Here is a 43,073-nt window from a genome sequence, read left to right as displayed (position 1 = left end):
CATCCAGTCAAGATTGCGAATGTCGTTAGTGATTAGAAAAATAGAATTGTAGTTATGAATGCAAAAAGACCAACCGTGATAGCTATGAAGAATGCTCTTCGTTAGACCGGGCTTCAAAGAGCTATCACGGTTGGTCTTACTTTATAAAAAATATTTTTCTAATCACTAACGCTTACGCTTCGTTGAGTGGTGGAGTTTCAAGGAACGTTATGTCCGGATTACGTTCCACGACCCAACCCATTTGCCATTCGTTACTGATAAGGATAACAGTTCGGCCGCGGTTATCGGTAACGGCCATGGCGCTGTCGAGACCTTTCAGCTTACTTATTTCCACATCGCCTTTAACCCAACGGGCAACGCTGTACGGCAAGTTGTTCATCACTAAATCAACGCCGTACTCATTTTTGAGACGATACTGCAATACTTCAAACTGAAGCATACCAACAGCTCCGACGATGAAGGAGTCCATAGCGTGAGGCTGTTCAAAAATCTGTACGGCCCCTTCTTGGGCGAGCTGCGTCATGCCCTTTAAGAACTGTTTACGCTTCATAGTGTCCTTTGGAGTAACGCGAGCAAAAAATTCCGGCGGGAATACAGGGAAGTCACCAAAGGTTACTTTGTGATTGGACGCACAAAGCGTATCGCCTACACCCATCGTACCGGGATCGAAGACACCGATAATATCACCCGGATAGGCTTCGTCGATAATGGTACGTTCCGTAGCGAGAAATTGCTGCGGCTGTGAAAGACGTACGGTTTTACCGGACTGACGATGAAGAACAGACATGCCTTTTTCAAACTTGCCGGAACAAATGCGCATGAACACGATGCGGTCATGGTGATTCGGATTCATGTTAGCCTGGATTTTAAAGACGAATGCAGAAAAATCTTCAGAGGATGCGGACACGGTTTCCTCCAAGGCTTTGCGGTCTGCCGGAGCCGGAGCCAATTCTAGGAATTTTTCGAGGAACGGTTTAACGCCGAAGTTAGTCATAGCAGAGCCGAAGAACATTGGTGTTAACTCCCCGGCGCGGACACGATCAAAGTCGAAGGCATCGCCGGCAATATCGAGAAGCTCAATATCATCGACAAGAGATTGATGCACCTCTTCTCCTAACAACTCGCGGAAGGCAGGGTCGTCTACAGATTCTTTCGTGGAAGCCAATTTTTTTTGACCATGCGTTTCATCTTTGGCGAATAGGTCAACCGTGTGAGTTGCGCGGTCATAAATACCTTGGTATTCACCGTTAATGCCTACCGGCCAATTCATCGGTACCGCCCGAATGCCTAAGGAATTTTCGATTTCCTCCATCAAGTCAAACGGATTGCGTCCGTAGTGGTCGATCTTGTTGACAAAGGTAAAGATAGGAATGCCTCGTTCTTTACAAACGGCAAAGAGTTTTTTTGTTTGTGCTTCTACGCCTTTGGCTACGTCGATGAGCATGACAGCACTGTCGGCAGCCATAAGGGTGCGGTAGGTATCTTCGGAGAAGTCCTGGTGACCCGGCGTATCAAGAATATTGACGCGGCAGCCGTCATAATCAAATTGCAGAACGGAACTGGTTACGGAAATACCACGCTGCTTTTCGATTTCCATCCAGTCGGACACAGCATATTTTTGTGTCTTACGGGATTTAACGGAACCGGCTAAGTGGATGGCACCGCCGTATAGGAGCAGTTTTTCCGTCAACGTCGTTTTACCGGCGTCAGGGTGCGAGATAATGGCGAAGGTACGACGACGCTTCACTTCTTCTAAAAATGTCATTGTGTGTCACCTCATGAAAGTTGTCTATGAAATAGAAATGAGCGGTTACTCGGTAACGACGTATCATTCCTTGTAATTAAACTAGCATTACGATTATATACTACCCATGCGGTATTTGTCATCTTTATATACAACATGAGAACATATGGTGTAGAATATAAAAGATAAATATATAGGTAAAAGGAGAGGTCATGCGACTGTTTATAGCGGAAAAACCGAGTGTAGGGAGAGAGATCAGTAAATATTTAGGGGGAACGCCAAAGCGTGGCGACGGCTTTATCGATCACGGCAATGATGTGGTGACGTGGGCCTTCGGTCATGTGTTGGAACAAGCTGAGCCGGGGGATTATGATGAACGGTATCAACGGTGGCGTGCCGAAGATTTGCCGATAGTGCCGACGGCGTGGAAGCTTTTGGTTACTAAAAGCAGTGCCAAACAGTTTCGGATAATTACGGGGCTGATGAAAAAGGCAGATGTCATTGTCAACGCCGGTGACCCGGACAGGGAAGGGCAACTTTTGATTGACGAAATTTTAGAATACACCGGTAATACGAAGCCGGTGCAGCGCATCTTACTCAATGCTTTGGATGAAAAGTCGGTGCGTGCGGCATTAAGTGATTTACGAGATAACAAGGACTTTTTCAATTTGAAGCAATCCGCCTTGGCGCGGTCGCGGGCAGACTGGCTTATCGGTATGAATTTATCCAGAGCGTATACTTTGGCGCAGCGACGTAAGGGGAATAAGGTAACCTTTCCCATCGGCCGTGTAAAGACACCAACCTTGGCCTTAGTTGTACGGCGGGAACGGGAACTGGAGAATTTTAAGCCTGTAGATTATTATCTGTTAAAGGTGCTGTATGCCCATCCGAAGGGATCGTTCTGGGCTACTTGGAAACCGAAGGATGAACAGGTCGGCCTTGATGCGGACGGTCATGTCATCAAACAAGAGGTGGCGTTGGAACTAGCCAAACGGGTGGCAGCGGATACGACCGGTGTTATCAGTAGCTGCAGTCTCAGCAAAAAGAAGGAAGCCCCTCGTCTGCCCTTGTCGCTATCGGCCTTGCAGGTGGCAGCCGGTAAAGCATACGGCTATGATCCGCAGCAGGTACTCGATACGGCACAAAAGCTATACGAAAAGAAACTCACTACTTATCCCCGCTCGGATTGTGATTATTTACCGGAAAATCAGTATGGAGACCGCACGGCTATTTTACAGCATTTGGCCGCTTACGGTGATGCTACGCTCAGCGCATGGGTGCAGGGAGCCAATCCATCCATTAAGACGCGGGCATGGAATGATAAAAAAATTACCGCCCATCATGCGATTATTCCGACAACGGTAAAAGCAAATAAAGATAGTTTGACGGCGATGGAACGAAACATTTATTTCCTCATTGCCCGTTCGTACATTGCGCAGTTCTACGGTGATCACATATACGAGCAAACAAAAATAACTGTGACGCAAGTGGGCGAAGAATTTGTGGCGTCCGGTCATGTGGTGCTCGATATGGGATGGAAGGCACTCTTTCAGCGTACGACAAAGAAGACAGCCAAGTCGGGAGAAAAAGAGACTGCCGGCGATCAAGATACCGGTGACGGTCGTAGTGATGACGATGATACCCATGAAGGTCACGGTGAAAGTCATGAACTGCCGCGCGTGAAAAAAGGCGATACGGTAACGGTAGAGAACACGGCTATCGATAAGAAACAGACGAAACCGCCTACACGGTTTACATCATCCACCTTGCTACAAGCGATGAAGGAAATTCACAAATATGTGCGCAACGACGAACTGAAAAAACAGCTTAAAGCGGTATCCGGCATTGGTACGGAAGCAACGAGGGCCACTATCATCGGCGAGCTTATCAGTCGTAAATTCATGCGGGAAAGCGGCAAGAAAAAAGTATTGCAGCCGACAGAGCTGGGCTATATGTTGGTAGATGCATTACCGGATGAAATGTTGTACCCTGATGAAACCGCGATATGGGAAGAACGTTTGGCAGATATGAGTGATGGCAAGGGGACATTAGATGCGTTTTTGCGCGATCAAGTGCAATTTTTAACGAGGCTCATCAATAAAGCCAATGAAGGAATCAATGGAGCAGGATCGACTATGCCTGGCGGCTATGGGGTGCCCATGGAAACTACTACCCGCACGATTGAAAGAAATACGATGACTACTGACAGACAGGGCAGTCATCGTGAGGAACAGCCCCATTCGGATATCCCCTGTCCACGCTGCGGTACAGGTCATTTAGTACGGCGACAAGGTAAGTTCGGCACCTTCTTTGGGTGCAGTGATTTTCCAAAATGTCGGTATACGGCAGGTGTCGGTGATGACGGAATGCCTCGCGACAATGACGGTACGGGAGGAACGAACACCACATTTGATTGGCAACCGAATGATGCACAGCTGGCCGATGCCAAGGCGAAGGGCTATGTATGTCCGCGGTGTAAGACAGGATATTTTGTGGCTGCCGGAGAAGGAACGCGTAAACGTTGGATTTGCAGTAATACCGAGCATTGTCGAACTACTTGTGCTGACGTCAATGGTGTGCCCAGCGTGTATGTCGGAAAATAAAAGAAGGAGATACGATAAGTGAGGCTTTTGCCTCGCATATCGCATCTCCTTTTTGCTGTAGCAATTTATTGGCAGTTATTTAGTTATCGTTCTCTTTACCTGAGGTGTTATATATCGGTAAAATCTTTGGTGATTGTCTTTTTAGAGTGAATATTGTTTAAGGACGTACTATTCGAGTGTATGTTCTCTGGTGTCAGTGTATGGCGTAGTTCAGTTAATAATGCAGCGGCTTGTGGTGTAAATTGTTGATACTTTTTCCATATGACTTTTAATGTAGATTGCTTTAAAGGATACAGGGGTCGAAAGCAAAGGTCATAGCCGGGAATATTAGGAATAAGATTGTCGAAGGTAATAGCATAACCTACATGTGATCGCACCATAATAGCAGCATTAAAGATAAGGTTATAGGTGGCGACAACACGTAGTTGGTCAGTATCGTGACCAAACCAAGATGCCATTAATTGTGACAAGCCTTGGCGGGAACAAATAAGAGGTAAGGAACGTAAATCGTCAATCGTGAAATAAGGCTTTTGTGCCAGTGAATCATCAGTACGCAGAATAATACCCCAATGATGAACCATTGGTAGGTCAAGAAAGTTATATTTATCAGTATTGATAAAATCGGATACGAGAGCAAAATCCAATATGCCTGTATCCAATGATTCTGTCAAATCAGAAAGATTACCACTAGTAACATGAAGGCGGATATGAGGATACGTTAGTTGTAGTTTATGAAAGGCGCATGATAGGTAGGAAAACACTTCTGTTTCTGCACTACCAATATGAATTTCGCAACCATCAATAGTATCTAAAGAACGAAAGGCCCGCTCCGTGCGATCAGATAGATTAAGAATTTCTTCAGCCCGTTTTTTTAGAAATAGTCCTGCGTCGGTCAATTTGATAGCATAGTTTGTGCGAACAAAGAGTTGTTGTCCCAATTCATTTTCTAAGTCTTTTAGTTGTTTTGACATAGTCGGCTGAGATACGTGTAACTTGCGGGCAGCACGGGTAATATTTTCTTCGCGAGCTGCTTCTAAAAAATAACGTAATACTCGTAGCTCCATGATAACCTCCTTGGGTTGTGAATAGTCATTGAGGTGCTAGTAGAGAAAAATAATTGAATAGATATATCTTACATCTATATCTTATCATAGATAGTAAATATTTTACATAACTCAGCAATGGATTTACAATACAGCTACAATTGTTAGTGATAACTACGTATGATGAAACTAATAGTGTGTTTCGTTATGTATCGGCTAAAACCATTAATAATAGATGGAATGGTACCGATGAATAAGGAGGCAAATAATGAGAGAAAAACAAAAACGATTAGCATTGGTAGCGGCTATATTGCTTACAGGGCTGTCGGCTATTACCATTAGCGAAGCGGCTAGCCCGGTAACTACTGCTGAAGTAGCTACTGCAACTGTAACATCTACTACAGGTACGGCACCCATTATACCTGTCGCACCAACTGCAAGTAAGACATCTGCAAAGGAGGTTATTAGTCATATGCAAAAGACGAGTATTATACCGCTTGCTCCGGAACAGGATACACGGGTATTCAAAAAAGATACATCTATTATTGTAAAAAATGTACGCTTTACCGATCGGTATGGCTATGAGATTGCAGGTCATTTGTATTTGCCAAAAAATTTTAAAGAAGGTCATACCTATGGTGCTATTGCTGTTAGTGGTCCTTTTGGAGCTGTTAAGGAGCAGTCGTCGGGATTATATGCACAGGAATTAGCGAAGCATGGTTATGTAACCATAGCTTTTGATCCGGCTATGACGGGGGAAAGCGGTGGAGAGGTGCGTGATATGGCTTCACCGGATATTTTTACAGAGGATTACAGTGCAGCCGTAGATTTCTTGGGCTCCCTCGATTTTGTTGATCGCAATCGCATCGGAGCGTTGGGTATTTGTGGTTTGTCTGGTCCGGCTATCACGGCAGCCGTTAACGATACGCGTATTAAAGCCATTGCTACTACGGCTATGTATGATATGTCAGAAAGTATTCGCGATCACTACAAAGGTGATTATTATACTAAGGACCAACGAGAAGCTGTTAAACAGTACCTGGCTAACATGCGTTGGCAGCGTGTGGATACAGGCAAGGAAGCACGAGGACTTCATGAAGTGCCAGTGACAACGGATGGCCAGGCTGTATATGCAGACACTCTCTTCCCGGATGTATTGCCGGCTAATGCAGATTCGGTAACGAAGGAATTTTTTAATTACTATCGTGGACGGGCCTATCATCCGCGAGCTATTAACTCCGCTACCGCATGGAATGTACTGGCTCCCTATGGATTTTTTAACTTTGCTTTAGGTGAGCATATTGAAGAAATCAGTCCTCGTCCAATTCTCTTTATTACCGGCGATAAAGCACACTCAAGATACTTCTCAGAAGAGGCGTATGCCAAGGCTGCAGGACCTAAAGAGCTTATTGTAGTGCCGAATGCCACACATACAGATTTATATGATCAAATTGACAAAATACCCTTTGACCGTTTAATTGCTTTTTACGATAGAAATTTATAGAAGAAGTAGGTTTGTGTGAGATAGTGTGCCGGATAGCTGTAAGTGGAAAGAGTAAGATATATATAGATATGGCAAGAGTAAGATGTATAAAGTAGGGGGGAGCATGGCCATACAGCGACAGACAAAAACATTATTACTTATATTAGCTTTTGGGGTATTTGGTATTTTAAATACAGAAATGGGGGTGATTGGAATTCTGCCTCAAGTGGCAGAGGTATTTCATATCAGTATTACTGAATCCGGTCTGCTGATAAGCGGCTTTGCGCTCGGCGTGGCTTTGGCTGGACCGGTGTTGCCCTTGTTGCTTTCTCGATATAATCGTAAACACATCATGCTGTTGGTGGTTAGCGTATTCTTTTTATGCACCGCCGTAACACCGTGGATAGATAATTTTTATATAGTATTGGTGCTACGCATTTTACCTGCTCTATTGCATCCTGTATTTTGTTCATTAGCTTTTTCAATAGCAGCAGGCGCAGTGGACTCGGAAGAATCGCCGAAAGCAGTAGCATATATTACGGTCGGGGTGTCAGCGGGAATGGTATTGGGTGTGCCCATTAGCAATTTTTTGGCGACACAGATATCGTTGGAGAGCGCATATTATTTCTTTGCGGCTATTAACGCAATTGCCGTATTACTGATAGCATTAAAAGTGCCTTCTATGGCGGTGACGGCACCGTTATCGTATGGTTCGCAGCTAAAGATTCTTGCAAAGCCGGTATTATGGATATCCATTGTTGGCGCTATTTGTATGAATGGAGCTATTTATGGTGTTTTTGGCTATGCGGCAGAATATATCAGTATGGTTATACAGGTATCCCCCTTAGTGGGTAGTGTACTTCTTTTCATATATGGCGTTATGAATATCGTGGGCAGTTTGTGGGCAGGGCATTTGTTGGTGAAGAGGTCAAAGCAAACAGTGTGGATTTTACCGATAGCAGTAGGCAGCATTTATATTGGTATGTATGTGAGTACAACAAGTGTATGGCTTTCAGCGATGTGTATTGTTATGTGGGGGATAGCTGCGGGAATCAATGCTAATGTGACGCAGTATTGGGTGTATACGTCGGCACCGGAGGCCCCGGACTTTGTGAATGGGCTTTTCCTAACTGCCGTTAATTTAGGAACTACATTAGCTAGTCTAGGATGTGGATATGTGATTGCAATCCTGGGGTTGCCTTGGGTAGTAGCCGGTGGTGTTATTATGAGCATACTTAGTTTAGCTGCTATTGCCTGGCGATATAGTATTGACAATGCAGTAAGGTGTATATAAACGACAAAATTAATGATATCTAGACACAGGGTACTTTTCATCAATAGGGAGTATAAGTTATTTTACCAGCAATGTGAATTAAACCATTTACTGCAGAATTTTGAACAAAAGGAGCTCTATTTGAAGAGACTCATAACGGAAGTCCTTTTGCTAATCGCATATTGACGATTACTCTGGAAAGCTGTCGTCAGACAGTGTAAAAGGAAAATTAGACAGGGGTATTATGAAAGAAAATAATGATATTTAGTTAAATAAGACGTTGACAATCGTAATGACTCGGTGTAAGATAGAGCACAAGAATTCTTACATGTATTATAGGAATTAAAATTGCATAGGATTTCATCAAGAGTAGTGGAGGGAACGGCCCGTAGAAGCTACAGCAACCGGCGATGAGTATATTCATTGAAGCGGTGCTACATCCGGCAGAGTTTTCTGAAAGATGAGTGAGGTGAGAGACACCCGTCTGAGGAAGGCGGGTGTTTTCTTTATGTACATTCTTAGCAAGAATTTAAGTAATACATGGGATGGTTCCTTGGGGGAGGGACCGTCAAAAGACCGTACCGGTCATCGCGTAGTACTCCGCATAAAGGTAGTATTGAGAAAAAAGAGAGGTTTGTATATGGAAACAAAATATCGTTGGCACAAAAAGGAAGACAGCTGGGCCATTGTCATCGGCTTGGGATTTATTGCTGTATTGAGTCTTTTGTTTTACGGCGGACTGGGAGATATAACGTCCTGGATTCGTTTTAAGGTAACGCCATGGCAAAGCTGGGAACAGCTGGGGCAAATTATACAAAATGGTTGGGCATCCATTCTGCGGTTATATATAGTATTGGCTGCCGTAATTACGGTGGGTGCGTACTATCTTGGCTTTGGCAGCCGGCGTTTTATCGGCAGCTTTACGGCATTATATGTACTGGCGGTCGTCGTTACGGTATTGGCATCTCATACTTGGATAAAGGCCGCACAACTGGAAGGACCTTTATTAGCACTTGTGGTTGGACTTATTCTCAGTAATCTGGTGCGATTACCGGCATGGCTCAGCGATGCACTGCGCACCGAGTATTATGTAAAAACCGGCATTGTACTCATGGGTGCTACCTTGCCCTTCACGATTATATTGCAAGCCGGTCCGGCCGCCATGGGACAGGCACTTATTGTTTCGGTTGTTACTTTTGGAAGTATTTATTTAGCGGCAACGAAGCTGTTTGGCTTGGATAAACGGTTTGCAGCGTGCCTTGGTGCTGGCGGATCTATATGCGGCGTATCCGGCTCCATTGCTATCGGCGGTGCATGCCGCGCCCGACAGGAACATGTATCGGTAGCAATTTCCTTAGTTATTGTATGGGCCGTCGTTATGATCTTTGCTCTTCCGGCAGCAGCAAAAGCATTGGGGCTTCATCCCGGTGTAGCCGGTGCTTGGATCGGTACGTCGGAATTTGCTGATGCTGCCGGCTTTGCAGCGGCTGAGACAATCGGGCATGAAGCAGCGGTACGGGCATTTACCTTGATGAAAGTGGTGGGCCGCGATATGTTTGTCGGCGTATGGGCCTTCTTGGTGGCTATTCTTTCCGTAACATTGTGGGAACGTAAGCAAGTAAAAGATAGTGAACACATCGACAAAAAAGAAATTTGGCGACGCTTTCCCAAATTTATTATTGGCTTTTTTGTGGCATCCATTGTTACCTCATTGGTACTAACCGGACTTGATAGCAGTACGGGGACAGCTTACAGTAAAACCGTATTGGCAGCGCTCAAGGAATTACGTGGCTGGTTCTTTGTTTTAACGTTCTTAAGCATTGGCCTTACTACACGTCTTCGCGATTTAACGAAGGTAGGATATAAACCCTTGCTTGCTTTTGCTATCGGTGTGGCCATCAATGTACCGTTAGGCTATCTGTTATCGACACAAGTTTTTCAGAATTTTTGGCTACAGCTGTAATATGTTGTGACACTGCGTCCATGTGAACTACGCACGCAACGGTTGTTAGGAGGTGCGCATATGACATCAGTAATTGCTATAAAAATTACATTGACACCGGCAGCTACTGCTTCTTCAGCGGTGCGGAAGCGTCTGCGTCATTTCGCTAATCAACATCGGTTTGTCATCGATGATGCGGACAATTCTTGGCATGCTGTTATCTATGACGGTGAAGGTGAAGATGTGAAAGCCCGTTTACGACAACAAGGGTTCACGGATACGGAGTTTTCATTGAATGTAGAATACCAACGGCGATGGGGATTTTTGTAAAGGAAAGAGCCTGCAACTTTTTAGAGTTGCAGGCTCTTTCCTTTATATATTTATATGGTGCGCCTAGCAGGATTCGAACCTGCGCACCCGGTTCCGGAGAAAGTTTAAGCAAGTTTATAAAGTTTATCCAGATAATAAAGATTACAGAAAGCTTATAAATATAGGCTTTTTATTTTACGGTTATTTTTTTCTAATTTATGTAATTTTATTGTTTTTATAGAATTAATGGAGTTATTGGGCTCAAAACATGAATTGATGCAATGCATAATTTTTCAAGGTAGGTTAACACTATTAGGTGAAGTAATAGCATATAATATGTATATGAGAGAGTAGGGCGTATTAAAAATCAAATCTTTTACTAATTGGACCAATTGTTTTAGATGCAGCAGAAGCTTCTTTTATAACATTTGGCTTGTGTTTTATTTCAGCTTCGCCTATTGAAAGATATTGTTTTTTTAATTCCATAAATTGATCGAGTTTAGATAAATTGATATTAATACATATTCCAGTACCATTAAAGTTTAGTTTTGTAATTTTAGGTTTGTTATCTTTCCATAATTGGACTTGATTTCCAACGCTACAAATTTTAAACTTTCCAATATCTTTGCAAACCTGACTTGTAAGATATAAGCCGAATCCACTATTAGCATATGCATTATCATCATTATCGCTAAAAGGATTGTGCTTTTTGCGTGGACGATAACTTTTAGATACTCCGGGTTGTAGTGCAAATAAAATAGATCCCACATTATCTTTCCCATCGTTATAAGCCTTATTAGACGCTAGGGATTTTTTTATTCCAATTCCTTCATCGACAACGGCAATTTCGAGTTTATCTTTCTGTGGCCATACTTGTGCACAACACCAAAGTGTTTCAGATTCACTATGTTCATACACATTCCTTAGTATTTCGAAAAGAGCGAACCCCATTGATTTTGAAGTATCGGGGAAGTTATTATGATAGTTCAATGTTTTACTGAGTGTATATGCTTCTTCTTCTAGCAATTGTTGAACTAAAATATGTTTATCTTTAGCCTCTTTTTCTAGCTCCGTTTTAATCCATTTGTGGATTGGAATATATGAATCACTACCTGGTGCGACACCAATTTCTTTCCCATACGGGAGAGAAATTGCATTATAGAAACCAATATGCTCAGCGTATCCATTAAAATTTTGGATTTTATATGACTTTACGTCTATTTCTAAATCGTTACATTTGCGTTGTAATGAGTTTAAGGTGGCGATAATGAGTAATGATGCGTATGGTTCAATCCAGTTAATCGTGCGAGCATCTAAAAGAATATATTTAGATTTATCAGAAGCAATAGAATCCAAATTTAATTGAGCAATTTCATTAATAAAAGTAGAAACATGAGCACTATCTATAGAAGAGGGTAATGTTATAGTAATTTTTGATGATGATTTTTTTAGGTATTGGTAGCTCATATATTATGCTCCTAAATATAGTTAAATTAAGAGTTTTGGTTTTTATTTCACAACTAAGCCTTTTTATATGAATTTTTATTATGCTTTTTAGGTATTGATAAGTTTTGTATAACGAGAAATAAGATTAACAACACAATCATACTCAGAAATATTTGTATCAAAACCATAGGCTTTCATTACAGCTCGATTATTATTTCTATGGGCATTCAATAAGTCAATAGGCATTATATTATCATCATACAATGTGGCTAAAGATTCTGTTGGATATTTTGCACGAGCATTGAGAATAGCTTGGGCTGTTTTTTCTATTTCTGCTTGTTGAGTTTTTGTAGGCGTAGGCCAAGGAAAGTTGTTATAAACGATGTTACCAGAATATTGGTAATCACTTTTCATACGCCCCGCAACAGCTCTCATCCAAGCGTTATGTACATTCGATGTTAAAATACCGAAATCAAATAGTGTTGCATCTGGAATGATTAAAGCGCTGCCACTTACAATTATGTCAGATGGAATAAAAGCCATTGGTATGTATCTTCTGCTTTGAGAGGATACTTTGGGAATGACTAACATATCTTTATCTGGTTGGCGAATTTCTCCAAATAGCCAAGGTGTATCGGCAAGTTTTTTTGTTTGAGGCCTTTTGCTACTTTCTCTAAAGGCTCGAACTAGGTTAACTCTTTCCATGATTAGTTTTGAATTTTTTAAGTCAGAAGGCTTTGCATCTTTTAACCAAAGGCACCATTTTGAAGTATTTCGGATTAGTTCGGCCCCTCCGATATATTTTTTTATAAAGTTAGTATTGTTAGGATTTTCATTGAGTAAATCATTTACATCATCTTTTGTTAAAGTGAAGTGTTTATCATCTATAGGCATATTGCCATAAAAAATTTGAGGAGCATTTGAAATTGTCTTTGTTCTACTTTTTATGAAAAACATTGGAAGATCATTAAGATATGGACTAATGTTCTGTACTTCTTTTATTGCATTTCCATTGAAAATTAATTTATGTTCTACAGAGTTGTTAATAGCTGTAAATCCTATAATTACACAATGTACTGCAGCTTTAGCTTTTGCATCGCTATCCCATTTAAACGAATGATAAGCAAAAATCGGATAAATTAATGGGCTTAGATTTTCCCATAGAACAGGTGCTTGCTCTCCTTGAACGATACTATTTGTTGAGACAAAAGCCCCTTTTATATGAGTCCCTTGAATATATAGGGCTGCTTTCATATACCATGCTGTCACATAGTCTAGATTACCGGCCCCTTTTGCATTATTAAAAGTAGCAATAAGTTCTTTTTTTTGTTTTTCGGATTGTTCCTTTTTCCCTCCAAACGGGGGGTTTCCCATAATATAAGAAAGATTTTCTGGAACAATTATTTTACTCCAATCATATGTGAGTGCATCACCTTCGTGAATATTTGCAAAATTATGGAGTGGTAAAAAATCCATTTCTCTATTAATAATTCCTTCTGTTTGTGCAAACATTTGCGCTTCAGCAATCCACATAGCTGTTCGAGCTACAGCTACAGCAAAGTCATTGATTTCAATACCATAAAATTGTTGAATACTTACTTTGATTGGATTTAATTCGTCTTCCTCAAAACCTAGTATACCTGTTCCAGATTTATCAGTTATCGTTTCACGCAAAATGTCATTTTCTAGCCTTCGTAGAGATAAATATGTTTCTGTTAAAAAGTTTCCAGAACCTGCAGCAGGGTCTAAAAAAGTTAAAGAAGATAGTTCAGTTTGTAAAGTTTTTAGTTTTTCAGTTCTTTTTTTAGATACTTTTTCCTTCATGGCAAGTTTGAACTTTTCTTTATATTCATCTAAAAAGAGAGGGTCGATAACTTTATGAATGTTTTCAATACTCGTATAATGCATTCCACCATGGCGGCGCGTATCAGGATTTAAAGTGCTTTCGAAAATACCACCAAAGATAGTTGGGGAGATTTCACTCCAGTCAAATGCACAAGCTTCATCAAGTAACATTTGAACAGCTTCTTCACTAAATGGTGGGATTTCAATAGATTCACTGAATAAATTACCATTTACATAAGGGAAGGCAAGAAGGTTTTCTTCTTCAAAGGGATCACGATCAGAAACTGGAGTATCAAGTATACGGAATAATTCTAAAAGTGCTTTACGGAATTGTTGTGATTTATATTCTTGTAAATAATCATGGAATAGAGAACGACTACCAAATAAACCAGCATCTTCTGCATAAAGGCAGAAAACCAAACGTACGCAAAGTTTATTGATATTTTGAAGAATATAATCTTCAGAAAGTTTTTCATTAAGCTTATATTGGGTAAGAAGTACATCGTAAATTTTACCGACTAGTTCACCTGCACTTCTTGAAACTTCCATTTCTTTTTCGATATGAGTGTCTTTGGTATTAACTATGAAATTAAGACGATAAAAGTCGGTTTCGAGATCTTTTAAGTAAATAATTTCTGGAGTCGCATTGGGATTATCCATATCAAGAATTTGGAATTCAGCAAAATTACAACCGATAATCCAGCGTGGCCGATCACTATATGGTAAGTTAGCAGAATAGCGTTTAGCTTGTTCTAATGGTGTTAATTGTGATCCATCTGATTGACGAATAGGAGCTGTAAGACTTTTTCCAAGACTTTTTTGCTCAATCATAGTATGAGTAGCAGGAATCATAGCATCAATGTAGCTAATATTTTCAAGCATTACTCGTTGTTCAAATCGAATAAAATCAGCTGGATTTTCTATTCCATATACAGTTTGTAATAGTTCAATCCAAAATCGTTGAGAATCTTGTTTTTCGTCGCCAATCCCAGCCCATTTTTCGGCAAAGATTTTAGCGGCTTTTTTTTGTTCTTTTAGTGTAAGCATCTTTATTTTTATATCCTTTTAAACACATCATTACTAATCGATAGTTATCTTTGCACCACGTTTTTCTAAGAAATGTTTAAGATTATATTTTTCATCATAATCATCTGTGTTTGTACAATTGTTATCTATAAAATCTTCATTAGCAGTTTCCTCTTTCATAATTGATAAACAATATTGTTGGGCTTTAGCTATTCTTTGGGCAGGATCTTCTTCTAACCAACTTGCTATAAGGTTTTCTAAGTCAGAAGAATATGTTGCATGTAATTTACATCCGTATTTTTCTGGTCGTATAAAAAGACGGATTATATGATTATTTTCTGGTAATAATAAAGCTAAGATATTAGCATCATTGACTGGCTGTGCAAGTGGAGAGCGGAGCCAAGCTTCTTGTTTAGTTGCCGAAAAAATCTTATAAAGTAAGGTAAATCCATCATAGGAAGGCGTATTTTTAGGTGGTTGATTCCAAAATTCATATCCAAAGAGTCTTTCAATTGGTTGTTCAGGTAGTTCTTTAAAATGTGTATAGAAAAATTGAACAAGATCATTAGACTCGGAATGTAAAAGAATCATAAAGTTTGCATATTTCATAATATTGGGATCTATTGCTGTATATGGTCTATCTTGTATTAGCGGATTCGAACTACCGCACCCGGTTCCGGAGTTTCAATATCTAAAATCCCATATGGAGGCTGCGAACAGCTACTTATAGGCTCTTCAGGGACAATATGAAGTTATGAAACATCAAGCAGAAATTCAGGAAAAGATTAACGATAAGAAGCAAGCCGAAGCTAGTGCAAAAGCAGAAACGGAAGCCGTAAGAAAATCATTAACGAAAAGAGTATTGGCTGGGGCGATGATCCATGGGTTAAATTAGTGAACCAGCGTGGCTATGCCCATATGAGCGAATAACTTAAATTAACCATGCCACTCTAAATTTCTTTTTGCCATTCTGACAGCCATTTCTTCTGCCGCAATTTGTTCTTTTGATAATCTAATCCATCCTGCTTTGTCTGATTCAATTTTCTTCTTTAGTTCGGCTAAATCTGCTTCTAATTTACCATTTCCTTTTGCATACCCCACCATATCTTTTAATTTCTCATCAATTTTATTATATAAATCTGTTCTGTTCTGAAGTTCTCCCTTTAAAATATCAATTCGTTCCTGTCCATGTTCTCTAAGTAGTGCCTTGTTCTTATCCCCATCATTACTAAAAAATGGACTATCTTTCCTATCATTTACAGTCTTAACCTGTTCTACCATAGTTAGAACTTCTGCCTTAGCTTGATTGTACTTATCTTCCTCTCCACAACCGGCGAGAGCTAATACCATGAGGGACATCATTGCTACTAATAGAATGCGAACATATTTTTTCATTGTTTTCATCATCTCTTACACAGTTATTCATACACTAGCAATCATACATGCCGACTCTGAGCAAACATCCATAATCTCTATCCTCCCCATTACTTAACAGTTTCACCGCCTATCTTAAAAATGATCTCACAAGTTAATATGCATGATTTTCTATTTCTTCATTTAGTATATAATGCTTCTCACAATATAAGCAAGATACATATTCTTTCCAGAATTTTTCTTTTTAACCCTTCTCCCGTTTTCTGTATGTGTGATGACGTCATTTGACATAGTACCTCGTTCCTTGGTATACTTTTAAGGCAGATATGCGCCTATAGCTCAGGGGATAGAGCACCGGTCTCCGGAACCGGGTGCGCAGGTTCGAATCCTGCTAGGCGCACCATAGGAAATATAATTATAACAAGGCCTTGTAGCTCTAACGAGTTGCAAGGCTTTGTTTATAATAATATTGACACACTCCCTCGCAGAGAGTACAATATAACAAGAAACAGCAGAAGCGGTACGAGAGACCGTTCGTTTCATGAGAAATACCTTTTAAGTTAGTCCTGTGAGGCTAGTAAGGGAACAATAGTTAGGCTATCCGTATATATGGATGCACCTTTACGTCTACTATAAGACCTCTTGCCTCAAAGCAAGGGGTCTTTTTTGCTACAGGGCCATGAAACTCATCAAGGAGGACAGAAATGGGACAGGTAAGTTTGAAGGGCAAGCATTTGTTAGGTCTGCAGCATGCCACTAAGGAAGAGATTGAATTAATCTTACGCGTGGCGAAGAAGATGAAGAAAATCGTGCTGTCGGACAATAAGAAGCATCCGTTGTTAAAAGGCAAGTCGATTATTAATTTATTCATGGAACCGAGTACGAGAACGCGTAGTTCTTTCGAGTTGGCCGGCAAGTACTTGGGGGCCGATGTAATCAACATCTCCAAGAGCGGCAGCTCCATGGTAAAAGGGGAAAGCTTCCGTGACACATTGCTTACGATGTCGTATATGGGCACCGATGCTATCGTTATGCGACACAGTGCGGAAGGAGCACCGCTGTATGCTACAAAATGTGTAGACCCGATTATCATCAACGCCGGTGACGGAGCGCATGAACATCCGACACAGGCACTGCTCGATATGTACTCCATATTAGAAAAGAAAGAATCCTTGGAAGGTCTTAAAGTAGTCATTGCCGGCGACATCATGCACAGTCGTGTAGCACGGTCGAATATTTACGGCCTTAAGACCATGGGTGCCGATGTACACCTCGTAGGTCCGCGCACGCTGGTATATCCGGAAATGGCTAAGATGGGTGTGACGGTACATTATGATTTGAAGGAAGCCCTTGAAGGTGCCGATGTAGTCAATGTACTTCGCATTCAGTTGGAACGAATTAACTCGGCGTTATATCCGACGAATCGTGAATATGCACGTATCTTCGGCATCAACCGCGATGTGTTGAAATATGCAAAAGATGACGTAATGGTTATGCATCCGGGACCGATGAATCGCGGTCTTGAAATTGCACCGGATGTAGCGTATGGTGATGAATCGGTGATTCAGGAACAGGTTCGCAACGGTGTTGCGATTCGCATGGCAGTATTGTACTTGACGATTATCGGAGGTGACGGCAGTGAACTTGCTGATTAAGGGTGGTACGGTAGTAAATCCGGCCAAGAAACAACATGAAGTAGCCGACGTATTGGTGAAAGACGGCAAGATTGCCGCTATCGGTCAGAATTTAAGCGCTGACGGTGCTGACGTATATGATGCTACCGGGTTGGTAGTAGCACCGGGCCTCATTGATATGCACACGCATCTGCGCGAACCGGGACAAGAAGCGAAGGAAGATTTTTACAGTGGTACACAGGCAGCGGCTGCCGGTGGATTCACCCGCGTAGCAACGATGGCAAATACGACACCGGTTGTAGACAATGCGGCTTTGGTACGCGGTCTTCGTAAACAGGCGGAATTGACAGGCGTAGTGAAGGTTGAATTTATGGGCGCGGTAAGTAAAGGCCTTAAAGGTAAAGAGTTGGCGGAAATGGGCGATATGGCCGAAGCCGGTGTAGTAGGCTTCTCCGATGACGGACATTATGTAGAAAGCGCTGCTTTTATGCGCCGCGCTTTGGAATACTCCAGCATGTTTAACAAGCCGGTTATCGATCATGCCGAAGAAGTGACATTGACCTGTGAAGGGCACATGCACGAAGGTTTTGTAGCCTATGAAATGGGCGTTAAAGGACGTCCGGCAGTAGCGGAAGATATGGCCGTAGCTCGTGACCTTCTCCTCGCCGAAATGACGGGCGGTCATATTCACATTGCCCATGTAAGCTCGAAGGATACGGTGGATCAAATTCGCAGAGCTAAGGCAAAGGGCATCAAGGTAACCTGCGAAGTAACGGCGCAGCACTTGGCCTTTACCGATGAATATTTGCGCGAATACAATCCGGCGTTTAAAATGGCACCGCCGATTCGTTCCGAAGAACATCGTCAGGCATTGTTGGCCGGCGTGAAGGACGGTACTATCGACGCGATTATTACGGACCACGCACCGCATGCGGAAGAAGAAAAAGATCAGGAATTCTGCTGTGCACCGAATGGCTTCAGCGGTCTTGAAACTTCGTTGGCAGCAGTGCTTACCCACACATATAAAACGGGAATTTTGACCTTGGACGAAATCGTATCTCTCATGAGTACGCGTCCGGCACAGCTGCTCGGTGTAGAAGGCGGCGTATTGGAAGTAGGCAAGGCAGCGGACATTACGGTATTCAGTACCGATGAAGCATGGACGGTTGATCGCAACCGATTCTATACGAAAGGAAAAACAAGCCCGTTTGACGGGATGACGTTAACCGGTCGTGCTAAGTTGACCGTGGTTGACGGAGATGTTGTTATGAAGGAGGGAGTTGTTACCCGGTGAAAGGCAAATTAGTTTTACAAGATGGCGCTGTATTTGAAGGGGAGCTTTTAGGCGGCGCTCCTATATTGGGGGAAGTAGTATTTAATACAGGCATGACCGGGTATCAGGAAATCGTAACGGATCCGTCCTATGCAGACCAGATTATTACGTTGACCTATCCTCTTATCGGGAATTACGGTGTATTCCGCGATATTGTACAGGCCCCGAAGCCGTACTGTCGCGGGATGATTGTAGGGGAGTTGTGTACCTTCCCCAGTAACTGGCAAAACGAAGGACGTTTTGAAGAGTTTCTCCGCGCCTACGGAGTACCTTGTTTATATAATGTGGATACGCGCGCGATTACGCGCCGTATCCGCAACCATGGCGTAATGAAAGGCGTAATTTGCCCGGCAGATACGGACGAAGCGCGTATTGAAGCACTCTTGGCACAGGAGCTGCCTACGGATCAGGTAGCGCGGGTGACAACGACCTGGGAAGGTCATCGCGGCGCTGACAATGCAGACTTTCATGTAGCTGTGTACGATTTTGGTGTAAAAGAAAATATATTGCAATCCTTGGAACGCTGCGGTTGTCGCTTGACGATTTATCCGGCAGCAACCAAAGCCGAAACCGTTCTGGCCGCTAATCCGGACGGGATTTTCCTGTCTAATGGACCGGGGGATCCGAAGTCTCTTGACTATGCCGTGGAAGAAGTAAAAAAGTTAATGGGCAAGAAGCCGATTTTCGGGATTTGCATGGGGCATCAGGTATTGGCGCTGGCCTATGGCGGCGATACGTATAAAATGCGCTTCGGTCATCGCGGATCGAACCATCCGGTAAAGGATTTAGAGACGGGACGCATTTATATTACCTCTCAAAATCATGGCTATGCCGTATCGGAAGAAAGCCTTAACGGCGCCGATGTGACCATTACGCATCGCAGTGTGAACGATGGTAGCGTAGAAGGTATGCGTCACAATACGATGCCGATTATGTCGGTGCAGTATCATCCGGAAGCATCTCCCGGACCGACGGATAACCTGTATCTATTCGAACAGTTTAAGGAATTAATGAGAAAGGGTTAACAGTGACTAGAGAAGCAAAAAAAGTACTCGTTATCGGCTCCGGCCCGATTATTATCGGCCAGGCCGCAGAATTTGACTATGCCGGTACACAGGCATGTCGCTCCTTACGTGAAGAAGGTTATGAAGTCGTATTGGTTAACTCGAATCCGGCGACAATCATGACGGACAGCGATATTGCGGAACGCGTATATATCGAACCGATTAGTTTGGAATTTGTTACCGAAGTCATTCGTAAGGAACGCCCGTACGGTCTTTTGGCGACTCTGGGAGGCCAGGTTGGTCTTAACATGGCGGTGGAATTGTCCGAAGCCGGCGTTTTGGAAAAATATAATGTACGCTTGTTGGGAACGACGCTGGCGGCCATTAAACAGGCGGAAGACCGCGAACTCTTTAAGGAAGCGATGAAGCGCATTAATCAACCGGTACCGGAAAGTGATATCTTCAGCGATGTGGAAGAAGCAGTGGCCTTTGCGAACCGCATCGGCTATCCGATTATTATCCGTCCGGCCTATACATTGGGCGGCACCGGCGGCGGTATTGCGCAGAACGAAGAAGAAATGTACATGATTGCCTTACGCGGCATTAAACTGAGCCCGATTCACCAAATCTTGGTAGAACGCTCCGTAGCCGGCTGGAAGGAAATCGAATACGAAGTTATGCGCGACAGTGCGGATAACTGTATCATCGTATGTAACATGGAAAATATAGATCCGGTAGGTGTACATACCGGGGACTCGGTAGTTGTGGCACCGAGTCAGACCTTGAACGACATTCAATACCAGATGCTTCGCACGGCATCGATCGACATCATCCGTTACCTAGAAATCGAAGGGGGCTGTAATGTACAGTACGCTCTCGATCCGCACAGCAACAATTACTATGTTATTGAAGTAAATCCGCGCGTATCCCGTTCGTCGGCGTTGGCTTCGAAGGCAACGGGCTATCCGATTGCCAAGGTAGCTGCCAAGGTTGCGTTAGGTATGACCTTAGATGAAATTACCAATGCCGTAACCGGTGAAACCAAGGCGTGCTTCGAACCGTCCTTGGACTATGTAGTAACGAAGTTCCCACGCTGGCCGTTTGAAAAATTCAGCATGGCCGACCGCACCTTGGGAACGCAGATGAAGGCTACCGGCGAAGTTATGGCTATCGATCGCACCTTGGAAGGGTCGCTTTTGAAAGCCATTCGTTCTCTGGAAATCGGTCTTGACCATATTGCGTTGCCGAAGCTGGCGCACGAATCGATGGAACAGCTCATTGAACGCCTTCACAAGGTGGACGACGAACGACTGTATACGGTAGCGGAAGCACTGCGTCGCGGTATCAGCGTGGAAAAGATTGCTTATATCACGAAGATTGATACCTTCTTTATCAATAAGATTAAAAATATCATCACCGTTGAACAGCGCTTGGCGGCTGAAGGTGAAAACCTTACGGAAGATACGCTGCGTTTGGCAAAGCGCTACAGCATGCCGGATGGCGTTATTGCGCGCTATGCAGGTGTAGGTACTGATGTAGTGACGAAAAAGAGAGAAGAACTTGCTATATATCCAACATACAAATACGTAGATACCTGTGCTGCTGAATTTGAAGCGCACACACCGTACTACTACAGTGCCTACGCTACGGAAGACGAAGTAGTGCCGCAAGGCGATAAGAGCGTCATCGTTCTCGGTTCCGGACCGATTCGCATCGGACAGGGCGTAGAGTTTGATTACTGTTCGGTACACTCCTCGTGGGCGCTGCGCGAAGCCGGTATGAAGTCCATTATCATCAATAACAATCCGGAAACGGTAAGTACCGACTTTGATACATCGGACAGCCTTTACTTTGAACCGTTAACGGTAGAAGATGTAATGGAAGTCATTCGCAAGGAAAATCCGGTAGGTGTTATTGCACAGTTCGGTGGTCAAACGGCTATTAACCTCGCCGGACCGCTGGCACAGCGTGGTGTAAAAATTCTCGGAACCTCGGTGGACAGCATCGACATGGCGGAAGACCGTGAACGCTTTGATGACCTTTTAAATACCTTGGGCATTCCTCGTCCGGTAGGGGCGTTGGTAACATCCCATGAAGAAGCGTTGGCAGCGGCAGCACGCCTCGGGTATCCGCTGATTGTGCGTCCGTCCTATGTCCTCGGCGGTCGTGCAATGGAAATCGTATACAACGATGACGAACTTGATGTATATATGAAAGAAGCCGTTGTGGCTTCGAAGGATCACCCGGTACTCATCGACCGTTACATGGTAGGTATGGAAGTGGAAGTAGACGCTATTTCCGACGGCGAAGATGTATGTATCCCGGGGATTATGGAACAAATCGAACGAGCCGGTGTACACTCCGGTGACTCTATGGCCGTGTATCCGGCACAGCATGTATCGCCGGAAATGACGGAGCAAATTGTAGATTACACGCGCCGCATTGCTCGCGGTCTTAATGTGAAAGGGATTGTAAATATCCAGTACATTATTGCGAATGATACACTGCATGTTATCGAAGTAAATCCTCGCTCCAGTCGTACGGTGCCGTTTATCAGTAAGGTAACGGGCATCAACATGATTGCCTATGCAACGCGCATTGCTTTAGGCGAAACATTGAAGGGCATGGGCTTGCCTACGGGCTTGGTACCGCCTAAACCGTATGTAGCCGTAAAGGCACCGGTATTCTCCTTTGCAAAGATGGGGCTCGTTGAAATTGCTTTGGGACCGGAAATGAAATCAACCGGTGAAGTTATGGGCATCGGCCGCACGTATTCGGAAGCCCTCTTCAAAGCTATTCATGGAGCGCGCATGCGCATTCCGGAAGCCGGTCATATTCTGATTACCGTAGCGGATCGCGATAAAGAAGAAGCCGCGCAGCTCGCCAAAGGCTTTACGGAGCTGGGCTATCACATTATGGCAACGGATGGCACCGGTCAATACTTCAAAGACCATGGTGTCGATTGTGTACTGGTTAATAAAATTCATCAAGGCGGTTCTACCTGCGCGGACCTCATTCGTCAAGGTAAGGTAGACCTTATGGTGAACACATTGACCTACGGCAAACGTCCGGAACGTGAAGGATTCCGATTGCGCCGTTTGGCTGTAGAAATGGGGACACCTTGCTTGACCTCTCTCGATACGGCGCGTGAAGTATTGCGCGTTGTAGTCGGTCGTGCCAAAAAGGAAGTTACCATTGATGTAGAAGCGTTACAGGATTACGAGATGGAGTGATACAGCATGAGCGGTTATGTAGAAGCGGCTCGAGTTCTCAGAAATGAGCAAATCGGTGCCGATGTATGGATAATGGAACTGTATGCGCCAAAGCAAGCCAAAGAGGCTCAGGTGGGACAGTTCTGTAATGTGCGCGTCACGGATGGAACAGCGCCGCTCTTGCGGCGTCCCATCAGCTACGCCGGCTTTGACAGTGAAAAGGGAACCATAACTCTTCTCTATCGCGTAGTCGGTCGTGGTACGGAATTGATGACGCGCCTTGAAAAAGATGATACATTGGATTGCCTCGGACCCTTGGGAAGTCGCTTTGAAACATCGCGGCACATGCTTTTAGTCGGTGGCGGCGTAGGGATTGCGCCTATGCTGTGCATCGCATCAAAGTTAAAGGACGGCGAAGAAGCGCAGGTACTCCTGGGCTTCCGTAGTAAGAGCGAATCCTTTTGGGCCGACTTGTTCAAGCCGTATCCGGTGAAGGTGCATATCACTACGGATGACGGAAGTCTTGGAACGAAAGGGTTTCCTACGGCGCTTATGCCGACCCTGGCAGCAGACAATGACTTTTCGGCGGTATTGACCTGTGGGCCGACGCCAATGATGAAAGGGGTAGCTGCCGAAGCGGCTACTCTTGGCATTCCGTGCCAAGTATCCTTGGAAGAACGGATGGGCTGCGGTACCGGCGGTTGTCTCGGCTGTGGCTGTGACGGTGCCGGCGGTAAGCGGTATAAGGTATGTCAGGACGGGCCGGTCTTCCCGGCAGAGGAGGTGTTCTTCTAATGGTAACACCGGATAAAGATATGAATAATACAAGTACAGCCTATCCGAAGCTGGCCGTAGAATTTTGTGGCATTCCGATGAAAAATCCCATCGTAGCTGCATCCGGTACCTTTGGTTTTGGCTTAGAATATGCAGGCTATCTCGACCTTAGTCACGATGTAGGGGCCATCTCCGTAAAGGGGTTGACACCGGAACCGCGTCACGGTAATAAAGGGACGCGTATTGCGGAAACCGCATCGGGCGTGCTTAACTGTATCGGTCTTGAAAATCCCGGAGCGGAAACCTTCGTACGGGATACATTGCCGGTACTTAAAACGTATGACGTACCGATTTTGGCCAATATTTCTTCAGCTGATGTGGACGGCTATGGTTACATGGCGGAAACGCTGTCCGTAGACGGCATTGCCGGGTTTGAAGTCAATATCAGCTGTCCGAACGTAAAAAACGGTGGCATGGCTTTCGGCGTACAAGCGGAAAGTGCCGCCGAAGTGTGCCGTATGGTAAAGGCGCACACGGATTTGCCGGTGATTATGAAGCTGTCACCTAATGTAACGAACATTGTAGAAATTGCGAAAGCGGTAGAAGACGCCGGTGCAGACGGCATTAGCATGATTAATACATTGCTGGGGATGGCTATCGATGTCCGTACACGCCGACCGATATTAGGTAATTTGTACGGTGGCTTATCCGGTCCGGCAGTAAAACCGGTAGCGTTGCGTTTAGTGCATCAAGTAGCGCAGGCCGTATCGATTCCGATTATGGGGATGGGCGGTATTATGACGGGGACGGATGCCGTCGAATTTATGCTGGCCGGTGCGGATATCGTATCGGTAGGCACCGCAACGATGGTGGATCCTACGGCGATTGCTCGGATTGCCAAAGAAATGAATGAGTACGCAGAAGCGGAGAAGCTGACACATATCAGCGACATCGTTGGCGGATTGCGTATATAAGGAAGAGCATTCTTAAAAATAAAGCGATGCGCATATATCTTAGAGGTCATGTCTTGCGAATGGCACTCTTGCGATATATGAGCATCGCTTTTTCTTTTGGACTTTTTTTTATTCGGCGCGCTGTAAGTGCATCATAAGGTACGCCAATACTTCACCTTCGCTTTTTGCCGATAGGCTCTGGTTCAAAGCGTGATAGGATGACGTCATTTCAGAAAGCTGATCGGCAGTTTTGTCATACACAAAAAGAGAAATAGAGGCATTGATTTCGGTGTAGAGCTCGCCGTTGCCATAGCGATCCATACGAGGACGAATCGTGCGGAAGGTCCAATTTTTGATAGCCGGCATAACAACGATGTCAGCGTCGTTGTCGTTAGCTAATTTTGCTAAGGTTACCTGTGTCGGATACAGGCCCGTATTTGTTTCTCGTGTACCGTAAGCCGGATAGGGGAAGAGTGCTTTGGTACGCGTTACAAAATCGGTAAGGATCGTTTTATCAAGACCCAATTGACGATTGGAATTAGGTACGGCGATAAGAACACGTTGCGTACTTACCGGATCTTGGGCAGCTGAGGTTGTACTGCCGTTAGCTGTTTCATTAGCCGTAGCAACTGTAGTTTCCGTAGCATCCGGCGTAGTGGTAGTCGTAGTAGCCGTAGCCTCGTTGGTTATCACCGGCTGTGATACTGTATCGGCAGCTGCCACCGGAGTGATTACCGTTACGAGTGCAGCCGCGCAAAGTGCAGCAGAAAATTCTTTCAACATATATATATACCCTCCTTGTAAGCAAGAACTATGTACTATTAGTATATCATTATATGAGTGAATGGTAAAAGCGTAGCTACAGTTATTGACGGCATACTAAGTGGGTAGCGTATAATAATGACTGCGGTGCGGTAACGAATTATACCGTGCAATACAATGAAGTGCTAGTTGTGAGGAGTGTATATGGCGATTAAGTTATCAGAACATTTTACATACGGAAAATTGGTTCGGTATGTCATACCATCCATTTGGATGATGATTATCATGTCTATCTATTATGTAGTGGACGGTTACTTTGTTTCAAACTATGTGGGAAAGATTGCTTTTGCGGCAGTAAATGTATTGACACCGGCGATTGTCATTCCTTCGTCGGTAGCCTTTATGCTTTCTGCCGGCGGAGCAGCCGTTGTGGCAACAACCATGGGAGAGGGGCGCAGGGATGATGCCAATCGGTATTTCTCCATGCTCCTTTATGTGGTGATTGGTTTTGGAGCGGTGATGACGCTGCTCAGCGAATGGATCTTGCCGTACTTTTTACATTTTATGGAAGCCGATGGTGATCTGTTTACAGCCGGCATGGAATACGGATGGATTTGTCTGCTCGGTTTAATTCCGTTCATGTTGCAGGTTATGCTGCAAGCATTGTGGTCAACGGCAGAAAAGCCGCAATATGGGTTATACATGACGGTCGCTGCCGGAGTGACCAATCTGGTGTTGGACTATGTGTTTATCGTTCTATGGGGATGGGGCATTACCGGAGCAGCCATAGCCAGCGTGCTCAGCCAAGTCTTGGGCGGTCTGTTGCCGCTGGTATATTTTTATTTGCCCAACAGCAGTGCCTTGCGATTAGTGACGGCGGCTATAGAGTGGCCGATTATTATGAGAGCAGCCACTAACGGGTTTTCGGAAATGTTGACCAGTATTTCCGCTTCTATTCTGGGCATTCTGTATAACCTGCAGCTGATGAGTTACATCGGGGCGGACGGTGTGGCCGCCTATGGTGTGATGCTCTATGCGAACGGAACCTTTGAAAGTATTTATTTTGGTTACGGCATGGGAGCTTCGGCGATTATCAGCTATCACTTTGGAGCGCGGAATACATCGGAGCTTCACAATGTACTGATGAAAAGCTTGGTTCTCGTTGGCGGTGGCAGCTTGGTGATGACCGCTATTGCGTATAGCGGTGCCGGTTGGCTTACCTATTATTTTGTAGGCTATGATGCAGCCTTGTGGCAGATGACTAAGGAGGCTTTCCGGATTTATTGTCTTTCCTTTATCTTGGCCGGTATAAATGGATTCGCATCGGCTTTCTTTACGGCACTTAACAACGGTCGGATTTCGGCAGTGATTTCCATGAGTCGCATACTCATCTTCCAAGTCGGATCTGTATTGGTATTACCAATGCTTATCGGGATGGACGGCATATGGTGGTCCGTAGTCATTGCCGAGGTAGCTACCTTCTTTGTCGCTGTGTGGTATTGGAAAGCCAATCAATCACGTTACGGCTATTAATATGGCAAACGCCCTCGTACACAGTGCGACGGATACTTGATGTGTATCCGTCACATTGATGACGAGGGCGCTTTTTATAGTATATATCATGACCGGTGCAGAGTGGAATCATCGCTTACAGCACAGCCGTTATTCTTCATGAATTAACGGATACTCTACGATGAAATCCGTTTAGTGAACGATGGCATAGTAAATCACATATACCCAGCCGAGAATCCCGTGGAAAATAGCCCAAGGAATCGAATGCCAGTTGGCATAGCTAATGACTAATGCCAAGGCAGTACCAAAGGAAATCCCATTTTTTACAATGCTGTTCATACTACTACCTCCTATACAGATGATGTACTTAGTTTTATCTTTCATTTATATACTTCGACAGACGGAGATGAAAGTCCTTTTATTTAGGGATGTGTTAGGGATGGTAGTAGCATTTAACGGAAGTCCAAAAGCAAAAGGCAATACGTATCACGCGATTCGAATGGTAGCGGATGAACCGGAAGCAGAAGAAAAAGTATTTACACAATTTATTCGATGAAGAGAACATATACTTAATAAAAATAGTTGGAGTTGCTAGAAAAAGCCAGTCAATAGGAGGCTAGGAAGATAGTCTGAAGAACCTCGTGTATGAAGCAGTTTTGTGAGTTGCATCATACAAGACTGCTGTTAGTAAAAAAGTCCCGACCTAATTTAGGCGGGACTTTTTTAGTTACTGACCGATAGGTGTTGGCTATCTAGTAATAGTTATTAGCAATATATTTTATGTATCATAACTCGCCTTCGGCGATGGCATCGAGCACGTCTCGCGAAGGAATAAAGAAGAGGGCACCGGTAACGGGCGTGCTGTAATCCAAAAGTTTATCGTTTTGCGTAAACATGTTGGTCAGCATTTGTTTAGTTACATCCCAGTAACGGGCGTAGCCGATGAAGTAGGTACCGGTTTCATTCTGTCCCGGATTGGAGAAGGGCACGTTCATGCGCACAATTTTATGTTCTTTACCATCGCGATTATCTTGGGCGATGATGTTGTGAGCATGTGGATCTTTTTCGTCATCGTCCAGTTCGATGTCGCTGAACTTGCGGCGACCGATGACTTTCTCTTGCATGTCCGTCGGTAAGGATTTCCACGCATCCATATCGTGGATATATTTTTGCGCAAACGCATAAGAGCCACCGGCAAAATCGGAATCTTCATCGCCGACGATGCCCCATTCGGCGGCTTCATCACCTACCGGATTTTCGGTACCGTCAATGAAACCGATAATAGCCCGGCCTTCAAAATAGCGGAAGCCATGTGTTTCGTCGACTACATCGGTTACAGGACGAAGGAAATCCATAATCTGGTCGCACACTTCGTATACGACAGCTTCGTCAGTAGCGCGAAGATGGAGGAACAAGTCCGCCGGGGTAGATACGGCTGTGTGGCGATCGCCTTTAATTTCTTGGAAGGTTTCTAATTCTTTTGGCTTCTTGGCACCGGGGAAGAGATACTCCCATGCATCATTACTAAAGCCAAAGGCAATTTTTAAATTTGCATATTCTGCGCGAATGTTCATGGAACGCTGAATCCCCTGAATGCGATCGGCCATATCGGCGATAACCTCTTTTTCCGCCGGCTGGTCCTTACGATGTAATTTGAGCATTAAAAAAATCACGCTGCTCCCTGCGTCTTTGTACACGTCTTGTGAATTATGCAATGCCACTCCCATTGCTAATCCCTCCTTTGCTGTTTTTATTTTCCATTTTACTGTTAGATAGATAAATTGAGTTTTGTTATCAATATATCCTATAAATTAATTATAATACGGGATAAAGGGAAGTCAAGGAAGTAACGAGTGTAAGTAACTGTTTTTGTAGAATATAAATTTATGTATGGTGTATATTATACGGAGGGAGAGTGATTCACAAAAATAAAAAGATACCAACCGCGCCTCATCCTTCCTTTACGGCAAAACAATTTGACAAAACTTTTCAAATACAGTATCATGTAGAAACAGTGATACATCGTTGTATTACCAACTACATACAGATCATCAAGAGCAGTGGAGGGAATGGCCCTGTGAAGCTGCGGCAACCTGCCTGAGTCGGGCAAGGTGCCAATTCCAGTAGGCTTTGACCTAGCAGATGATGGCTATCAGACGTTATCTGTGAGGATAACGCTTTTTTTATATTCTTACGAATGGGTACTGCTACGTGTATGCAGTGGAAAAGAAGGGAATATGAGGAGCCTGTTACGGCAGCCGTTGGAATAGGAACACAGGGGGCACTGGTTGGCTAACCAAGATGATTTGCCAAGTAGAGAGAAAAGAGACCGAATGTATAAGGTAGCACAGGACTACCGGTAAAGGAGAGATGACAATGAGTACAGCTATTGAAAAAGGACCGTTCCGTTATGATATCGTAGGCAGCTTTTTGCGTACGCCGGAAATCAAAGAAGCCCGTCAGGCTTTTGAAGCCGGTACACTCGATAAAGCCGGCCTTCGCAAGGTAGAAAACGAAGAAATTGCTAAGTTGGTCGATAAAGAATTGGCCGTAGGCCTCAAGGCTGTTACGGATGGTGAATATCGTCGTAGCTTCTGGCATCTTGATTTCCTTGAAAATCTCAAGGGGATTACTCATGTAAAGGCCGATGCATGGTCGGTAAAATTTAAATCTCATCAGCCGAAGGCGGTAACCATTGAGATTACCGATACGATTGATTTCGAAGATCATCCGTTTGTGGAGGATTTCAAAGAGTTTAATGCTATCGTGAATAATCGCGCCGTAGCTAAAATGACAATTCCTTCACCGTCCATGTTACATTTGATTTGTTGTGTGCGAAACGAACATTTTACATTGCCGGCTTGCTACAACAGCGAAGATGAAATTTTTGAAGATATTGCCAAGGCATACAAAAAAGCATTACATGCGTTCTATGAAGCCGGCTGCCGTTATTTACAGCTAGATGACACATCATGGGGCGAATTCTGTGATGCGGAAAAACGTAAGGCCTATGCAGCACGCGGCATTGATGTAGATAAAGTAGGTCAGAAGTACGTGGAAGTAATCAATAAAGTATTGGAAGATAAGCCGGCTGATTTGACGGTGACCATGCATATTTGTCGCGGTAATTTCCGCTCCACTTGGTTCTCCTCCGGCGGCTATGATCCAATCGCGCCGATTCTCTTTGCTCATTGCAAGGTAGACGGTTTCTTCCTCGAATACGATTCCGACCGTGCCGGTGGCTTCACGCCGTTACGTCATATTAAAGACCAGAAGGTCGTATTAGGTTTGGTTACTTCTAAGTTTGCAGATCTTGAAAAAGAAGAAGATATTATTGAAAGAATTAACGAAGCAACGCTGTATGTTCCTAAAGAACAGCTTTGTATCAGCCCACAGTGCGGCTTTGCTTCCACCGAAGAGGGCAATGCAATTACCGATGAAGATCAGTGGAAAAAACTGAGTCTTCTCAAATCCATTGCGGAAAAAGTTTGGTAAAGAGAAGCGCTTTTGGTTACGCGTTTCCGTTAACAGTTCCAATTTGTGCGGGGTTCCTGTTCCTGGGCATATCCTACGGGCTCTATGCGACGGGACAGGGACTTCCTGCGTTTTTGCCGGTTTTGATGAGTGCTACCATCTTTGCAGGGTCCATGGAATTCGTAACGGTGGCGTTGCTGACAGCGCCATTCGATCCGTTAGGTGCATTCCTGCTGACCCTATTGGTGAATGCACGTCATATCTTTTATGGTTTATCCATGGTAACGGCCTATCGCGGTACAGGATGGAAGAAGATTCCCCTCATTTACGGTATGTGCGATGAAAGCTTTGCCATCAATGCAACGACAAAGATCCCCGATACGATAGATAAAGGCTGGTTTTATCTGCATGTGACATGGCTTAATTATTTGTATTGGGTTGGCGGTGTTGCGCTGGGCAGCTTTGGCGGCAAGCTGATTACGATTAGCCTGAAAGGGATTGAGTTTGTATTGACGGCATTATTTGCCGTATTGTTCTTGGAGCTGCTGCTCACGGCGGGAAAGCGCCTGTATTGCTATTTAGGCTTTGGCATTACAGCGGCTTGGCTGCTCGCAGTCGGACCGGAACGATTTATGATTCCTGCCATGATTACTATTGTCGTGGTTTTTCTAAGTATGCGGCGCTATAAAAGAAGCGCAAGTCATGATAGTCAACCGAAGACGGAAGCAAAGGAGGATCCGCAGGTATGATACAACACTTGGATTGGCATGTGTATGTTACGATTGCCGTTGTTGTGCTCGGCACCATACTAACGCGGGTGATTTCCTTTGTGCTCTTTGCCAATCGAGCTAAGCCACCGGCGGTGGTGCAATATTTAGGTGATGTATTGCCGGGAGCCGTTATGGGTCTGTTGGTGGTGTATTCGTTAAAAGACTTAACGATAACAAGCTATCCCTATGGCATTCCGGAAGCTATCGCATTAGCCGTGCTGGTCATTCTTCATGTGTATAAACGAAATTTGCTCCTTAGTATTGCAGTAGGGACGATTCTTTATATGGTGTTGGTGCAAACCGTGTTTGCTTAAGTGCTTTTATAAAATGACCTAACACATACGAATACAAATAAAAGGCTGTATGCCTCATGGTACTTGTTACTTTGAACGAGAACGTAACAAAAAGAGATACCATGGGACATACAGCCTTTTATTATTTTTATTCTTGCGCGTTTATATAGTTATGTCGTTAGTTATTTAGTTGTATAGATAGTTACTTGGTTACACAGAGGTGTGCTTACATACCTGTAGACCTTGTTATTTATCGGTCTCTACCGGGTGAGTTACCGTGTACGCGGTGCTTGAAATTCCTGCGGATGATAGCGATACACCGTAGGCTGATTGGGGATGGGAAGCTGCGCCTTTTCAATCATGACGGTGGCAATTTGTTTACCGTCGGACGGTTGAAAGCGTGAGAGACGGCGACTGGCGATGCGATCGAACAGCCATGCAGCACTGCGTTCTACTGGGCGAGAGTCACCGCGTTCGCCAATGATGAGAAAGGGGTGTGCAATCTGCAGACTATCATAATAGAGAGCGGCAATGGCTGCTTCCGTATCACCTTTGGCTTTGAAATAGCGCAGCGGCGAATGAGGATCGGCGCCGATAGCGGATACCAGCACAAAGCGTTTAACTCCGGCGCGACGACCCCAACGGGCAACGGCAAATGAATTAAAAATAATGAGTTAAAAGTTATTGACTAAAAGTGAGAAAGGATGTCAACAATGAAAACATATGATACACTATACATTAACGGAACATGGCAAGAAGGACATAGTCAGTATACCTTAACGAATACCAATCCGTTTACCGATGAAGCCTTATATAGCTATCGAGCAGCGGATACCACCGATGTGGATGCAGCCTATGAAGCAGTCCGGCTTAGGTCGTACCAATGGTGAATGGGTCATCGAAAAATTTACGGAAGAACGTTGGATCAGTGTGAATCGTTGATGCTAATTAGTGACAGCATCAATCGGTACGCGTAGATGTATTTGTTGAGCGAGAGGGTATCGTTCGCCTGCTGGTAGTAGGTAGTCGAGAGGAGCAGGCGTAATAGAGGAAAGGAGTTTTACTATGAATTTTGATTTTACATATTATACACCGACAAAAATTTATTTCGGCCGCAATGCGTTGACAAATCTGCGGACAGAATTACCGAAGTACGGACCGACAGTGCTTATGGTATACGGTCGCAACTCCATTAAGAAGAACGGTTTATACGATACCATTATGGAGTATATGAAGGAAGCGGGCAAAACGGTAGTAGAGCTGTCCGGGGTTATGTCCAATCCGACGGCGGACAAGCTTCGAGAAGGTGTAGATCTGGCACGCAAGCACAAGGTAGACGTAGTGCTTGCCGTAGGCGGCGGCTCCGTTGTGGACTGCTCCAAAGGCATTGCTGCCAGTGCTAAGGCAGACGGCGATGTGTTTACGCGTTTTTGGGTAAATCAAGAGGACGTGACCAATGATACTTTGCCGGTAGCAGCGGTGGTAACGATGTCGGGTACCGGATCGGAAATGAATACGGGCTCTGTCATTACCGATACGGCGACAAAGCAGAAAATCGGCCGCATCTTTGATGAACGCTTGGCACCGCGCTTTTCTATCCTTAATCCGGAATACACAATGACCTTGCCGGAATACCAAATGAAGAGCGGTATTTTCGATACCTTCTCCCATTTGATGGAACAGTACTTCTCCGATACGGAAGTAACTACGGGAGATTATATGAATGAAGGCTTGATGCGCGGCCTTATTGCCAATGCCCGTAAAGCGGTGGCAAATCCGACGGATTATGAAGCACGCAGCAATTTGATGTGGACAGCTACGGTGGCGTTGAATGGGATTGTAGGTCTCAGCAAGAGCCATGATTGGAATGTTCACGGCATCGAGCATCAAATCGGAGCCTATACGGGTTGTGCGCATGGCATGGGCTTAGCGGCTATTTCTCCGACCTATTATCGCTATATTTATAAACATGGGTTACCGCGCTTCGTTGCCTTTGCACGCAATGTGTGGGATATTTGCGATGACAGCCTTAGCGATGAAGAAGTAGCACTGGCCGGTATCGATGCACTGGAAAATTTTATGCGCGAATGCGGTATGTATCCGACATTGACCGAACTGGGTGTTACTGAAGACATGATCGACGATATTGCTAACACAGCTGCTATTTACGGCGGTTATAAAAAAGTAAGTCCTGCAGAGGTAGCAGACATTTTGCGAGAATCTATGTAAGCAGGCGACAGCGACAAATAAAAACCGCTATACCATCTAGGCTGACCTAGGGTATAGCGGTTTTCGTTTGCATATCGTTTGTCTATGTAAATGATAGTTATATCTATGCTTGCTTAATTAATGATTGTAATTATAATCAATTAATTGTTATATTCAGTGTCTCTTCGGTAGACGATGAGTATACCGGTTGTCTATCCGACGATTTGATTAACGGTCGCCGTTGAAGATGGAGTTCTTAACGATAACGTAATCAACCTTGCGGATGGCATTCAAATTGGTGCCGCCGGCATAGGAAATAGAGGACTGCAAATCCTGTTCCATTTCCGTCAAGGTGTCGAACAAGCTGCCTTTGGAAGGAATGTACATTTTTTTGCCTTCTACATTTTTGCGTTCACCTTTCTGATGTTCGGAAGCACTGCCGAAATATTCTTTGTACGGCTTGCCATCGATTTCAACGGTTTTACCCGGTGATTCTACATGACCGGCAAAGAGGGACCCGATCATAACGAGGGTAGCACCGAAGCGAATGGACTTGGCAATGTCGCCGTGATCGCGGATACCGCCGTCGGCAATAATCGGCTTGGTAGCGGCTTTGGCGCACCAACGAACAGCGGAAAGCTGCCAACCGCCGGTACCGAAACCGGTTTTTAATTTGGTAATGCATACTTTACCCGGTCCAATACCCACCTTGGTAGCATCGGCACCGGCATTTTCCAATTCGCGAACGGCTTCCGGAGTGCCTACATTACCGGCGATAACAAAGCTGCCCGGTAACTGTTCTTTAATGTGGCGAATCATGTCGATGACGCGGTTGGAATGACCATGCGCAATATCAATGGTAATATATTCCGGAGTGAGACCGGCGTCCTTTAATTCCTGTACGAACTTGAATTCGTCCGGCTTAACCCCGATGCTGATGGAGGCAAACAAACCGGCTTCCTTCATGCGTTTTACAAAGGCCAAGCGCGTATGCGGATGAAAGCGGTGCATAATGTAGAAGTAGTTACCGCGGGCCAATTTTTCAGCCAAGTCTTCGTCGATAATGGTCTGCATGTTTGCCGGTACAACCGGTAAGCGGAAGGTGCGATCGCCGAGCTTGATGCTGGTGTCGCATTGGCTGCGGCTGTCAACGATACATTTATTAGGAATCAGTTGTATATCTTCATAGTCAAAAATATTAGTTGTATTAATCATTGGTTGCCTCCTTGTAATAACAAAACAATCCATTAAGCATTATACAAAAGAAGCCCCACTTTGACAAGAGTAAAACCCGAACATTTTAAAATATTTTAATAATAATATTAGGATAATGACGAATGATGAGGTACTATGACAAAAATTCACTTTTACTATTCAAGACAATAGCGTATAATGTGAGTAATCTTTTAGTTGGCTTAGTAGTTGGGAGGCGCATACTATGACTACGGCAAATATGGTGAAAACACCAAACACGGTAAGCAAAGCAAATACACGGATGTTGGTTGAGGCAGGACTGGCAATTGCCATTGCCTATGTATTACATTTTGTAGTGCTCTTTCAAATGCCACAAGGCGGATCGGTAAATGCAGCTAACATGGTGCCGTTATTTATTTTCGCTTTGCGATGGGGCGGTAAGGCCGGAATGCTTACCGGCGCCGTGTACGGATTGGTAGCGTTTCTCTTGGGATTCAAGTTTAGCCTGCATCCGCTTAGTATTATTTTGGATTACATTGTTGGCTTTGGCGCCTTAGGGGTAGCCGGTTTCTTCGGCGACAGTCGCCCGGCAGCAATTATCGGTTCCTTCACGGGCTGCACGCTGCGCTGGTTATCGTCCGTTATCAGCGGAGCCGTTGTGTTTGCTTCCTATGCACCGGCCGGACAAAATCCGTGGGTGTACTCGATTGTGTATAATGCAACCTATATGATTCCGGAAATGCTCATTAACGGATTGGTTATTGTTTTATTCTATACACAGATTATGAAAGGTATTAATAGTGTTACCAAACGATAATATTAATAGTGTTACCAAACGATAACATAGACGTATACGTTTAATTACACTGAAAGGAGTCTACCACCATGACGGGATTGGGATGTATGATGGTAGCCGGCGGCATGAGTACACGGATGGGACGCGATAAGGCATCGCTTCCGTGGATGGATGGGACCTTACTGTCTTCACTTGCGATGAGGGCGGTAAGGTCATATTCATTTACACACCTTTGTGTGGTCATCAATCGACCGCTGGCAAAAACAGAATGGCCGGGAAGAGTTTGGCCCGTAACAAAAAGCAGAGGACTGTTACGAGGCGATGCCTGCATAGTGCCGACAACAGAAGGAAGGATGTATCGGTGGCAACCGCCGGACAGTGAACGCATTATTTCTATGCTGGTCGTAAGCGATCGCTTCAAAGCGTGCGGTCCCTTAGCCGGCGTAGAGGCGGGGCTGGGAGCAATTACCGCTATAGCCGATGCAGGGGAAGCGGCACTGCCGGACTATTATTTGACCGTGTCGGTAGATATGCCGTTTTACGAACCGGATCCCATTGTCTTAGCCCAATGGCAAACGGCTACGTTAGCACCGAATGCATCTGACACACCGTATATCGTCATGCCCAAGCAAGCGGACGGCCGTCTGCAACCGCTGGCCGCCATCTATCATCGGCAGTGCGGGAAGATAGCCGGTAGGTTATTGGAAAAGGGCGAACGCCGGATGCAATCGTTAGTAGCCGTTGTGCCGACCGTCTATGTGCCGATTGCCAATGACAATAGGCGCTACCGCAATGTGAATACACCGCTGGCATATAAGGAAGCTTTGGCATACGCGATTAATCGGACGCGCACAGTACCTATCGTGACCGTTACCGCCAATCGTTCAAAAACGGGAAAGACGCGAGTGGCCACCGAATTAATTCGCCAGCTGACAAGTCAGGGCATGAAGGTGGGCCTGGTAAAAAGTGACGGTCATGGATTTACCATGGATTATGCTGATACGGATACGGGAAAAGCAACGGCAGCAGGCGCTGCGGCAGTGGCCATTAGCGGACCGAACGGGTACGCCTTGTTGCAGCATACGCCGTCGAAAGATAGCTTGCTTACACTAGCCCAAGGTATGAAGGCGGACGTGGCGTTGTTGGAAAGTCGTCATCACGGATCCTTTCCGAAGATTGCTGTTCTTCGCCAAGGGCATATGGAGGAATTGCCGTGCGAGCCGCAAGAGATACTGGCCATAGTCAGTGACGGACCACGTCCACTGCCGGAGACGGCATGTCGGTATTTCTCCTTTGATGAAGGGGACGCTTTGGCAACGTGGTTACTGGAACGAGATATTTTTGGACGAAGACAGTAGAGTCATTGTACGTACCGAAGAGGAAATGAGGTATGCATACCGAGCAGAAAATGAGTTATGCATACCGAGCAGAAAATGAGTTATGCATACAAATCAGGAAACGAGTTATACATACAAATCAGGAAACGAGTTATACATACTGGATACAAACAATAGGTAGCCATCATATCGAAAAGTCATAGGAGAGCGGTTACTTATCTATGAAAATTAAGAATATATAAGTTGCACAGAATAGTTGCAAAAATAGAAATACAGATATACAATAAACGCATGTAATAATTTATGTTTATATATTTATTAATTATTTATAACAATCTAAATCATTGATTAGAAAATAGATAATTGTAAATCATAAACATAAGGAACATGCGTTTTTTAGTATCTATACAATCAGTACGACCGGTAGAAGCAGCACGATAGCAAGGGCAGTGCGATGAATAAGACCGGCAGATGGGCAGGACCGGCACAATCAGTATGTTCGGTAGGCCTGTACGATGAGTAAGAACGCAGTCGTGTATGATGGATTCAAGTGAAAAGAGGTAAGGGATATGGAACAGGGCTACAAGACAGTGCGAACAGTATGTCCTTATTGCGGTGCCGGCTGTCACATTGCATTAACCGTAGATACGGTACATAATCGCATAGTGAAGGCCACCGGTGCGAATGGACGGACGAATGAAGGCCGCTTGTGTTTAAAGGGATATTACGGCTGGGATTACTTGACCGATCCGCAGCTGTTGACGAAGCGGTTGCGGTATCCTATGATTCGTAAAGGCGGTAAAGGCAGTCCGTTAGAACGGGTGAGCTGGGAGGAAGCCATTCAATATACGGCGGAGCGCTTACAGGCCATCATCAAGGAATACGGACCGGATGCAGTGATGGGCGCCGGTTCGGCGCGCGGTCCCGGAAATGAAGCCGGGTATATTACACAGAAATTTATGCGTGCCTGCATCGGCACGAACAATGTGGATCACTGCGCACGCATTTGTCATGCCGCTTCCGTAACGGGCTTGCGCGCTTCCATCGGTGAAGGAGCCATGTCCGTCAGTGTACCGGAAATCGAAGATGCAGAGGTTATTTTTAACATTGGCTATAATGCGGCGACGTCGCATCCCATTGTGGCCAGACGCGTGGTGAAAGCCAAGGCTAAGGGGGCAAAAATTATTTGTGTGGATCCGCAGATTACGGAAACGGCACGCATTGCGGACATTCATTTGCAAATTAAAGGCGGTACGAATTTGGCGCTCCTCAATGCCATGGCGTACACAATGATTGAAGAAGGCTTAGTGGACGAAGCGTTTGTAAAGGCGCACACGGAAGGCTTTGAAGACTATGCGAAGGCGCTCGGTGGCTACGCGCCGGAAGCGATGGCATCGATTATCGGCGTACCGGCAGAGATGATACGCCGGGCAGCACGGTTATTTGCTTCATCAAAGCACACCGTTACGCTGTGGGGCATGGGCATTACGCAATTTGCGCAAGGCGTGGACAGCGTGATTGCTTGCTCAAATTTGTCACTTCTTACCGGCAACTACGGGCATCGAGCTACCGGCGTAGGCCCGGTGCGAGGACAAAATAATGTACAAGGCACCTGCGATATGGGCGTATTGCCGGATGTGTATCCCGGATATCAACGGGTAGACGATCCGAAGGCACGCGCTAAATTTGAAAAGGCCTGGGGTGTCACCTTACCGGCCACACCGGGGTTGCCATTGACGTTGGTGCCGGAGAAAATTCTCCGTGAAACAGATCCGAAAAAGCAAATTCATGCCTATTACATTGTAGGCGAAGACCCGGCTCAGTCCGATCCGGATTTAACGGAGATTCGCGAAGCACTCAGCGCCTGCGATTTCGTGGTCATTCAAGATATTTTCATGAATAAGACGGCGGAGTTTGCCGATGTGGTGCTGCCGGCGACGGCCTGGGGTGAGCATGATGCGGTATATAGTAGCTGTGATCGTGGGTTTCAGCGCGTGCGTAAAGCAATCGAACCCGTGGGTGAAGCTTGGCCGGATTGGAAGATTCAATGCGCAGTGGCGACGGCGATGGGGTACCCTATGAGCTATACATCAACGCAGGAAATTTGGGATGAAATGCGCAGCCTGTCACCTAAATTCTACGGTGCAACCTATGAAAAAATGGAAGCCCTCGGCGGCGTGCAGTGGCCTTGCGTTGATCCTTCCATGGAGGATAGGGGCACGGAATATCTTCATGAAGGCGGCACTTTTGCTACCGAAAACGGCAAGGGACGCTTGCTCTTTGCGCCGTATAAACCGGTGCATGAAGAGGTAGACAGCGAGTACCCGTTGTCCCTTTGTACCGTCCGTGAGGTAGGTCATTATTCGGTGCGCACCATGACGGGGAACTGTCGTATGCTGAGCAAGCTGGAGGATGAACCGGGCTGGATTGCCATGAACCCTGCAGATTGTAAGCGACTGGGCATTACGACCGGCGACTTAGTGTATGTCCATTCACGGCGCGGCAAAACCATCACACGGTGTTTAGCTACCGAGCGTGCCAAGGAAGGGGCTACCTATATGACCTATCAATGGTGGGTCGGTGCGTGTAACGAATTGACTATCGGCATGTTGGACCCGAAGAGCCGCACGCCGGAATATAAATATTGTGCCGTTCGTGTGGAAGCCATTGCCGATCAAGCGGCCGCGGAAGCCAAGGTAAGCGAGTACTATGAACGCTTGCGGACGCGCATGGGGATTACCGTAAACGACAAAAACGCAAAGGCGACTGCCAAAACAGACACCGCCGGAGCAGCCAATGGTACCATGGCAACAGCACATGCAAAAGCAGCCATGGCAACAACACAGGCAAAGGCAGCTATGGCAACAGCAGTGACAATGAATCCGGCGAAAGAAAGGGAGGTACGTTCGTTATGAATTATTTTGTAAAGGGAAATCCCATGCTATGCATCGGTTGTCGCACCTGCATGGTGGCTTGTGTAGTCGCGCATGAAGGCCCGTCTATTTTTACAATGCATCCCGATGATGCGGACTTTCAACCGCGCATTAAGGTAGTGAAAACAAAAACCATGACAAAAACGGTGCAATGCCATCAATGTGAAAATGCTCCTTGCGCTGCGGTTTGCCCGACCGGGGCGTTATATAAAGAGGCGCACCATATTGCCTTTGAAAACGAGCAGTGTATCGGTTGCAAGCAATGTATGATGGCGTGTCCTTTTGGCGCCATTACTATGGCAGCGCCTGATGAAAAGGGACGGCGTGTGGCGCATAAGTGTGATTTGTGCACGTCAACGGCAGAAGGAGCACCGGCCTGTGTGTCGCATTGCCCTACTGAGGCCCTTACCTTTTATACGGAGGATGTACAGCAGCAGAGCCTAACGGACAAACAAGTTCGCTCCGTACGAGCGGCTTCTCGGGTTGCCGGAAAGGAGGGAGTCTAATGAACGCCTTTGTATACTGTGATACATCGCTTTGCATTGGCTGCGGTATGTGTGAACGGCGGTGTATTATGAGTCATGAACAGCTGAGCATCAAGGAAGTTACGTTAGATGAACCGACGCAGCGGCAGCGGTGCAAGAGCTTTCGCCGAGAGGATGTAAAGGGGGTCCTTCACTGTCGTCACTGTGAAAATGCGCCGTGCATGGCAGCGTGTCCGGTAGGAGCTATCGAGCGCCGCACCTGGGACGAAGATGAGAAGGGGCATGGGCAAAGCGGCATCATCGTCAATGAAGACACATGCATCGGCTGCAAGGAGTGCGTGTTGGCCTGTCCTTTCGGTGCCGTATGGATAGCGCCTACGAAGGCGCAGCGCATGGTGGCAACGAAATGTGATTTGTGTGTCACCACCGAAGAAGGAACGCCGGCCTGTGTGAGCGGCTGTCCTAAGAAAGCATTGCGAGTAGTAAGCCTCCGTTGATGGTTGCCGGTGTCACTATATTTTCATGGGCACTGATGATATACTGAATTTATAGGAAGACATGCCACCGACAGTGCGGTGACCAAGGAGGTCTATTGTGAACGGTATAACAGTGGAAGCAGTTCGTCAACGATTGTTGACGGAAGCGGCAACATATAAAAAGAAGACGGAAGAATGCATGCTTGATGAGGCGCTGGGGCGGGTACTCGCTGAAACGGTGACGGCACCTGAAGCAATCCCGGCCTTTGCCAAATCGCCGTATGACGGCTTTGCTTTGCCCTACGAAGCGGGACGGCAACACTTTACGGTGGTGGCGACGATCGGCGCGGGGCAGGTGTATGACGGCGTGGTGGCAAAGGGCGAAGCGGTGCGCATTATGACCGGGGCACCATTGCCGGACGGTTGCGACACCATTGTCATGCAAGAACGTTGTGAGCTGGATGGCCATGCATTAACCGTACGCGGTACTATCACGGAAGGTGACAATATTATCCCCAGCGGCGAAGAATGTGAAGCCGGGGCAGTATTGATGCGCGCCGGTATCGGTATCGGTGCCGGTCAACTGGCGGTGGCTGCCGGCGTAGGCCGCGCATCTGTAACCGTGTACCGCAGGCCGAAGGTGTTACTGTTAACATCGGGCCGTGAAATTATTGCGCCGGGAACGCCGATGACTAAGGGAAAGGTATATAACTCCAATCTGTATATGCTGAAAGGTTTGTTGCAGGAGCAGGGGCTTACGCCATATGCGACATACCATATCAGTGACGATCCGGCGCGACTGGATGAAGAAACGACTATGGTGAAACGGTTAGCTGCCGAGGCGGATGTTATCATCAGTACCGGCGGTGTGTCCGTAGGTCTTTTTGATTCGATGCCGGCCATCTATGAAGCATTGGGAGCGGAAGCCTTGTACGGACGCATTCAAATGCGACCGGGCGCCGCTTCGTACGGTGGGATTATTCGCCGCGATGAAGGTAATCCCGTATTTTGTCTGGGCTTATCAGGCAATCCGACGGCAGCATATAACTCGTTTCAGCTTTTCGTAGTACCACTGCTGCGAACACTGTCCGGCTATGCGGAAGCGTTGCGACCACCGCTGCGCGTGCGCCTTGGCGTAGACATTCATAAAAAAAATCCCTTCGATCGCTATGTGCAAGGCGTTATTGTCAGCGAACAAGGGGAAGGCGTATTTTATCCCAACGAACTATATACCTCCAGTGCCCTGCTGGGCATGGCCAAGACGAATGGGTTGGCCAAACTATTGCAAGGACATACAGACTATGATAAGGGTGACTATGTGGACGTGTTGCCCGTAGCTAATATCACCCTGTAATCGTCACGAATTGATTGTCACAACATGAGCATCACAAATTGATTGTTAGAAAATGATTATTACAAATTGAATACGATGTAACATATAAATGAAAACTAGCACTCCTATACTGTGTAGGGGTGCTAGTTATTTTATTATGTATTCATTGTTTATTAATTACATATTTACTATTTATAAATTACATTGTTTATTAAGAGTTATAGGACAAAAAGTGTGGGTGAAAACCGCTATAAAACCAGTTAAGTACTGGGGTTATAGCGGTTTTATCTTTTTTGGGAGAAGATAAAGGTTGGACAAAAAGTGTGTGTAAAAATATCGATAGGCCCTTGTAAATACTGGCCTAAATAAGGTTATATCTTCCTATACAAAAACAAAAAAGGAGGAATAACATATGAAGCAAGTGATTTGTCCTAATTGCAGTCAAAAATGTATTAGACATGGAGTGTTAAAGTCAGGATCACAGCGATGGTTTTGCAAATCA

General features: G+C 45.3%; 37 protein-coding genes, 1 tRNA gene and 2 riboswitches. Of the genes, 27 read left to right on the top strand and 11 right to left on the bottom strand.

All coding sequences use genetic code 11. The annotated features are described in order from the left end of the window. Positions 1-172: 172 nt before the first annotated feature. Entirely contained in the window at positions 173-1,765 is a 1,593-nt protein-coding gene (locus G344_RS0106075) for a peptide chain release factor 3 (protein WP_028255427.1), read from the bottom strand. A gap of 191 nt (positions 1,766-1,956) precedes the next feature. On the opposite strand from G344_RS0106075, the gene G344_RS0106070 reads away from it, so the two are divergent. After that, positions 1,957-4,347, top strand: a complete 2,391-nt coding sequence (locus G344_RS0106070; RefSeq protein WP_028255426.1) for a DNA topoisomerase 3 — start codon at positions 1,957-1,959, stop codon at positions 4,345-4,347. 107 nt (positions 4,348-4,454) lie between these two features. Here the strand turns inward: G344_RS0106070 and G344_RS10835 are convergent, their stop codons facing one another. Next, positions 4,455-5,411, bottom strand: coding sequence for a LysR family transcriptional regulator (locus G344_RS10835; protein WP_071838100.1), 957 nt, complete (start codon positions 5,409-5,411; stop codon positions 4,455-4,457). Between the two features lie 247 nt (positions 5,412-5,658). On the opposite strand from G344_RS10835, the gene G344_RS0106060 reads away from it, so the two are divergent. From G344_RS0106060 to G344_RS0106045, 4 genes are all read left to right on the top strand, one after another. Then, the gene (locus tag G344_RS0106060) at positions 5,659-6,894 is read left to right on the top strand and encodes an alpha/beta hydrolase (protein WP_028255425.1); all 1,236 of its coding nucleotides are present in this window, start codon (positions 5,659-5,661) and stop codon (positions 6,892-6,894) included. A 103-nt stretch (positions 6,895-6,997) separates the two neighbouring features. Then, on the top strand, positions 6,998-8,167 hold the full coding sequence (locus G344_RS0106055) for an MFS transporter (protein ID WP_028255424.1): 1,170 nt from the start codon (positions 6,998-7,000) through the stop codon (positions 8,165-8,167). Positions 8,168-8,503: 336 nt separating this feature from the next. Then, positions 8,504-8,613: riboswitch (SAM riboswitch) on the top strand. Positions 8,614-8,786: 173 nt separating this feature from the next. Beyond that, positions 8,787-10,109 carry a YeiH family protein gene (locus tag G344_RS0106050; RefSeq protein WP_038155118.1) on the top strand — a complete coding sequence of 441 codons (1,323 nt, stop codon included), beginning with the start codon at positions 8,787-8,789 and terminating at the stop codon, positions 10,107-10,109. A gap of 60 nt (positions 10,110-10,169) precedes the next feature. Continuing rightward, positions 10,170-10,418 carry a hypothetical protein gene (locus tag G344_RS0106045; protein ID WP_038155102.1) on the top strand — a complete coding sequence of 83 codons (249 nt, stop codon included), beginning with the start codon at positions 10,170-10,172 and terminating at the stop codon, positions 10,416-10,418. Positions 10,419-10,757: 339 nt separating this feature from the next. Here G344_RS0106045 and G344_RS0106040 read toward each other — a convergent pair whose 3' ends face one another. From G344_RS0106040 to G344_RS0106030, 3 genes are all read right to left on the bottom strand, one after another. Next, positions 10,758-11,864: an ATP-binding protein gene (locus tag G344_RS0106040; RefSeq protein ID WP_028255421.1), complete on the bottom strand. Its 1,107-nt coding sequence runs from the start codon at positions 11,862-11,864 to the stop codon at positions 10,758-10,760. 87 nt (positions 11,865-11,951) lie between these two features. Continuing rightward, positions 11,952-14,735, bottom strand: a complete 2,784-nt coding sequence (locus G344_RS0106035; RefSeq protein WP_028255420.1) for a DNA methyltransferase — start codon at positions 14,733-14,735, stop codon at positions 11,952-11,954. 33 nt (positions 14,736-14,768) lie between these two features. Beyond that, the gene (locus G344_RS0106030) at positions 14,769-15,323 is read right to left on the bottom strand and encodes a hypothetical protein (RefSeq protein WP_028255419.1); all 555 of its coding nucleotides are present in this window, start codon (positions 15,321-15,323) and stop codon (positions 14,769-14,771) included. Between the two features lie 145 nt (positions 15,324-15,468). Between G344_RS0106030 and G344_RS11935 the strand changes: the two genes are divergently transcribed. Further along, a complete protein-coding gene (locus G344_RS11935; protein ID WP_156886159.1) occupies positions 15,469-15,609 on the top strand; it encodes a hypothetical protein in 141 nt (46 codons plus the stop codon). A 41-nt stretch (positions 15,610-15,650) separates the two neighbouring features. On the opposite strand, the gene G344_RS0106020 is transcribed toward G344_RS11935, so the two are convergent. After that, a complete protein-coding gene (locus G344_RS0106020) occupies positions 15,651-16,109 on the bottom strand; it encodes a hypothetical protein (RefSeq protein ID WP_028255418.1) in 459 nt (152 codons plus the stop codon). A 307-nt stretch (positions 16,110-16,416) separates the two neighbouring features. Between G344_RS0106020 and G344_RS0106015 the strand changes: the two genes are divergently transcribed. From G344_RS0106015 to G344_RS0105985, 7 genes are all read left to right on the top strand, one after another. Further along, a tRNA-Arg gene (locus tag G344_RS0106015) sits at positions 16,417-16,491 on the top strand. A gap of 301 nt (positions 16,492-16,792) precedes the next feature. Next, positions 16,793-17,743: an aspartate carbamoyltransferase catalytic subunit gene (locus tag G344_RS0106010; RefSeq protein ID WP_028255417.1), complete on the top strand. Its 951-nt coding sequence runs from the start codon at positions 16,793-16,795 to the stop codon at positions 17,741-17,743. Continuing rightward, positions 17,727-19,016 carry a dihydroorotase gene (locus tag G344_RS0106005; protein WP_028255416.1) on the top strand — a complete coding sequence of 430 codons (1,290 nt, stop codon included), beginning with the start codon at positions 17,727-17,729 and terminating at the stop codon, positions 19,014-19,016. The genes G344_RS0106010 and G344_RS0106005 overlap by 17 nt, the downstream gene beginning before the upstream one ends. Further along, the gene (carA, locus tag G344_RS0106000; RefSeq protein ID WP_028255415.1) at positions 19,013-20,080 is read left to right on the top strand and encodes a glutamine-hydrolyzing carbamoyl-phosphate synthase small subunit; all 1,068 of its coding nucleotides are present in this window, start codon (positions 19,013-19,015) and stop codon (positions 20,078-20,080) included. The genes G344_RS0106005 and carA overlap by 4 nt, the downstream gene beginning before the upstream one ends. Before the next feature lie 2 nt (positions 20,081-20,082). After that, on the top strand, positions 20,083-23,292 hold the full coding sequence (gene carB / locus G344_RS0105995) for a carbamoyl-phosphate synthase large subunit (protein ID WP_028255414.1): 3,210 nt from the start codon (positions 20,083-20,085) through the stop codon (positions 23,290-23,292). A 6-nt stretch (positions 23,293-23,298) separates the two neighbouring features. Next, positions 23,299-24,066 carry a dihydroorotate dehydrogenase electron transfer subunit gene (locus G344_RS0105990; RefSeq protein WP_028255413.1) on the top strand — a complete coding sequence of 256 codons (768 nt, stop codon included), beginning with the start codon at positions 23,299-23,301 and terminating at the stop codon, positions 24,064-24,066. Then, the gene (locus G344_RS0105985; RefSeq protein WP_051245807.1) at positions 24,066-25,019 is read left to right on the top strand and encodes a dihydroorotate dehydrogenase; all 954 of its coding nucleotides are present in this window, start codon (positions 24,066-24,068) and stop codon (positions 25,017-25,019) included. The genes G344_RS0105990 and G344_RS0105985 overlap by 1 nt, the downstream gene beginning before the upstream one ends. A gap of 108 nt (positions 25,020-25,127) precedes the next feature. Here G344_RS0105985 and G344_RS0105980 read toward each other — a convergent pair whose 3' ends face one another. After that, entirely contained in the window at positions 25,128-25,781 is a 654-nt protein-coding gene (locus tag G344_RS0105980; protein WP_028255411.1) for a hypothetical protein, read from the bottom strand. 183 nt (positions 25,782-25,964) lie between these two features. On the opposite strand from G344_RS0105980, the gene G344_RS0105975 reads away from it, so the two are divergent. Next, the gene (locus G344_RS0105975) at positions 25,965-27,293 is read left to right on the top strand and encodes an MATE family efflux transporter (protein ID WP_028255410.1); all 1,329 of its coding nucleotides are present in this window, start codon (positions 25,965-25,967) and stop codon (positions 27,291-27,293) included. Positions 27,294-27,464: 171 nt separating this feature from the next. Here G344_RS0105975 and G344_RS12000 read toward each other — a convergent pair whose 3' ends face one another. Next, positions 27,465-27,611: a hypothetical protein gene (locus G344_RS12000; protein ID WP_169718813.1), complete on the bottom strand. Its 147-nt coding sequence runs from the start codon at positions 27,609-27,611 to the stop codon at positions 27,465-27,467. Between the two features lie 100 nt (positions 27,612-27,711). On the opposite strand from G344_RS12000, the gene G344_RS12140 reads away from it, so the two are divergent. Further along, positions 27,712-27,828, top strand: a complete 117-nt coding sequence (locus G344_RS12140) for an NAD(P)H-dependent oxidoreductase (RefSeq protein WP_244869501.1) — start codon at positions 27,712-27,714, stop codon at positions 27,826-27,828. Between the two features lie 229 nt (positions 27,829-28,057). On the opposite strand, the gene G344_RS0105960 is transcribed toward G344_RS12140, so the two are convergent. Beyond that, on the bottom strand, positions 28,058-28,999 hold the full coding sequence (locus G344_RS0105960) for a Dyp-type peroxidase (RefSeq protein ID WP_028255409.1): 942 nt from the start codon (positions 28,997-28,999) through the stop codon (positions 28,058-28,060). A 318-nt stretch (positions 29,000-29,317) separates the two neighbouring features. Continuing rightward, a riboswitch (SAM riboswitch) is annotated at positions 29,318-29,421 on the top strand. 227 nt (positions 29,422-29,648) lie between these two features. Here G344_RS0105960 and G344_RS0105955 point away from each other — a divergent pair. From G344_RS0105955 to G344_RS0105945, 3 genes are read left to right on the top strand one after another with little or no spacing between them, the layout of a single operon-like run. Continuing rightward, entirely contained in the window at positions 29,649-30,767 is a 1,119-nt protein-coding gene (locus G344_RS0105955) for a 5-methyltetrahydropteroyltriglutamate--homocysteine S-methyltransferase (RefSeq protein ID WP_028255408.1), read from the top strand. Then, positions 30,761-31,495, top strand: coding sequence for an AzlC family ABC transporter permease (locus G344_RS10830; RefSeq protein ID WP_051245801.1), 735 nt, complete (start codon positions 30,761-30,763; stop codon positions 31,493-31,495). Before G344_RS0105955 ends, G344_RS10830 begins: the two co-directional genes overlap by 7 nt. Further along, entirely contained in the window at positions 31,492-31,830 is a 339-nt protein-coding gene (locus tag G344_RS0105945; protein ID WP_028255407.1) for a branched-chain amino acid transporter permease, read from the top strand. The genes G344_RS10830 and G344_RS0105945 overlap by 4 nt, the downstream gene beginning before the upstream one ends. Positions 31,831-32,081: 251 nt before the next feature. On the opposite strand, the gene G344_RS10825 is transcribed toward G344_RS0105945, so the two are convergent. Continuing rightward, entirely contained in the window at positions 32,082-32,420 is a 339-nt protein-coding gene (locus G344_RS10825) for a Rossmann-fold NAD(P)-binding domain-containing protein (protein WP_051245799.1), read from the bottom strand. A gap of 102 nt (positions 32,421-32,522) precedes the next feature. Between G344_RS10825 and G344_RS11925 the strand changes: the two genes are divergently transcribed. Continuing rightward, entirely contained in the window at positions 32,523-32,699 is a 177-nt protein-coding gene (locus G344_RS11925; protein ID WP_156886158.1) for a hypothetical protein, read from the top strand. 175 nt (positions 32,700-32,874) lie between these two features. Next, entirely contained in the window at positions 32,875-34,038 is a 1,164-nt protein-coding gene (locus G344_RS0105930; protein WP_028255406.1) for an iron-containing alcohol dehydrogenase, read from the top strand. Positions 34,039-34,245: 207 nt separating this feature from the next. On the opposite strand, the gene guaC is transcribed toward G344_RS0105930, so the two are convergent. After that, positions 34,246-35,232, bottom strand: coding sequence for a GMP reductase (gene guaC / locus G344_RS0105925; protein ID WP_028255405.1), 987 nt, complete (start codon positions 35,230-35,232; stop codon positions 34,246-34,248). A gap of 223 nt (positions 35,233-35,455) precedes the next feature. On the opposite strand from guaC, the gene thiT reads away from it, so the two are divergent. The 7 genes from thiT to G344_RS12285 form a co-directional block, all read left to right on the top strand. Then, the gene (gene thiT, locus G344_RS0105920) at positions 35,456-36,028 is read left to right on the top strand and encodes an energy-coupled thiamine transporter ThiT (protein ID WP_244869500.1); all 573 of its coding nucleotides are present in this window, start codon (positions 35,456-35,458) and stop codon (positions 36,026-36,028) included. A gap of 68 nt (positions 36,029-36,096) precedes the next feature. Further along, on the top strand, positions 36,097-37,365 hold the full coding sequence (locus tag G344_RS0105915) for a molybdopterin-guanine dinucleotide biosynthesis protein MobB (RefSeq protein WP_028255403.1): 1,269 nt from the start codon (positions 36,097-36,099) through the stop codon (positions 37,363-37,365). Positions 37,366-37,913: 548 nt separating this feature from the next. Beyond that, the gene (fdhF, locus tag G344_RS10820) at positions 37,914-40,259 is read left to right on the top strand and encodes a formate dehydrogenase subunit alpha (protein ID WP_083963076.1); all 2,346 of its coding nucleotides are present in this window, start codon (positions 37,914-37,916) and stop codon (positions 40,257-40,259) included. Further along, positions 40,256-40,783, top strand: coding sequence for a 4Fe-4S dicluster domain-containing protein (locus G344_RS0105905; protein ID WP_028255402.1), 528 nt, complete (start codon positions 40,256-40,258; stop codon positions 40,781-40,783). Before fdhF ends, G344_RS0105905 begins: the two co-directional genes overlap by 4 nt. Then, entirely contained in the window at positions 40,783-41,259 is a 477-nt protein-coding gene (locus tag G344_RS10815; RefSeq protein WP_051245796.1) for a 4Fe-4S dicluster domain-containing protein, read from the top strand. Before G344_RS0105905 ends, G344_RS10815 begins: the two co-directional genes overlap by 1 nt. A 97-nt stretch (positions 41,260-41,356) precedes the next feature. Next, positions 41,357-42,592 carry a molybdopterin molybdotransferase MoeA gene (locus G344_RS0105895; protein WP_038155099.1) on the top strand — a complete coding sequence of 412 codons (1,236 nt, stop codon included), beginning with the start codon at positions 41,357-41,359 and terminating at the stop codon, positions 42,590-42,592. Positions 42,593-42,983: 391 nt separating this feature from the next. Then, positions 42,984-43,073, top strand: a 90-nt coding sequence (locus G344_RS12285; protein WP_420864499.1) for a transposase-like zinc-binding domain-containing protein, incomplete at its 3' end; no start/stop codon positions are given.

The sequence above is a fragment of the Veillonella magna DSM 19857 genome, assembly GCF_000428745.1.
GTDB classification, from domain to species: Bacteria; Bacillota; Negativicutes; order Veillonellales; family Veillonellaceae; genus Veillonella_A; species Veillonella_A magna.
Note: the sequence above shows the minus strand (reverse complement) of the source record. Positions and strands in the feature narration are given on the sequence as shown.

What these genes read in the sequence shown, in the direction of transcription:
- G344_RS0105990 (WP_028255413.1), top strand. Translation starts at nt 23,299, where the DNA reads ATGAGCGGTTATGTAGAAGCGGCTCGAGTTCTCAGAAATGAGCAAATC.
- G344_RS0106070 (WP_028255426.1), top strand. Translation starts at nt 1,957, where the DNA reads ATGCGACTGTTTATAGCGGAAAAACCGAGTGTAGGGAGAGAGATCAGT.
- G344_RS0105955 (WP_028255408.1), top strand. Translation starts at nt 29,649, where the DNA reads ATGAGTACAGCTATTGAAAAAGGACCGTTCCGTTATGATATCGTAGGC.
- G344_RS11925 (WP_156886158.1), top strand. Translation starts at nt 32,523, where the DNA reads ATGAAAACATATGATACACTATACATTAACGGAACATGGCAAGAAGGA.
- G344_RS0105905 (WP_028255402.1), top strand. Translation starts at nt 40,256, where the DNA reads ATGAATTATTTTGTAAAGGGAAATCCCATGCTATGCATCGGTTGTCGC.
- G344_RS0106075 (WP_028255427.1), bottom strand. Translation starts at nt 1,765, where the DNA reads ATGACATTTTTAGAAGAAGTGAAGCGTCGTCGTACCTTCGCCATTATC.
- G344_RS12140 (WP_244869501.1), top strand. Translation starts at nt 27,712, where the DNA reads ATGGTAGTAGCATTTAACGGAAGTCCAAAAGCAAAAGGCAATACGTAT.
- G344_RS0105985 (WP_051245807.1), top strand. Translation starts at nt 24,066, where the DNA reads ATGGTAACACCGGATAAAGATATGAATAATACAAGTACAGCCTATCCG.
- G344_RS12000 (WP_169718813.1), bottom strand. Translation starts at nt 27,611, where the DNA reads ATGAACAGCATTGTAAAAAATGGGATTTCCTTTGGTACTGCCTTGGCA.
- G344_RS0105975 (WP_028255410.1), top strand. Translation starts at nt 25,965, where the DNA reads ATGGCGATTAAGTTATCAGAACATTTTACATACGGAAAATTGGTTCGG.
- G344_RS0105980 (WP_028255411.1), bottom strand. Translation starts at nt 25,781, where the DNA reads ATGTTGAAAGAATTTTCTGCTGCACTTTGCGCGGCTGCACTCGTAACG.
- G344_RS0106055 (WP_028255424.1), top strand. Translation starts at nt 6,998, where the DNA reads ATGGCCATACAGCGACAGACAAAAACATTATTACTTATATTAGCTTTT.
- G344_RS0105915 (WP_028255403.1), top strand. Translation starts at nt 36,097, where the DNA reads ATGACGGGATTGGGATGTATGATGGTAGCCGGCGGCATGAGTACACGG.
- G344_RS0106040 (WP_028255421.1), bottom strand. Translation starts at nt 11,864, where the DNA reads ATGAGCTACCAATACCTAAAAAAATCATCATCAAAAATTACTATAACA.
- fdhF (WP_083963076.1), top strand. Translation starts at nt 37,914, where the DNA reads ATGGAACAGGGCTACAAGACAGTGCGAACAGTATGTCCTTATTGCGGT.
- guaC (WP_028255405.1), bottom strand. Translation starts at nt 35,232, where the DNA reads ATGATTAATACAACTAATATTTTTGACTATGAAGATATACAACTGATT.
- G344_RS11935 (WP_156886159.1), top strand. Translation starts at nt 15,469, where the DNA reads ATGAAACATCAAGCAGAAATTCAGGAAAAGATTAACGATAAGAAGCAA.
- G344_RS0106050 (WP_038155118.1), top strand. Translation starts at nt 8,787, where the DNA reads ATGGAAACAAAATATCGTTGGCACAAAAAGGAAGACAGCTGGGCCATT.
- G344_RS10815 (WP_051245796.1), top strand. Translation starts at nt 40,783, where the DNA reads ATGAACGCCTTTGTATACTGTGATACATCGCTTTGCATTGGCTGCGGT.
- G344_RS0105945 (WP_028255407.1), top strand. Translation starts at nt 31,492, where the DNA reads ATGATACAACACTTGGATTGGCATGTGTATGTTACGATTGCCGTTGTT.
- G344_RS0105930 (WP_028255406.1), top strand. Translation starts at nt 32,875, where the DNA reads ATGAATTTTGATTTTACATATTATACACCGACAAAAATTTATTTCGGC.
- G344_RS10835 (WP_071838100.1), bottom strand. Translation starts at nt 5,411, where the DNA reads ATGGAGCTACGAGTATTACGTTATTTTTTAGAAGCAGCTCGCGAAGAA.
- G344_RS0106035 (WP_028255420.1), bottom strand. Translation starts at nt 14,735, where the DNA reads ATGCTTACACTAAAAGAACAAAAAAAAGCCGCTAAAATCTTTGCCGAA.
- G344_RS0106020 (WP_028255418.1), bottom strand. Translation starts at nt 16,109, where the DNA reads ATGAAAAAATATGTTCGCATTCTATTAGTAGCAATGATGTCCCTCATG.
- G344_RS0106060 (WP_028255425.1), top strand. Translation starts at nt 5,659, where the DNA reads ATGAGAGAAAAACAAAAACGATTAGCATTGGTAGCGGCTATATTGCTT.
- G344_RS0106030 (WP_028255419.1), bottom strand. Translation starts at nt 15,323, where the DNA reads ATGAAATATGCAAACTTTATGATTCTTTTACATTCCGAGTCTAATGAT.
- G344_RS0105960 (WP_028255409.1), bottom strand. Translation starts at nt 28,999, where the DNA reads ATGGGAGTGGCATTGCATAATTCACAAGACGTGTACAAAGACGCAGGG.
- thiT (WP_244869500.1), top strand. Translation starts at nt 35,456, where the DNA reads ATGACTACGGCAAATATGGTGAAAACACCAAACACGGTAAGCAAAGCA.
- G344_RS0106010 (WP_028255417.1), top strand. Translation starts at nt 16,793, where the DNA reads ATGGGACAGGTAAGTTTGAAGGGCAAGCATTTGTTAGGTCTGCAGCAT.
- G344_RS0106045 (WP_038155102.1), top strand. Translation starts at nt 10,170, where the DNA reads ATGACATCAGTAATTGCTATAAAAATTACATTGACACCGGCAGCTACT.